Consider the following 57671-nt stretch of genomic DNA (forward strand, 5'->3'; position numbering starts at 1 on the left):
GCCATTATGTGTGGTATCTACGGTATGGTTGGCTCGATAATATCGCTATTTCTGTCAAAATGGATGGCCAAAAGATCAACGGGTACGGTCGTCATAGAATCTCCACGCAACGCGACTGAGCAATGGCTGGTCGATACGGTAGCCAAACAAGCACGGGCGGTAAATATCGGCATGCCTGAGGTTGGTATTTTTAATAATTCTCAGCCAAACGCCTTTGCGACTGGCTGGAATAAAAACAAGGCACTGGTGGCGGTGTCGTCTGGCCTACTACAGAATATGAATCAAGATGAAGTCGAGGCAGTATTGGCGCATGAGATTGGTCATGTGGCTAACGGCGATATGGTCACGCTTGCCCTCATTCAAGGGGTAGTGAACGCTTTTGTGATGTTCTTTGCACGCATTATAGGCAGTTTCGTTGACCGCACTGTGTTCAAAAATACCAGTAATCGTCCAGGTATTGGTTATTTTATCACCAGTATCGTGATGGATATCCTGCTTGGGTTTTTGGCGTCTGCCATCGTGATGTGGTTTTCACGATTACGTGAATTTCGTGCGGATCAAATGGGCGCAAAATTGGCCAGCCGTGAAAAAATGATCAGTGCGCTTGATGCGTTGCGTCCTTCTGCACAGCGTCCCGACCAAATGCCAGAGAGTATGAAAGCGTTTGCAGTCTCGTCTGGGCAAACGCAAGGCTTTAGTATTGCAAATCTATTCCGCTCACACCCAACGCTTGATGACCGTATTGCGGCGTTGAGAGCGTATAATCCTAGTGAAGCGTAATAGAAAAATCTTCAAATATTGCAGACATAATCTTTAGATTGAATCGAATATTTATAAATTTTGGTTTAACACAGTCAAAATTGCGGTTTGAAGAATTTAGGTCTGATATGGTTGTTAGACTTAAATGGTGCTTAGAACGTACCCTACTAAGTTGTATCACCAACTATTAAAAGGTATATTTGATACGCTAATATCAACTCCTTCCAGACCTTCATTCATTAATAGTTGCTCTATAGATTTTAAACATCTATGAGAATTAGGATTAGGGCCAATACAAATTTGTTTTATTATATCTGGATACTCTTTAATTACAGGTAATACTAAAAACGGCACAATATGAGACTTTGATACTCGGTACTCAACATTTCTGGAAGGATTTCTAGAGACTAAGCGCCATTCTGACTCTTCATAGAAACTAGAATGCTTAATTAATGGTGCGCAGTCATTGATTTTTTCACATAGGTTACTTAACGCCTTTTCTGTTCTTAACTTACTTTCTCCGCTCGGAATATTTTTACGTTTAGTAAAATCGAATTTTACTTTTTCTTTGGATGAAAGTTCATTGTACTCACTACGCATTAAAGATCGCTTCGGAAGTTGATTTAGGCATTCGTTAGTCGCATCCAGAATCATCTTTTGTTGATCTTCCTCATTATATATACACTGCTCTAATTTGAAGCCGTTTTCTTCACAGTATTCTTTTAACAACTTTTGATCGAAACCTATTGAAACACCCGCACCTTGAGGGCAGTAACCTCGCCATTGGCTTAAGAGATCATTTTTCTCACTGAAGCTAGATACAAACACTTTATGCTTAATCATACTTTCTAGAGCGTCTCTTATAACCCATCCAAATCCTGCAAGATAGTCATCTTCCATGTAAATACGGCTTGAGTAACTCTTTGCAAAAGATAATGAATGAATGAACTCGCTGGAATCGTTTAAAAACTCGCAATGACTGGCCCAAATAGATTTACCAGTAATCATGCCAATCAAGCCCTGCAAACTAGTGTAGTGATAAAGAGTGCTCACTTTTTATAAATTCTCCATAATAATATTAAAACAGATAATAGTAGCCGTAGTCCGCCAAGCACACCAAGAAAGTATATATAAGTGTAAATTAATGAGCTTACTTTCAGACCTGTAAGTTAAAGCTCATTAATTTACACTTAACCACGATAGATAGTAGCAAGAACAAGATATCACCGCTAGCTCTGACAGTAGCGGCTATCCTGCCATAACCGCTAAGTTGCATAAAGTAGAGCTGTCACTTTATTCCTCAGACCCAAAAAGCGATATTAAACCATCCCCTATGATTCCTCGCCAAGAAAAGTAATCATGCCCTGCCCCATACTCTTCATAACGAGCGTCATACCCTTTTGCCAATAGCACATCACGCAGATGACGATTGGTTCCCAATATACCATTGCTACTACTATTACCACGAGCCGTTTCAAACACGCCAGCACTCAAAAAGAAACGAACGGGTACTTTATTCATTTTTATGACTTCAGACGCTACAAAGTGCTTATCATCTGCCGTCTGATCTTCTGGCTTCCACCAAAAAGAACCAGACATAGAGATAACATTGCCAAATATATCAGGATGACGTAGCGCAATAGTCGTAGCAGCCAATCCGCCATAGCTGGACCCTGCAATGACTGTTCTATCCTTTGGTATCGCTACTGGCAACCGTTTATTTACTTGCGGTACCAGCTCATTGGCCAATACATCTGCAAATACAGGGTTGGCAGGTAATTCACGCGCACGAGCATCACCATCAGGATTACTGATAAATACCACCGTCACAGGTGGAATCTCACCTGCTGCAATTAAATTTTCTAATATCGTTGGCAATCCAACCGTATCGATATATGACTCGGCATCAAAGATATACAACAACACCGCATCGTCTCTATTGTTCTGGCTGTCATCAATAGCAGGAGAATAGATAGTGATGTCTCGGGTATTATCTAATATGCTACTGGTGAATTTAAAAGTAGAAAGCTCGCCTTTGGGGATTTCTTTTTGCACATCTAGCCAAGGCCTTTTGGGCGCATCTTCCAGCGTGACAGTTGATTTTGTCGTGTACTTATCAATTGCTGACTCAGGCCATGGATGGTGATTATAAGGATCAACCTGAGCCACAGCTTTTATGGCAATTCTACGGGCACGCCCAGACAATGGTAGTTGAGGCACATTAGGCGCTATTTGATAAGAGAGATGGGTGTTGTTTGGCACAATAAAGCTTTTGTACCATGTATCAGAATCAGCCAGCTGTTGTAGTGACTCATGGTTATTGGAAGGTCCGCCCAATAGTTTTACATTGTTATAATGTCCGCGTACCAAAAACGTCATCAAGGTGCCTGAATCTGTATCTTCTATAAGCGGCGTACCCAACGCTTCTATATTTGCCCAAAAACTATCAGTATTTTGCCCTTTTTGCAGTGATTCACGTAATGCCGATACTTTTGGACTGAGTAGCGCATCAGAACTTTCTAAATGATTTTCTAAAGAGCCTTCTAAATCCTGCTCCGCCAAACTGACACGTTGTTCGAGCACTATCTGATAAGCACCTGAGCCAGACAATCGCCATATCTCTGCGCAGTTTTCGGCTACTGAATAGAACTTTTGCTTGTCAGTTTTATGGTCAATCAAACGGCGCGATATTTCTCCTGTGGCATCGATGATATCCATCGTCATCGTATTATCACCACTCTCAACATATCCGGTCAGATAGTCACCCTTGTCACAAGGTACGTTGATATCTAATGACTTAGACTGTGACTGAGTGTGTGACTGCGGCTGAGTGTGTGGCTTGATATTATTATTCTCGCTGTTGGAATAACTTAGCTCACCTTTCACAGGACTTCCCACTTTTAACACTGGTATTTCCGAACCAAATGCCGAGAATGACATCGAATATATCAAACAAGTAAATCCTGCTATCGCCCATTTATTAGAGAGAAATCGTATGTATGTCATCCATTGCTCCTTATTCTATTCACTGGCAAATACCTAACCTCTACAATTACAAGATGTCTAGCCAATAATATAGTCAAATCCATATAAATCCGCTACATCGTCACCCTCGCTAACCATACTAATGTATAGCTTGCACTCGGCTTCCTTGTATCGAAATTATTTGAGTTCAACTATACAAAGCTGAAATACTACCTTACTTTTTCTATTAATGATATTGAAAATCATTATCATTTAAATATTTATAAGTTGAATGTCTAGCAATGGCTTAACATTCTTGCAAGCCCTTTAACCTAAAATTCTGTAAAAACAAAAAAAAGCCCCTCTGACTCAATAGTGAGTCAGAGGGGCTTTCGGATACAGATTACAACTAACTAGATATCAAACTCAAGCGCTCTATCACCATTCTCGTCTTTGATACGAGTTGGCAAACCAATCTTATTTAATAGATTGATAAGTGGCTTAGCATCAAGCTCTTCGACGTTGACCATCTTGCCTGCGTCCCATTCACCGGTAGCAACAAGCATAGCGGCCGCGACAGGTGGCACACCCGCAGTATAAGAAATACCTTGGCTACCCATGGCTTCAAAGGCTTCTTTGTGATCAGAGACATTGTAGATAAATACTTCGCTATCTACGCCATCTATCTTGCCTTTAACCTTATCACCGATACAAGTTTTGCCAGTATATTCTGCTGCTAAAGAGCTTGGATCTGGTAGTACAGCTTTCACCACTTTTAGTGGGATGACTTCTTGCCCTTCAGCCGTCATGACAGGCTGCTCAGACAACAAGCCTAGGCTTTGAAGCACAGTAAAGACATTGATATAGTGCTCACCAAAACCCATCCAAAAGCGAATGTTTGGCACGTCTAAGTTGGCTGATAATGAGTGAATCTCATCATGTCCGCTTAGATAGCTGTTTTGCATACCAACCACAGGCAGATCATCCGTACGCTTCACTTCAAACATTTTGTTTGACTGCCACTTACGATCTTGCCAAGAATAAACCGTACCCGTAAACTCACGGAAATTAATCTCAGGATCAAAGTTAGTGGCGAAATATTTGCCATGGCTACCAGCATTGATATCGATAATATCGATGTCTGTGACCGAGCCTGCATCCATCATGTCATAGCCAAGACGCGCATAAGCGTTGACCATACCAGGATCGAATCCTGCACCTAAGATAGCGGTAATTTTATTGTCCGCACAGCGCTGCTTACGCTTCCACTCATAGTTGTTATACCATGGCGGCGTCTCACAGATCTTACGAGGATCTTCATGAATAGCCGTATCAATATAAGCAACTTCCGTTTCGATACAAGCTTCTAGCACACTCATATTCAAAAAAGGTGAGCCAACGTTGATAACGATTTGGATGCCTGTGTCTTTTATCAGCTGTATCAGCGCAAGGATATCCATGGCATCGATTTGATGAGTATGCAAAGTCGCTGGCTGCTTGAAGCTGCCTTTCTCTTGCACACTTTGAGCGATGGCATCACACTTATCTACCGTGCGTGAGGCAATATGAATATTACCGAGCACGTCATTATGCATGGCACATTTATGCGCAACTACTTGAGCGACACCGCCTGCTCCAATGATGAGCACATCTTTTTTGTTGGTTGTAGCTTGTTGGTTTGTGTTCAATGAACAATCCTCCTTTGTGTCCCTGTCGATACCATTGATAGCGGCTATGCAAAACAGAAACGAGTGAATGATATGCGTGAATTAAAAAGGAAGACCGAGGAAAACCCACGCACCCGTCGGGCAAATGCCATTTTTTACCAATGGATATTTGCCCGAGGCGATTATAACAATTTTTTAATCTCTTTTTGGCAAAAATTCATGAATAAACAGCAATCTTATTAACAATGTAAATATTATGCTAATACTAAATTCTGAATATTAAGACAAGCTGGCCTTATAATCCTGATAATCAAACTCACGCTGCACATCAATCGATCCATCAAGGCGACGAATCACAATCGCTGGCATGTTGACGCCATTGAACCAGTTTTTCTTCACCATGGTATAACCTGCGGCATTACCAAAGGTAATCTGGTCACCTATCTGTAAGTTACTTGGCAAGTCGTACTCACCAAAAATATCCCCTGCCAAACACGAGCGACCATAAATGAGCGTACTGTCTATCTCACTGTCGAGAATAGGTTCTGACGTCTCAATCACTGAGTGACCGATAGGAGCGATATCCATCGCTGTATTATTAATAGCGGCAATAGGTGCTGACTCGCGGTAAATCAATAGATCAAGCATATGCGCCTCGATAGACGAGTCAACCACGGCAAGATGCTTTTCATTGTGCATGGTGTCTAATACGGTCGTGACTAGCGAGCCAGCACCATGAATGCTCGCTTCACCCGGTTCAAGATAGACTTGCACGCCATATTGTTCACTAAATCCTTTTAATCTTTCAGCAAGCTTTTCTAGCGGATAATCAGGCGCAATAAAATGAATACCACCGCCTAAGCTTACCCACTCTAATTGTGCCAGAATATCGCCAAATCTGTTTTCAATATCTGCCAGACTTTCGCTAAAGGCTTCAAAGCTGTCATTTTCACAGTTGTTATGAATCATAACGCCTGTGATATCATCAAGTACTGCGGTGATTTTATCTTTATCGTGTTCACCCAAACGGCTAAAAGGACGGGCAGGATCAGCAATAATAAAAGACGAATTACTGGTTTTTGGGTTTAGACGCAGCCCGACAGGAATATCTTGCGCACGTGCCTGCTCGCCAAAAGCATTGAGCTGCGAGATAGAGTTAAAGATGATTTTATCCGCGTATTTTAATACTTCAGGGATTTCATCTGCACTATATGCCACGCTGTAAGCATGCGTTTCTTTTTTGTCTTTACTACTCGCATCATTATTGCCAAAAGTCTCATAGCCCAGACGGACTTCATTAAGTGACGATGAGGTAGTGCCATGCAAATACGGCTGCATAATATCGAACACGCCCCATGTGGCAAAGCATTTCAGTGCTAATAATGCCTTTGCACCGGACAGCTCGCACAGCCGTGCAATGATTTGCATATTGGCAACGATGGCCGCTTCATCGAGTAAGTAGTAAGGCGTTGGCACGTTGATAGACTGGCTAGTAGATTTGGTAAAAGTTGGATTGGTAGATGATGTATTCATGATGGTGCACCCGATAGCATTTGATAACAGTAGCGAATAATATTTTTCGCTATAGTAGACTAAATTTATCATGATTAGAATAGCTTATGGCACTTTCAACTGACTACTCCACCTCGTCCAGTCAAGCCAACTCGGCTCAATTGGATCCAAAAAATATTGATTTGACCCATCTAAATCCTAATGCGCGGGCCGTATTGGACTTTTGGTTTGATACAAACAATGAGCAATATTGGTTTGCACAAAATGATAACTTTGATAGACAAATAAAAAATAAATTTGGCGATATCTGGCAAGTAGCCAAACAGGGTGAATGTGCGACTTGGCGACTTTCAGAATCCTCATTAGACAGTAATAGCTCAATCACGGCTTTAGCTGGACGCTTGGCAGAAATTATCGTGTTGGATCAGTTTTCACGTAACTTATGCCGCGGGCAAGTCGGTGCTTTTGCACAGGATGGTATGGCCGTCGCTTTAGCACAAGAAGCCAGCCAGCAACCCTATTTTGATACATTACCAATGGCATGGCGCAAGTTTATTATCATGCCGTTTATGCACTCTGAATCGGCAGTCATTCACGAGCGCTATCTGCCATTATTTGAACAATTGGATGATGCTTATACTTTAGACTTTGAACATCGCCATAAAAATATCATTGAGCAGTTTGGCCGCTACCCTCATCGTAATAATACGTTGGATCGTGAATCAACTTATGAAGAAGAAGTGTTCTTACAGCAGCCTAATTCATCGTTCTAAGTATTTTAAATTATAAAAGCAAAAGCCACCTGCCTATAAATAAGTAGGTGGCTTTTCATATTTCAATGACAGTATGCTTTATGCTTAGGCTATTTTATAAGGACAGTTTGCTAGTCAAATCTATTGCCCTTTCTATAGAACCTAAAAAATATTAACGTACTGATAAGTTGTAGGATAAATTTCTTCAAATTTTATGGATAATTATGAACAAGCACCTGCTTGTTGTGCTCCATAAGCTGCTTCATTTGCAGTGTACTTGTCACCTGCACTCGATGAAAGTTGTTCGATTAGTCCATTACAAGAGAAGCCTGTCATATCAAGATACTGGTTTGCCGATCTCACGGCTTGCTCATTCCAATTGATATTTAAGCTGTCTACAGCAACGGTAGCATCAGCTACTTCATAGCCATCACCATATTCTGATGAAAGCTGATTGATAAGTCCATCTCGTGAGAAGCCCGTTATACCAATATATTGTTTTGCTGATCTAACAGCATTCTTTTGTGGCCGAGATAGGTCTTTTGGCTTTTCTAGTATGACTTTTTCACTTTTTACTTGTGTTTGTTGAAGTTTGGCATCGGAGACTTTCGGAGCCGTATAGTAATTACCGTTTTCACTCCAAAACTCTAGATCACCATTTTTATTAATAATGAAGTATTCATTGTGATCTTTTCCGCTCTCATCTTGAAGCCTTAACCCCTTATCTAATTGAGTTGACTCATAGACTGTGTCTTCTTTTGAGAGTGGACCGAAATCATATAATTCTTGAATATAAATCTGACCATCTTTCTTATATGCAGTCACCTTTGAGTCCATTCCACGACTGGCCATCCAGCTCCCTATTAATTCACCTTTAGATATATTGGTGTTTTTTATTCTTTCGTAATCCGATGCGGTTGCCCCAACTATATTTACCTCAAACTCAGGATTATAGTGAGTCGTTGCCCAAGCACTCCCATCACCTCCACTAGCAAGCCGATACGTGATAAAAGTTCGCTCAACTTTTGCATCTGACAGAGCATAAATCTTTTCTGCTAAAGCAATAAGAGATTCCTCATCCATCCGTGACGATAGCTCCACTTCTACAGTACGTTTAATATCGCCCTTAACCGTATCTTCTACAATTTTATATTCAGGCAGTTTCTCAACTTCAGGTTCTGGAGTGGGTTCAGGCTTTACAGTATCAACCTCTGTTTCTGTAGTTACTGGTTCATTGGTTGCTGTCTGGTCATCTGTTGGGATAAATAACATTGATATAAATATTAGAGTAGAGCCTGCTACTGTTATTTTACCCCTACCTATTTTAGGTTTTTTATCTAAGATTAAACGCTTGATAAGTGGTAACAACAGAACCGATCCGATTAGCATTAATACACTAGTGACAATAGCTCCTTGTGCCATCATTCCTAGTGCCGTTGCTATAAAGAAAATTCCAAAAAACCAAGCGCACACTGATAGTATCTTTGATTTTAAATTATTCATTATCACCACCTAAAATGTAAAATATCCAACTATAAAGCATTATTTTAATATAACAAATGTTTAGTTTAAAATACTTTTTTACAAATTAGTTGTTAGAGCTTTTTAACCTCATTAAGGATATATTTTAGCTTTCTAGCGCCTTTCTGACAGGTGCAAAGCTACGTCTATGCTCAGATAATACGCCATAGGTGTCAATCGCTTCCATATGTGCACGCGTTGGATAGCCTTTATGTTTGGCAATTCCGTATTCTGGGTGCTGTGTATCAAGCGCATACATGGCTTCATCACGGCTTACTTTTGCTAAGATACTGCCCGCGGCAATACTAGTATGACGAGCGTCGCCCTTCACCCATGCTTGGCAGTCGATATTAGCCTGTTCGACCCCGCATTTAGTAAGCTTAGCAAAGTCCAACTCTGGACAACGATTACCATCAAATAGTACTTCAACTTGTAACGGTTTATCAGCATCTGCCTCGATTTCATGAGCCATAACAAATTGTTGAGCAACCACTTCTATCAACGTTTCGGTACATAGGCGCATCCCTAACATGGTCGCTTGCAAGATATTGACCTGATCAATCACTGCTGCAGGTATATCAGCGATAACATAGCCGATTGCATATTGCTTCACCAACGGATAAAGAATGTCGCGTTTTTTTTCACTCAATTGCTTGGAGTCTGTCAATATGGATAGCGGCGTACCCGTGAGTGGCTGCTCCTCAATCAGTCCTGACCAAGCAGCAGGTAATATCGCAGCGGCAACATTGACGCTCCCGAGCAACGGCCCACGCCCTGCTTCATCGATGCCAATTTGTAGCATTGGCTGTGTTAAATCTTGCTGTCTGTCTACTGAATATTGAGTGAGAAGCTCAGAGACATTGAGTCGCCCGGACAAATGAATGGGAGCTGCCAATTGGATATATTGACCTTTAATATCAATGCTCTCGATACTCACTTTAATTGGTGTCATTGAGCTGTCGGTACTGTGCTGTTTACTCATAGCGATGCTGTGTCTTTTTATCAAAATAGTGGAAATGTAGCGTGGGTCAATCTGCAGTATTGTGCATTAGGCTTTATGGTCTTTTTGAATAAACCATTGCTCAACCACGCTATTGGCTGGGTCATGGTTACTTTGCTGTTCTAATGATCGTTTGGTAGCGACAAGGTCTTTTAATTGTTCGGCATAAGCCCGTGGTTGCAATAAGCGCATGAGCGTACGGCAAATATTATCCCCGCTTGCCTGCTCTTGAATAAGCTCAGGGACGATGGCCGTACCCGCCAAAATATTAGGCAGCGCCACATACGGCACTTTTACCAAGCGCTTAGCTATCTGATAGGTGAGCTTGTTTAATTGGTAAACCACGACCATCGGCCGCTCTAGCAGCATTGCCTCTAACGTTGCCGTACCAGACGCTAGCATAACGATGTCTGATGCGGCCATGGCCTGCTGACTAAACGCTGGCTGGCTATCATCATATACCACGACTATCGCGGCTCGCAGCTGCTCTGAGCGTTGATCAATCACATCTTGCACGATATATTGATGATTCTGGTCCACTGTTGGAATGATAAAGCACAGCTTTGGATCTAATAGTATTAGCCTTTGAATACCGTCTAGCATCAACGGTAAAATAGCGGTTATCTCTCCGCGTCTAGAGCCTGGCATCACACAAATAAGTTGGCTGACGTCATCAAATCGCTCAATAAAGAACTGCTGCAAACCATCGTTATGCCAAACCAGCTCACTACGGCGCTGATTAATCGGTGTCTCTAGTAATGTCTGATCAATGGTGCGTAAGAGCGGATGACCGACACATATCGCTGGGTGATTATGGCGCTCATAAACAGGTAGCTCAAAAGGAAATAAGCACAGCACCAGATTGGTCGCCGCTTTAATATTATGAATCCGTGACTCACGCCATGCCCAAATAGATGGACTGACATACTGCACACAAAACACGCCTTTTGGCTTTAGCTTTTTAGAGACTCTGAGATTGAAATCAGGAGCATCAATACCAATGAACCAATCGATATTAGCGGCTTTGAATGCGCTCAACAGCTCACGACGGGCTTTGAGCAAATCAGGCAGTTGGCCCATCACCTCTACTAATCCCATCACGGCCAAACGCGACAAAGGAAAAATACTTTGTAGCCCTTGCGCTTCCATCATGCTGCCGCCCACACCTACCCAAACAATATCATCACGCAAATTGTTCATTTGTTGCATAAAATCCGCACCCAAACTGTCACCTGATACTTCACCTGCGACGATACCTATCACTAATGGCGTCGATGTTAACTCAGGTGTCTGCTCTGTGAGTTCAGTATGTTTATCAGGCGTAGAAAAATCTGTCATGACAAGCTCTCGATGTTAAAAAATACAATGTTATAAAGAATAAAAAATAATTATTATGAAATAATGCTGGAGAAATCTACACTAAAATATGGTGATTAATGAGTATTCTCAGCACGCACTATTTTAGCGTCCTCTCATTTATGTTGTCATCATACGTGACGATGATATAAATAGCTAAGTTAGCTGATAAAAGTGGCATGATATACCTATGAAAAATGACTCAAAATTTCGTTCAATTTTTCATTATGGATAAGAATATTAAGCAGAAATCTTACGTCTATTACACTCAACACAAGACTGATAATAAACAAGTATAACTAAGTTTTGTTTTTATCATTCCAGTTATGAGTCAATAAACTCGCCGACTACCCTTGTCAACTGCCTGTTTTGTCCGCATAATGATTATTCCTATAAATTAGCTAGACGATATAATCATGACGACACCAGCTACCCATAATGCAGATATTGATGACGTGAACATTGAACAATTCATCCCCCTAATCACTCCAAACGAGCTCAAAACTGAGCTACCTTTGTCAGAGAAAGCGTATGACACGGTTTTGAAAGGCCGTAATACTATCCAAGACATCTTGGATGGCAAAGACAAACGCTTATTTGTGGTCATCGGCCCTTGCTCTATCCATGATATCAAAGCCGCTCACGAATATGCCGATCGCTTAGCCATATTGGCAAAAGAAATCGAAGACAGTGTTTTTGTTGTGATGCGCGTGTATTTTGAAAAGCCACGTACCACTGTCGGTTGGAAAGGTATGATTAATGACCCTGATATGAACGACAGCTTCGATATCGAAAAAGGTCTACGTACGGCCCGTAAACTGCTGATTGATCTGAACGAAAAAGGCTTGCCTTGTGCGACTGAAGCATTAGATCCAAACACCCCGCAGTACATGCAGGATTTGATTAGCTGGTCAGCGATTGGCGCGCGTACAACTGAGAGCCAAACTCACCGTGAGATGAGCTCTGGTCTATCATGCCCAGTTGGCTTCAAGAATGGTACTGATGGCGGCATGACAGTCGCAGTCAACGCTATGCAAGCGGTAAAAGCGGGTCATAGTTTCTTAGGTCTATCATCAGATGGCAAAGTCTCTATTATCAAATCTAAGGGCAATCCTTACGCACATGTAGTATTGCGTGGCGGTAATGGCAAACCTAACTATGATCAAACAGCTGTCTCTGAAGTTGAAGATGCGCTGGCTGCAGGCAAAACCAGTAGCAAGATTATGATTGACTCAAGTCATGCCAACTCAGGCAAAGACCCATATCTACAACCTATGGTCATCAAAAACGTCGCTGAGCAAATTCAGAACGGCAACAAATCAATCATCGGCATGATGATTGAGAGTCATCTAAAAGGCGGCAATCAAAAACTGACTGCTGATTTGAGCCAGCTTGAATATGGCAAATCTATCACTGATGGTTGTTTAGATTGGGACAGTACTGTAGTTGCGCTACACAACTTACGTGACATGGTAAAAGACGTACTACCTAACCGCTAATCATCATTGGCTTATAGTCAATTGCTATAAGCCAAGCATAAAAAAATCCCGTCCAACATTATTATGTCGGACGGGATTTTTTATGCTTTCAATTCAATCACAAGGTCATTTAACCTACTCGCTCGCTGCACCTAACACACTATTTAAACTCTCAAGCACATGCTTAGATGAGACTTGCTGCTGCAACTCAAGCAACTGCTCATGCGCTATTTGGCGATGTGATTCAGCCAACGTATTCCAACGTGCCAGCACTTGCAACAAGCGCGAGGCCAAGACAGGATTGGCATCATCTAGCTTTTTGATCACGCCTGTATAAAGGCTCAACCCTTCTGCTGTCCACAGCGCTGTTGGCTGTGACGTAAAGGCACTGATGACCGAGCGTACACGGTTGGGCGTATTCCAATCAAAATCAGTATGAGCAATCAACGACTCGATAGTATCAGCCGTGACAGTATCAGCGGACGCTTGCACACTAAACCATAAGTCGATAACCAAATAATTGCTGTTAAAGCGCTCATAAAAATCGGCTAAATAAGCATCAGCACTTGCCACTTGATGATTGACCATCACTTTTAGCGCACCGAAACGCTCGGTCATACAGCTGGCATTGTCATACTGCTGCTGCGCCCATACTGCTGCATCTTCAATTTTGGCCGTTAATGCCATGTCTAACACCACATTACGTAGCGCACGAGTACCACGTGCCTCAGGGCTGTCTTCATAAGACTGCATCGGTAGCTGCTTATAAAGTACTGCCCATTGATCTTTTAGAGTATCTGCTACCAGTTGATACAAGCCTTCACGCTGCGATTTCACCAACGCTGGAACATAATCTTTATGAATCGCAGACGCCAACTCTTGTGCTGAAGGAATATCGAGCAAACGTGCTGCTAACATTGCATCTTCAGCTGCCAAGTCAGGCAATGTCTGAGCCAATGCATTTAGATAGACGTCAGGACTGCTCTTCGAGCCTTGGCCTTGTAGCAAGATACGATTGACGAGCATTTGCGTCACTTGCCAGCGGTTAAAACCATTGGTTTCATGCTTAAGCAAAAATGCTAAGTCTTCATCTTGATAATCATAATTAAGCTGTACTGGCGCACTGAAATCACGCAGCAACGAGACTACTGGCTCACTAGTCACATTTTCAAAGGTAAATGACTGTGTTGCTTGATCGAGCAATAACATACGCTCGGCGATGATGTCACCAGAGTCTTGATTAAACAGCGCCGTCGCTACCGGAATCGGCAATGGTTTTGGTGCATCAAAGCCACTGACATGACGGGTTTGCTGACTCAAAGTAATGATTAATGTCTGCGCAGCACTGTCATAGCTTTGATGGCCAGAGACCACTGGCGTGCCTGGCTGACGATACCAATCTATGAAGTTTTCAATCTTACTATCAGTGATACTCAGTGCAGACAAGAAATCCTCAACGGTCACTGCCTGCCCATCATAACGGCGGAAATACTCATCAGTGCCCTTGCGGAAGTCATCAGACCCTAACGTATTCGCAATCATACGGACAATTTCAGCACCTTTCTCATATACGGTTGTCGTATAAAAGTTATTGATCTCAACGAAACTCTCAGGACGCACAGGATGTGCAAGCGGCCCTGCATCTTCTGCAAACTGATGCGCGCGCAATGTCGCGACATCGTCGATACGCTGTACAGCACGCGACTGCTGATCCGCTGAAAACGATTGGTCACGGTAAACGGTAAAACCTTCTTTTAGACACAGTTGGAACCAGTCACGACAGGTGATGCGATTGCCTGTCCAGTTATGAAAATACTCATGGGCGATGATGGCTTTCACACTGAAGCTACGTGAGTCAGTCGTTGTCTCTGGGCTAGACAATACGCAGGCAGTATTAAAAATATTCAGACCTTTGTTTTCCATCGCGCCCATATTAAATTGACTGACAGCAACGATCATATAACGGTCTAAATCGTATGGTCGGCCATAATTGACCTCATCCCACTTCATGGCATCTTTTAGCGCTTGCATACCGACATCGCATTTATCGATATCAGCAGACTTGGCATACACCTCAAGCTTGACGTCTCGGCCTTCGCTCGTCGTATAGGAGTCCGTTAGTACGTCTAAGTCAGCGACGACACAGGCAAACAGATAGCTTGGTTTATTAGTCGGATCATGCCAGATCGCATAGTGGCGGTCTGGCGTATCGGCCAACTCACCAGACTCAACCAAATTACCATTGGCCAATAGCGTTGGGTAGCGCTTATCTGCTTCCAGACGTGTGGTAAATATTGCTAGCACATCAGGACGGTCTGGATAAAAGGTAATCTTGCGAAAGCCTTCAGGCTCACATTGGGTGACAAACATGGTATCGTCACCACTACCTGCCATATATAAGCCTTCAAGTGCAGTATTGGTCTGCGGGCAGATACGTACTTGGATATCTAGAACGACCTCATCAGGTGCATTCGATATTGTCAGTTTGCCAGCGTCTTGCTGATATTGCTCAGCCGTCAGTGTCTCGCCATTCATACTGATAGCAAGCAGCTCTAACGCTTCACCAAATAATACAATATCTCCTGCTGTTTGACGTACCATTTTTAGCGTACTGTCTACCTGCGCAAACTCTTCAAACAACTTGATATTCAAATCAACCGTTTCGACATCAAAGCTTGGTTTTTTATAGTCTTTCAGGTTGATTTTACTCGGTGCTTGCGGTGGTACATCTGGCATATCAGCATTGATGATTTGAGCATCAGTTTCAGCAGTAGACATATAAATTCCTATTATTTTTTATGATATAAATAGACAAATGGTATTGGTACAAGAGCTTGCTAGACTTATAACTAAATTGACCTGAACGGCCAAATTTCAAGTGCAGGTCTAAAGATTATAGCATCCAGAAGAAATGCAGATGTATATGTGATATTTCAAACGATGTTAAGACAACTTGTGTTAATCAACCATTGGATAATGATGCTTAAAATGATTTAATAGATTCACTATTCAATTAACGGCCTATTATATGACAAAGCATACTGCCCGTCGTTCAGACATTACTTTACCACTACTTATAGATTACGTTGATGCCCTACTGCCATCGTTAGTGACGCAAGAAGACACACCGGAAATGATTGAACAAGTCAACGACATCGCTGAGTTATTATGGGTAGTACAAGACAAAAATGCACGCATAGCATTAAAGACTGAGCTAAAAGAATATCTCAGCAATAAAGACAGCTATAATGAAACAGCACAAGCTGAAGCGCTACAGATAGTAACGCTGACAGAGCTTACGCAGCAGCAACTGCCTAGACGGTATGAGCTCGCCTGTTTTTGGTTGCCCGCATTGTCATCCGAGCTACTACAGCAATATATTCCATTACTGATGCGCTATCGCGACCTGTATGCTGCACATCTACTTATCGCACTTGAGAGCAGCATAAACCTACAAGCTTATGGCTTTACACCATTTAATATTTTGAACGAGCAACCTTCAGAGATTAGCTTAACTGATCAAAACAACTCGCTCGTATCAACGGCAGCCATTCTCTGGCAGTTTAATTTATATGACTATAAACAGCTACCAAATTGGCTCAATGCTGACTACTGGGCCAACCCTGAAAACTGGGGTAAGCATCGGTGGTAGTAAGCCTCATATCTATATGTAAATTCTAGAATTATTTACAGTAAAACTAATTACATAAAGTAACATTTAGTATATTATAGATAGCAATTGCCCAAGTTTTATCCTAAGCAGTTTAAAAAAACAATTTAATTAAAATTTTAGGAGCTCAGCATGTCAACTAACTTTTCTAAGATCGCCGTTCTAACTGTATTAGCAAGCGCAATCGCCATTACTACAGGTTGTGCTACCAAACGTACAAACTCTGAAGTTGTGGTTGCCCCACTAGGTATCCCAGGTGGTCAAGCTGGATATAATGGCTCTGTTTCTATGAATAACTCTAGCGCCGTTATGGCTGGTGCTGAAAACCTACAAGCCGTTGTATATTTCGGCTATGATAGCAGCGAAATTACCGCACAATCGGCCAGTGTTTTGAATCAGCATGCAAGCCTACTTAGCTCAAACCCATCAGCGGGTGTTGTCATCGCTGGTCACACTGATGAGCGCGGTAGCCGTGAATACAACATCGCATTGGGTGAGCGCCGTGCTCAAGCAGCGCGTAACTATCTTGCTGCCCAAGGTGTGTCTACAAGTAATATCCGTGTCATCAGCTATGGCGAAGAACGCGCTGCTGCTGCTGGTAACACTGAAGCTGATTATGCACAAAACCGCCGTGCTGAGCTGTCTTACTAAGAGTCGTACAACCAATCAGAATCAGACAGGCTTAATTTGATTCATAAAAGCCCAGTAATATTGATATTGCTGGGCTTTTTACGTATTACTAAAGCAAAAAAAACTCATACCAATCGATATAATTCATGATGCCAACCTTACGCCTGACGCATATTCAATTTACTCAGCTACAGCCCATGACCTGGTGTGCTACCGCGCAGGTAAGTGAACCTCCACATCTTAGGCACCAAGACTTGTGGAGCAAATCGTTGGGTCGACTAATTGCTGACGATTCATATATAAATACTGACAAATGGTATCAATGTAGTTGGCAGTACCACATATCACCAGATAATTTATCAGTGCGTGATATCGCTCATACCCAACGTCAGCGACAGCGTCGAGGCGTACGCCTGTTGTTAGAGCAATTACTGGATAAGCTAGCGCTCAGCGATACGTTAGATGAATCCGCATTCCCGTATTGCCTTGTTAAAGGTAGATACTATGTATGCTTTAGTCATACAGGTGGCAAAAGTAAGGCAGTCAATACACCGATGAGCAGTACAGTCGCCGTGGTGATTAGCCCTCACCGCCCTATAGGTGTCGACGTAGAGGTCAATAATGTTGCATGGCATGTGGCAAAGCGATTTTACTCAGACAGCGAGATTTCAATCTTGCAATCATTACCCATGATTCAACGCGACACGATCGCCAAGTTTCTGTGGCAGATAAAAGAAAGCTTTATTAAAATTCATCAATACAAACTGGCTCAAGGTCTAGGAATAGATTATTCCTATCTTATTGATGACTTAATAGATGCCAGTAGAAAGCCATCAGCTTTAACCGTTATAAATGACCATAAATTACCTTATCAAATTGCCGTTTTATCTATACAACAGACGGTCGTTGTTTTTTAGATAAGTGACAATTATATTAATTTAGATAGCGATTATTGTTTTAAACAACGACTGTTACTTTATTTCAGACAAAAAAACGACCCTAAAAAGGGTCGTTTTTTTGCGCTTACTTTTCTTCTAATGACAGCCTTTAGACTGTGATTAGATTAGAAACGGTAAGTTGCACCAACTTTAACAATTGGCATCCACTCTAACCAATCTTTATTTTCAAGCTCAGTTTCAGCAGCTTTAGCAGCAGCAACAGCATTATCGCTAGTACCAGTAGCCGTTACAGTTGCGTCTGTTTTACCCATATAAGCAGCACCTAACTCTCCGAACACACCGAAGTTGTTAGTGATATTAGGACGGAAACCGATAGTAGCATAAGGAGCTAGCTTGTTACGATGCTCGATATTACCTTCTAGAGTACCAACTTCAGCTGAGTCATAGCTAACGTTATCGATTTTATATGAACCATTTTCAGAGTTTGCACGGATATCGATATCGTTATCAGGAACGATAATACCAGCACCAACTGTGAACCAGTTACTAGCAGGACGTAATTGCACGCCTAAGTACGGGTTGCTGAAATCTGAATCTACTTCGTAGTTTACGTCGTCAACATCGAAATCACCGCCGAATAGGTCAGCTGCATCACCACCTGCCCAACCAGCTTGTAACTCAGTTTTCTCATTTAGTGACCAACCGATGTTAGCACCATAACCTAAAGTACCAGCTTCAGCGCTTACAGATGCTGGGTTAATAGCGGTGTTGAAAAGTGTCTTAGTACCACCAAAAATAGCGCCAGTAGTATTACGAACAGCACCCGTAGTTTTACCGACAATACCAGTATTAGCGGGTTCTGCTTCATAGGCGACGGCAACTGGCTCAGCTTCATAAGCAACAGCAGTTGGCTCAGCTTCATATACCATTGCATCAGCTTCATCAACAACGATAACTGGTTCAGCAGCAAAAGCAGCAGTTGATGCCATGACAGCAGCAGAAATAGCCGTTAGTTTAATAAATTTCATCAATATTCTCCTAAAGAATGTAATAACTCGCCCGTAAAAAAATGATAATTCAGATTTTGATATCAATCATTTTTGTTGAGGAGATTAAAACAATTTTGGCCTTAAAAGTCATCCCTATAGATGCGCTTTTTATTTGCCATTATGTAAAGATTGCATAGGTATTGTAATAATTACTACACCAATCCGTAAAACTTCGAGTTTCTGTTACACAACACTCTTACAGCTACTGAATAGCGCAAACATTGATATTGGACAGCTTAATGTTTATGTAAGGGTATTACAAAATATGTCATTATAGTGAACGACCTTTCCATTAAACTCAGTGGCGGTTATATAGCTTATTACTACAGTTTATTGTACTTTGTGAGTTGTTGTAGCCACTGTTGCTTTAAATAAGTTTTTAGACACATGCGTTTATCATACAATTGTTTCTATATAGTATGAGCAGATAGCGTGCCTAAGACTTGTCTAAGCTTGATATTGTGCTAAATTAGAAGTAGTTAAGAATGTGTGATAAATCTACGTATTCACTGCTACCTATCTGATTGATTAAAACATTGTGATATTTCCTACTGTACTATTTTTATTATTGAGCCATCCATATGCCTAAAGTATCGTCGATTACCCGTGTGTTAGAGATTATCGAAGCCGTATCTTATGCTTCTAAGCCTCTCTCTCCACTTGAGCTGTCACAGGAACTAGACATTCATAAACCAACCATGCATAGATTGATCCAAAATTTGGTTGATGAGGGTTTTGTGACCGTCGATATTGGAGGTGGCATCATTCCTGGAAAACGAGTACGCAACTTAAGTGTTGAGCTGTGGCAGCAGCGCCAGTTCTTTAATGAACGACAAATGGTTTTGCATAAATTAGTAGAGGAGGTAAAAGAAACTTGCGGGATCGCAATTCCCTATTATATGGACATGCTCTATACCAACCGTGCACAAACCGCTCTACCGCTACAGATTTATCTGCCCGTAGGTGCCAAATCACCAATGTGGTGTACCGCTACTGGTAAGCTGTATTTGAGTCAGTTATCTGCTACCAGTCGCAACAAGATACTGCAAAGTCTGCCGCTAGATAAGTTCACGAAAAACACCATCACCGATATCGATGCGTTAAACAAAGAGCTAGATCATATTGCTGAAATGGGTGTGGGTATCGACAACGAAGAGTTTATCTCTGAAATGGTAGCTGTGTCTGTGCCTATACTGGATAAAAAGTCGCGCTATCTGGCCTCACTATATATTCATGCACCAACCGTACGCCTATCTTTGGATGAGCTGCTGACACATGTGCCACGACTACAAGCAGCGGCACAAGATATTCAATCGCTGGTATATGAGCTACAAAGCTAAAGCTGTGACCGTTAAATGACTATAATTAAATGGCTATAATCGAATGACTATAAAAAGGCCTGCACTAAGAGATTAGCGCAGGCCTTTTTATATGGTTGAACACATCTCTTATAATGTATAGCCGTTTAGTAGTTCTTTGACTGTATTAAACATACTATTTTGGAGCTAATACCATCCACAAAAATTAGAGAAGCAAGGAAAACGAGTGCAAGTACGACGCATTGTAGACTAAACAAGCTTGACACCGCTAATCGTACTTTTGGGGATTGGTGCTAAGAGAGTACCGAACTGTCATGACGCGCCATGATACTAGAAAAATCTCTATCGCCATTTTCGACTGTATGCGCTTCATATAACTCTGCAGCCTTAGCACCCATCGGCGTATCAACGTTTGTATTCTGAGCGGTTTGTAAAGCCAGATTGAGGTCTTTTTGCATCAGCTTACTCATAAAGCCACCTTGATAACCGTTGCTCGATGGTACGTTCTCCATGACTTGCGGGTAAGGATTGTACACTTCTAATGTCCAGTTACGACCTGAGCTTTGTAGCATAATATCTGATAGCACCTTGGGATCTAAACCATTTTTGACGCCCAAATTAATCGCCTCTGCCGTCCCTGCCATCAAGATACCTAATAGCATGTTATTACAGATTTTAGCCACTTGTCCGGCACCATGCTCGCCAGCATGAAAGATGTTTTTGCCCATGACCGCTAGTATTGGCTCCGCTTTTGCAAACGCGTCAGTACTACCGCCCACAATGAAAGTCAGACTACCTGCGATAGCGCCGCCCGTACCACCAGAGACTGGCGCATCTAAGAATTCTATACCCAGCTTGCTTGCTGCCTCTGCCACGGTTCTTGCATCAGCAGCAGCGATGGTACTGCTGTCAATCACCAATGTGCCCTGTGGTAACTCTGCCAGTAGACCATTAGTTCCCTCTTCACCCAAATAGACAGAGTGAACGTGCTTGCCAGCAGGCAACATACTAATGATGACTTGTGCATTGCTTGCAGCAGCTTTAGGACTGTCTGCCACCCTAGCACCTGCTTGCTGTAGACGCTGGGTCGCATCCTCAGACAAATCATAGACAGACAATCCATAACCTGCTTTTAACAAGTTCTCCGCCATTGGCGCGCCCATATTACCAAGCCCGATAAAAGCAATATTTGGCTTCGCACTACCATTATCCGCAGTATTTACATCCTTTGTATTCATCTCATCATTCCTTGATGGTTATATAGTCAGCATGGCGCACGCTTGTGTTTTGTGTACGTCATGCCATTTAGTGTGATATGCCTAGTTAATACCAATCAAATAGACAGTTTAAGTTGTTAGCGGACAAACTGGTTGCTTGCTGCTTCAGTACCCAACCAACCGTCTAAAGGGTGCTCACTTGTCGCATAAGGGTTTACAAAATGCTGTTGGATATATGCCTGCCCTTCTGCATTGAGACAATCAGCTAATGAACGCGACCACTGCGGATTTCTATCTTTATCAATCAATAGCGCGCGTACCCCTTCTTTAAAGTCAGGATTGGCCGCACAATGTACCGCCACATTGGTTTCTAGATATAAAACTTGCTCTAACGACAGGTCAGCAACTTTATGATAAAGCGCATAGGTCAAAGCGACGGTAACGGGACAACCATGTCGATAAGTGGCGACTGCTCGCTGCGCCCAACTGTCTGCTGCAAAGTCTGAATGTAACGTTGCTAATGCCTCATCACTTTGCAATATGGCATCGATATCACCCAAGCCACCACTATTCATCAACTGCTGGATAGGTTGCCAATATTTTGCTAAATTGCTGGCAGGCAACTCAGCAACTGATTGCGCGGCGAGTGCACGGCTAACGATACTATGCGCACTATTGTTATCGCATTTATCCTTACTGCTGGCAGCTGGTTGCCAATCGCTCTGTTTTAAACTTTGTATGACAGCATCATAATCACTACTAGCAACGGCATACTCTGCTAGATTGGCCAATAGCGCATCACTACCATTGCACATCGCACCGGTTAGCCCTAAAAACAGACCTGTTTTGGCAGGCATATTCTGCAAAAACCAACTGCCAGAGGCATCAGGGAATAGTCCGATAGTCACTTCTGGCATCGCAAAGCGAGTACGTTCAGTGACCAGACGATGGCTACAACCTGCCATCAATCCCATACCGCCGCCCATGATGATACCGTCACCCCAAAGAATTATTGGCTTGGCATAAAAATGCATCTGCCGATAGAGGCTATATTCATGACTGAAGAACTCTGTTGCATAAGGATTCGGTAACGGTGCACTGGTCAACATACTGTCATACAGCTTACGAATATCACCACCCGCACAAAAAGCCTTGTCGCCTGCGCCTTTCAACACCAAAGCGACTATCTGTGCATCACTTGCCCACGCATCTAACTGCTGTGCTAATAGTTTGCACATATCAACACTCAGCGCATTGAGAGATTTGGGGGTATTAAGTGTCATGACGCCAATCAAATGACCACAATCTGTCGATTCAGTGTTGAACAATACTGGCGCTTCTTGCTCTGTGACTTTTTGATTATTATCTGTTGTTGTAACTGATGTCATGGCGGCTGTCATAAAAAGTACCTGCAAAAATTAAAATGAATAAAGTGACTGTTAGCACATCCTACCTGCAGTCTATTTATTTTGCCAATTCGGTTTGCGCTTCTCTAAAAACGCTTGCACGCCTTCGCGCTGATCGTTGGTATCGAACAACTTAACAAACGCTTCGCGCTCATGGATGAGATTTTGTGCAGGTGGGGTATTTCTCGCAGCTTGGATAAGCGCTTTAGAATAACTGACGGCAACAGGAGACTGTTTAGCAACTTTTTGCGCTAGTGCTTGCGCCACTTTTAACCCTTCTCCTTTGGCAGCCACTTCTTCGACCAGACCAATACGCAACGCCGTCTCTGCATCAACGCGCTCACCGCACAGTATCATGCGCTTAGCCCAACCCTCTCCTACTAACATAGTTAGGTTTTGTGTACCACCCGCGCATGGCAGTAATCCCACACCAGTCTCTGGCAATGCCATCTGTGCATGCGCTTCTGCGATACGAATGTCACAAGCAAGCGCACACTCAAGTCCGCCACCCATCGCATAGCCGTTGATGACAGCAATACTGACACCGCGATAGGTAGATAGCGCCTCAAACGCTTCACCAAAAGCAATCGCCATGCTGATGGCACGACCTTTATCACCATCTGAGAAATTGTTTAAATCTGCACCCGCTGAAAAGAACTTCTCACCATCACCACGAATAATCAAAGCATAAATATCATCATTGGCATTCAAATCAGTCACCAGCTGTTTGAGTGCTGGCAAACTGTTCATCGTCCACGTGTGGGCTGGTGGGTTATTCAATGTCACGGTAGCAGTATGACCATCAATCGATAACTTAAGATTGGTATAATCCGTCATAAATAATCCTTTATTTTATCTGAATTGGGTATGGTTAGCCGTTAGGGCGTGTCTTCAATTAGTTTGAGAAAATACCCTAATACAATTAACGTAATTGATCCAACGCATCGTCCTGTAATAGCTGACGCGAGACAATCACTCGCATAATCTCATTGGTACCTTCCAAAATCTGATGCACACGCAAATCTCGTACATGGCGCTCAAGTGGATACTCATTTAGATAGCCATAACCACCGTGTAGCTGTAAGGCTTCATTGGCGACATCGAAGCATAGGTCAGTGGAGAGACGCTTGGCCATTGCGCAGTAGGTAGACGCTTGACCGTCATTGTTATCAACTTTGCTCGCTGCTAGATAAAGCATTTGTCGCGCGCTAATGGTCTGGGTCAGCATATCGGCAAGTTTAAACTGTACAGATTGTAAGTTAGCAATCTGGCTACCGAATTGGCTACGCTCTTGCACGTAATTGGTCGCGGTCTCTAGTGCTGACTGCGCCGTACCAACCGCACAGATACCAATGTTGATACGCCCACCATCTAAACCCTTCATCGCAATACGAAAGCCTTGGCCCTCCTCGCCTATCAAGTTCTCTACTGGAACTTTCACATCCTTAAAACTAATCGTGCGTGTTGGCTGCGCTTTCCAGCCCATTTTATGCTCGTTTTTACCATATTCGATACCAGCACTATTCGCATCTACCACAAAAGCCGAAACGCCCTTTGCGCCTGCGCCGCCTGTACGTGCCATGACGACTAAGACATCGGTAGACCCTGCGCCTGAAATGAATGTTTTCTCTCCAGTTAGTACATAATGCTCGCCTTGCTTATCCGCTTTGGTACGCAGAGAAGCTGCATCAGAGCCAGCATTGGGTTCAGTTAAGCAATAACTACCCAACCACTCTCCGCTCACCATGTTGGGTAGATACTTTTTGCACAAAGTATCACTGCCATACTCACCGATCATCCAAGCAGTCATGTTATGAATACTCATATAAGCCGCAACGGCAGTATCACCCCATGCAAGCTCTTCAAACACCATCGCAGAGTCTAAGCGTGGTAATCCCAAACCATCATATTCTGGATTGGTATACAATCCTAAAAATCCGAGCTCGCCTGATTTTTTGATGACATCGACTGGAAAATGCGAGGTGCGATCCCATTCTGCTGCGTGTGGTTTTAGCTCTTTTTGGGCAAACTGCCGAGCGGTTTGGCGAAAGGCAATTTGGTCTTCGGTCAATGAAAAATCCATGAGATCATCCTTGTGCGTGCATCGCAAATATGGTGTAGAGAACTTTATAAATCGTCAGTCTAATATTGTTCATATAGTATTGGCTATACAGTATAGCAGCAGCATAACGACAATCATAAAATCAGGCTTGGCTGAAATATGCCCTAAACAGAATTGTCGCTATACCGCAAACATGTCGAACGAACGATTAAATTGAAATGGTGGTATTGACGCCGCGGCTAGCCTCATCATCAAACCAACGCGCAGTAACGGTTTTGGTTTGAGTATAGAACTGCACGGCTTGCTTGCCATAAGGACCAAGATCACCAAGCTTACTAGCACGTGAACCTGAGAATGAGAACATTGGTAGTGGCACAGGAATCGGTAAGTTAATGCCAATCTGACCGACTTGAATGTCTTGTTGGAATTTATGTGCGGCGGCACCTGACTGAGTAAAAATCGCCGTGCCATTACCATGTGGATTGGCATTGAGCATCTCAATCGCTTCATCAAGGTCGGCTGCACGCATGATACACAATACTGGCCCAAAGATTTCTTGTTGGTAAATCTGCATGTCGCTTGTGACATTATCAAAGATAGTCGGGCCGACGAAGTTGCCTTTCTCATATCCTTCAACGGTAATGCCTCGACCATCTAAAATCAAACTGGCACCCTCTTCTACTCCAGTACCAATCAAGTGCTCGACACGGGCTTTTGCGGCAGGAGAAATCAGCGGACCTAGGTCTTTATTATGCTTACCTGCTGATACGACCAACTTTTCTGCTTTGGCCTTAATGTCATCAATCCACTCACCTGCAGTACCGACCAATACCACCACTGACAGCGCCATACAACGCTGACCGGCAGCACCAAATGCTGCGCCTGCTAACTGATTAAGCGTCTGTTCTTTATTAGCATCCGGTAAGATAACACCGTGATTTTTTGCACCCATCATGCACTGGGCACGCTTACCAGATTGACTGGCACGCTCATAGACGTGTTTGCCAACAGCGGTAGAACCGACGAAAGAAACGGCTTTGATATCAGGGTGATCACAAATAGCATCGACGGTAGCTTTTCCGCCATGTACAACGTTTAGCACGCCTTCAGGTACGCCAGCTTCAATTGCTAACTCAACCAAACGCATAGTGACCATCGGGTCCTGCTCAGACGGCTTAAGAATAAAAGTGTTGCCTGTGGCAATCGCCATTGGGAACATCCATAGTGGAATCATCGCCGGGAAGTTGAACGGTGTGATACCTGCACACACGCCTAGCGGCTGCCAGATACTATAGGTATCAACGCCTGATGCGACGTTTTCAACGAAGTCACCAATCTGCAAGTTTGCAATACCTGCTGCATGCTCGACCACTTCTAGACCACGGAATACGTCACCGCGAGCATCTGCAATCGTTTTGCCTTGTTCAGCGGTCAAAATCCCTGCCAGCTCGTCCATATGCTCGCGTATCAATGCTTGATACTTTAAGAAGATACGGGCACGTGTGGTGATAGGTGTTTTGCGCCACGTTTGAAAGGCGGTCTGGGCAGCGGCAACTGCTTGGTTGATTTCATCGTCAGTCGTTTGTGGAACTTTTGCGATGACTTCTTGTGTGGCGGGATCGGTAATATCAATCCATTCGCTAGTATTAGAATCGACGAATTGACCATTGATGAGCTGCTGAACGTGGTGCATAAGATATCCTTATCTTTTTTGCAAAACTACCATATAGCGGTATAGTTAATCCTCTATAAATCAGATACGGTGTCAGCCTCGCTTAGTCTACTATTTGTAGTACTTTCACTCGGCTTCCTTGTATCCAAATTATATTGAACAAACTATATTTTGTATTGATAAAAAATTAAGAATTCATCAATAACTACCAAACATGGATAATTTTAAAATGATTTATTATGTATCGTTATTGACTATAACAATAAATCAATTTTAGGGTCAAGCGCTTTATTAAACTTTTATGTTAGGTTGTATTCAACAGTAAATATTATGGAAAATTTAAAACTAAAAAAGCCCATGATGATTCATGAGCTCTTGTACGATATTGAATGGCATTATTGATCAGCAATCAATAAATTTGTATTCCGCATTAATCAATAATCTTTCATAGACTGCTTAATTGCATCAATCGCAGGTGGATTATCGAGTGTCGACATATCCCCTGTTTCCTTCCCTTCTGCCAACGCACGAATGGCACGGCGTAATATTTTACCCGATCGAGTCTTTGGCAACGCTTGCGGGAAATAAATGGCCGCCGGTCTTGCAATACCGCCAAGGGACTTGACCACGGCACCGATGATTTGCTGCTCAATACGGAACCGATTTTCAGTCGTTGCCACTTGCTCATGATCTCTCAGCACACAAAATGCAATAGGCAATTCCCCTTTCAACTGATCTTGAATACCTACAACCGCACACTCTGCCATCTCTGGATGCATGCTAATCGCCTCTTCAATCTCTTGCGTACCAATGCGATGACCAGCGACGTTAATCACATCGTCTGTGCGTCCTAAGATATAGAAATACCCATCCTCATCAGTTACGGCATAGTCAGACGTTGAGTATTGTTGTCCATCAAACAAGCCGAAATAGCTGCTGATGAAGCGCTCGTCGTTACGCCATACGGTAGTGAGACAACCTGGTGGCAGAGGCGCCTTGATTGCAAGTAAGCCTTTTTCGCCAGCAGCACAGGGCTTACCTGTTTCTTCATTGATAACTTGTGCATCATAGCCATACATTGGATAACCAGGCGAGCCTTGCTTATGCGGTTTATGATTGAACTTTGGCGTATTACTTAGAATAGGCCAACCAGATTCTGTCTGCCAATAATGATCTAAAATAGGAACACCCAGATGCTTAGTTAACCAGTTGGCTGTTGATTCATCGAGTGGTTCACCTGCTAAAAAGAACGATTTAACGCTTGAGACATCGTAGCGTGTCATCCAAGCTTCATCTTGTTTTTTGAGCATGCGCACACCCGTCGGTGCGGTGAACAAAATATTGACCTTGTTTGCCTCGACAATCCGCCACCAGATACCTGGATTTGGGCGATGTGGTAATCCTTCATACATAACACTGGTCATGCCAGCTAATAGTGGCGCATAGATCGTATAAGAGTGTCCAACGGCCCAGCCAATATCAGATATCGCCCAAAACGTCTCTCCTGCCTTACCGTCATAAATATAATCCATCGATGTCGTCAGTGCTACGGCATGTCCGCCTGTATCGCGTTGCACGCCTTTTGGCGTACCCGTCGTTCCAGAAGTATAGAGAAGATACGATGGCGTATTGGACTCAAGCCAAACAGGCTCAACAATCGCATTGGCTTCACAACTGACACGGCGCTCGGTTGCATAGTCCACATCGATATCCTGTGGTACAAATGGCAATACGCCTCGGTTGACGACTAGCACATGCTCAGGCTTAACGTTGGCTTGTTCGATCCCTTGATTGACGAGGCTTTTATAGTTAATGACCTTACCACCGCGCAAACCTGCATCCACTGTGATGACCATTTTTGCTTCGGCATCATCCATACGGATTGCCAAGTTATGTGCCGCAAACCCGCCAAATACCACTGAATGCACGGCACCGATACGAGCACAAGCCAACATCGCATAAGCCGCTTCCAAAATCATCGGCATATAAATGATGACCCGATCGCCCTTGCCGATACCATGACGTTGCAATACATCCGCAAAATAATTGACTTCTTTATACAAGTCATTGTACGTCAAACGGCGCTTGGTATAGTCTGTATAAAACTCGACGTTGTTGCCTAGGTCTTTAAACGAATCAACGACGGCGGGGAATGTTTCGATCAGTTCTTGGTTAATCTCTGATGACAACCAAATGAATGCGTCTTGCTCTGCACGCTCTTCGAGGTGGCGATCCACACAGTTATAACAAAGATTGGTCTCACCGCCAACGAACCACTTAGCGAAAGGCAAATTACTGTCATCGAGGATTTGCTCAGGCTCTTTATGCCAGTAGATACGCTTGGCTTGCTCAGCCCAAAACTGCTCGCGATTATTAATGGAGTCGTGATAGATATCAGCAAAATTCTGAGTGGTATCGGATGGCGCTTGAGAGTTTTGAATAGAAACGTGATTGCTGCTTTGATTAGTACTTTTATTGGTGGCTTGCTCGCTCATAATGGCTGTCCTTAGCGTAAACGATGAGTAATAAGATACTACCTTATAATATAATACCATTCACAAAAATTAGAGTCGCAAGAAAAACGAGTGCAAGTACTACCTGTCGTAGACTAAACAAGTTTGACACCGCTAATCCTACTTTTTGGAAATTGCTATAAGCTCTTATTGTATATTCTCATAATACAATACTGGCTATCCTTGCCAAAACTAAAAAACCGATACATTACGTATCGGTTTAAAATGTAGCAGAGCTAATGATAAAGGTCAACTACATAAAATTATACTTCGGTCTGATCAGCATACATCTTACGCATGACTTTTTTATCATGTTTGCCAACGGAGGTTTTTGGCAGATCATCCACAAACTTAAACTGACTGGGCACGCCATACTTAGGAATCATACCTCGCTCTACCGCTTTTTCAGCAATGGCTTTGATATCATCCACATTCGTATCTTGCGCATCAGGTTTTAGAACTATCAAGGCCAATGGACGCTCACCCCACTGTTTATCACGAACACCAATGACTGATACATCCGCCACGGCTGGATGCAGTGATAAAATGGTCTCAATCTCCAATGATGATATCCACTCACCACCTGATTTGATCACATCTTTTAGACGGTCGGTAATACCAATGCAACCATCAGGACGTATGTAAGCGATATCTTGGGTATGCATGTAGCCATTTTCCCATAGCTCCTTACCCGCATCCTCATTTTTCAAGTAGCTTTGGGTCAGCCAAGGCGCTCGCAATACTAACTCGCCTGTATTTTCTTTACCGGTACCAACCGATTTATTATCTGTACCCCACACTTGAGCATCGACCATCAGCACAGGCTTACCAGTCATACAACGGCGTGCGATATCTTCATCATCAGACATCTCAGGCTCGTTGAGACTAAACTCGGTCAAGCTAATAAGCGGCGCGGTCTCTGACATGCCATAACCAGTATAAACTTCGATACCTTGGCTCATGGCTACTTTTGCCAAACCTTCTGTCAATCGTGAACCACCAATGATCATTTTTAGACCGTTAAAGCTCGCACCGCGATCCTGTGCTTCTTTGAGCACCATTTGTAAAATTGTTGGTACGCAGTGAGTGATACTGACTTTTTCATTAATAATCAAATCAAGCAAACTATCAGGGGCATAGCGTCCTGGATAGACTTGTTTTAGACCTACCATCGTCGCGGTAAACGGAAAACCCCACGCATGGACATGGAACATCGGCGTCATCGGCATATAAACATCACCATAGCTAACACCCTGCTTATCAGGGAGCATACCTAAGGTCGCGGCTTCTGCCAAACTGTGCAATACCAATTGACGATGGCTAAAGAACACGCCCTTTGGATCGCCTGTCGTCCCTGACGTATAAAAAGTCGTCGCAATGGTATTTTCATCAAAGTCAGGAAACTCAAACTCGCTATTGGCGGCTTCTAATAATGTCTCATACTCACCTTTCACGCGATTTTGACTACCACCAAAAACGCCTTCATACGACACCCCATCATCATCGAGCCAAATGATGTGCTCAATACTGGAGTTCTCAAACTGATAGTCTTTAACCAACGGCGCAAACTCAGAGTTCAGCATCAGCACTTTAGGCTTGGCATGATTGATGGTATAGAGAATTTTATCTGGTGACAGGCGAATATTAACGGTTTGCAAAATATACTCTGACATTGGCACCGCAAAGTACGACTCCAAATAACGATGACTGTCCCAATCCATCACTGCCACCACATCACCAGCATCAAGCTTTAAATCAGCTAAAACGTTGGCCAAGCGATTGATACGGCTAAACAGCTCTTTATAAGTAAAGCGTTTTTTATCTGCATAAACGATTTCTTGATCTAGCGATACCGTCTTGGCACGGTTTAATAGTTGCTTTACCAATAGTGGATAATCGTAAGCGGACGGTGCACTATTATAAATATTTGACATAAAATTGACTTCCTTGTTGATCAGAGATAAAGCGTTAACGACTCGCATTCTAAAAGAATTTTAACAAATTATATTTTTATGAGCAGCCATTACTGTTGCTCCATTTTTACTAATAGTATTTAAAAAACGCCATCATCGATAGTAAGAAAAAACCCATACTATGTAAAGTATACACGCATAAACACTATGACACTGAGCGTTCGTTTATTCTGGTTTCACGCCTTATCACGTTATGTTAGCGAGCCTATAGATTAGTAGCCCTTAGATTGGTAGACTTTAGATTAACATCACTTAATTATTAGCCTTTATATTAAGCGGCACGTGATTTGGTCTTTACCATACCAAAACTGGCAACGAGCAATGCTAAAACCTGTACAAACACTAGCAACCATACCGTTAGCGACCACTGCCCACGCGCATAGACGATGCCGCACAGCCATGCCCCTAAAGTCCCACCCGTATAATAGCCCAGATAATATAAACCCGATGCGAGTGAGCGGCCTTTCTTCACATTGACCGCGATATAGCTAATGGTCGCCGCTTGGGTAACGAACACACCTGAGGACATGATAGCAAGTCCTACCACCACACCCCATAATGGCGTCACGAGTGTCAACAACACGCCTATCATAGAGATAAAAATAGCAACTCGAACGGTACGTGCTGACCCAAATCGACGTAACAGGTTGGTCGATAACGGTGTAATAACGACCCCTATCAGATAGACCGCAAAAATATTGGCCAGTGCACCCGTACTCAGCTCATAAGGCGTATTGGCCAGATGTAGGTTAATAAAGGTAAAACAGCCCACTAGCGAGAATAACACACACGCCCCAAGCAGACAGGCTGTCACGACATAACGGTTGGTCAAATGCTCTCCAAGCGTCTGTATCGCTGCTCGAAAGTTAGGATTGGCCACAAATTGCTGTGATGATGGTAGCATTTTTCCGACCCACATCGCGCCGACCAGCGTCATCCCTGCCATCACATAATACCCTGCACGCCAGCCAACGATCTCATGCAAATGCCCGAGCAAAAACCGACCAAGGAACCCGCCTAATACACAGCCTGACACATAGAATGACATCAGATCCGTCACTGCTCGCCCTTCAAACTCCTCACCGATATAAGCAATCGTCACGACCGTAATACCTGGCACTGACAATCCTTGCATGAATCGCCATAACCCTAGCCAACCAATACTCGGACTCTGTGCGATTAACGCCGTTGGTATCGCCAAAAACAACAGCGCCCCAACGATAAAGGGCTTACGCCCCACTGCATCAGAGAGCATACCCAAAAATGGCGACATAATAGCAATCGCCATTATCGTCGCGCCAACGATCATACCTGCTTGTACTTCGGTCGCTGAAAAGTCCACCATTAATACAGGTAGCACGGCTTGAATAGAGTACACCTGCAAAAAAGCAAACATACCAATCAAGCCAATCGTGAGCTTTAGCACCCACGATGGTGAACTGGTTTGAGGAGATAACAATGGGGCATTATTTTGAGTCTGACTGACAGTATTATTCACAAGGATGCTAACTATATTAGGCGTCATGTGGCTGACGTGAGTGATAGAATTAAAATAGAGTCAATTCATTATAAACAGGTTACAGCGTCAACTTCGCTTGAGGGATGACATCTACCTCTGCGCTTGGTTGCTTTGTACCACAATTAAATTGAATTAACCCTATAAACGTCAGCAATGATAATTGCTTTAGGTTTGTAACGACAAGCACATTATGGTATCACAGCCAATCATACGTGCTGATATCAAAATCTAATACAAACAAAAAACGCCATTAATAACAACGTTAGGACATGTCCTCAATTCAAACGACATTCATCTAACTGGGCTAAAAATGTCTAAATTTTGCCAAACATCGTCAAATAGTTAGTCAATATCTCGATATTATCTACACTATTTTCTCGTTTGACGGCAATTTATCTCATTTTTATCTCCATTTTTGAAATCAGGACACACCCTAATCAAAGTTTCACCTTTGTAACAGACTTTGAGTGAGCAAATTGCCATAATCATAAAGCGCTATATAAAGTAGCTGTATAAAATAGCTATATAAAAATAATCTTATAAATTTAAAAATTAATCATTTAAGGAAGCAATTGATGAGCGATAAAATTCATAATTTAGGATCGGGTTTTTGGAACATACGCGGATCATTTCGCATTGGTGGTGTACTAAATATCGGTACGCAATGCTCACTAATAAAGCTAGCATCAGGACGCTTTATCTTCTTGGACAGTTATGCCTTAACAGGTGACGTTCGAGACGAAGTGATGGCATTGACCAATAATGGGGAAAATGTCGAGGCTGTACTGAACGTACATCCATTCCACACGGTACATTGTGCACAGATGGCAAAAGACTTCCCAAAAGCAACCTTTTACGGCAGTAGCCGACATCATAAAAAAATATCAGAAGTACAATGGGCAGATGATTTGGTCGAGAGTGATGCGGTCGCTGAACGCTATCCTGAGCTTAAGTTCTCTATGTCAGAAGGCGTCTACTATATCTCGCCTAATGAGATGATTCATGCCGGTTCATTATTGGCCTATCATCCTGCCAGCAAAAGCTTGCACGTCGATGATACCTTTATGAGTCCGCCAACAAAGTTACTAGAGGCGATATTGCCTGAGCTGATACTACATCCTACGACCAAAAAAGCATTGAAAAACGAACCCAGTGCTGGCAAGGAATATTGTGACTGGGCTACCAATCTCGCCCATGAATGGCGTGACACTCAGAACTTTTGCGCGGCGCATTCATATTTGGTCCAGTTTAAAGAAGGCCAGTTTGAAAAAGCACTACTAAAAGCGATTAACAAAGCCCGTCCTAAGTTAGAAAATGCTTAGCTTCTCACAGTTAAAAGTTGAAAAACAGGCTAGATAGGTCATCATTCCAATCGAAAACTACCCAAATGAACTAGAACGAATTTATTCCTCAAAGAAGAAGCTGCCATTTTGGTGGCTTTTTTTAGGATATTACTTCTGACTTAAAGTCACTATTTGCTAAGTAGACATAAATTTGTTATAAAATCCTACTTTCAGATAACACATAATAATCTTAATACAAGAAAATCAACTGTAGGCTTTATATAATTGCGGCATACGATTTTTACGCCGTATCTATTTGATTTTTAAGGTACTATAACTTTATTCAGGCCTATAATATGAATTGTCATTATTTAGCGTTTGCTACCGTAGCAGTAAACACCCTCGGTTTTTCTGCCTGCACCTCTCAACATCAAGCTTCAAAAGAACAGCTGACTGACACTAGTGCGGCCGTAATGGTATCGCAAGATAGTCATAGTGTTCATCATCCTAAGTGGTCATACGAAGGTAGTACAGGTACTGAATATTGGGGTGACATCGAAGGTGCTAGTACCTGTAAAACTGGGAAACAGCAGTCGCCTATCAATATTACAAAAGTGACTGCCAGTAGCACAGCCACACCCGTCATGGATTATGCTAAATCTACTGACATTCGAATTCATGACAATGGCCATACTGTTGTTTATACACCGACGACCGAAAATAACGCTATTATATTAGACAATGAACGCTATCTATTGAAGCAGTTTCATTACCATACGCCAAGCGAACATCAATTCGGTAGTCAAAACTATCCAGGCGAGATTCATTTTGTTCATGCTAATAGCGAAGGCAATCTTACGGTAGTAGGTGTCATGCTGAAAATTGGTGAGGCCAATAACATGCTGCGCGTGTTGCTAAACGGGACTGAAATCACCACCCAAAATGATGACGAATTTACGGCTAATGATGTTGATTTATCCACCTTAGCACCTGTCATGGCTACTTTCTATCATTATAGCGGCTCGCTAACAACACCGCCTTGTTCAGAAAGAGTCCAATGGTATGTCAGTAAGCAACCTTTAACGTTGACTAGCGATCAGTTTGAGATTATGTCTGATTTATACGAAGGTAATAACCGCCCTATTCAGCCACAAGGCTCGCGTAAGGTAGAACAGCTTAGCAACTAAACTAACCATCATTAATATAATTAAATCAATATAAAAAATATACCGTTAGGGCCTGTCATCATTACCTCTAAATAGGCTAATTGATGATACACCCTAGATAATTATCCACACCATTCCCAAAACCATTATCGAAACAACAAATCTTTCAGCTCGTCTTCATTATTAATAATATCTGCCAATGTATAGCGCTCAAGGACGGTAATAAAAGCCCTTAATGCTTCAGAGAATACACTCTTAAGTTGGCATACTGGCGTAATCACGCAGCCTATCGGTTTATCTGTCTTTTCTTCGATGAAGGTAACTGGCAAATCTTTTGATTGAGAGCCTTCACCTTTACTCACTGGTACGGCAAAGCACTCTACCAAATCAAAATCAGGCTCTATTTGTTTAATCAATATACCCAAATTAATCTCTTTAGGTGCACGTGCCAGTCGTATGCCTCCATTTTTGCCACGCACACTTTCTATATATCCTAACTGACCCAGCTGATGAATAACTTTGGTCAAATGGCTTTTGGAAATGTCATAGCTATTGGAAATGTCACTGATATTAGCGAGCGTGTGCGGCTCCGGTTTGACCGCCAGATAAATCAATGAGCGCAGTGCATAATCACTATAATTGGTCAATCGCATTTACGAACACTCCCATTCTCATTATTAATCATTTAACCATTAGCTGCTTAACTACTAGCTGCTTAACCACTATCTACTTAACCAAACAGGCCATCCGGTCTAGGGCGTGCCAGCATCGGTAAGTAGCTGATGCAAAATAACACAAAGCAAGCAATCCATGCACCTTGAGCAATCATAATCCATAATAAGTAATGGCTCATATCTACCAAAGGCAATAGCACGCGACTGACAAACACCAAAACCATCAAACCATACATCAAAGTTGTCGTTTTGGGTGGATTATGAATACTTCGGCCAGTATGCCCAAGCGATACCCGTGTCATCATCGCTACCGTCATCATGCCAATACCCGAAATCGCGAGCCCATGTACCGCCAAACTATGAGAGTAACCCAACCACGGTTGAAATGCGTACAGCATAAAGCTCAAACACATGCCTAAAAACGCAATATACAACGACCAAAGCAGCGGCTTTTGCCAAATACCACGATGATACCAACCTACTAGACGAATGATGTTAACGATTGCCACACCGAGCGCCGTTATAGTCAGTAAATATGGATGAGGATAAAACAGATCAACGATAAAAAAGGCTAAAAATAATAATAAGCTTGCGATATCTTGTACTTTACTATTATACAAGGTGACGGTTTCTGCAACGCCTTTAGCGTTAGTCGTACTAAGACCTCGTTCAATAAAGAATGGTACCACGCGGCGACCAATGGTTAATACTAAGCCAATGATTAAATAAAATCCCAGATACATGCCTGTCTTCATGATGCTCATGTCTGCATTGATAATGCCCCAATAGCACAGTCCATTACCTAACATTAATAATGCCAATTTTGCTAAGATGCCCATCTGCTTATATTGCTTTACTTGCCATACTGCTCGGAAAATAACGAAGGCCATTGAGGCAATAAACAAAAAATCAAACACTGCGGCGGCGTATAGCAACAATGTGCTATTGCCCGCCACCACTATGCCCACGCCAAAAGCGATCCAGCTAAACCGTGCTAACAACCAACAGACAAAGATACCTAGCAATTTGTAGCCGTGCGGCATCATCACCCCTGTCCACGTCTTGACCGCCGTTAATAGAAACCCTGCGACCACTGCCAATGCATAACCATAAATCATCTCATGGCCGTGCCAATACAAGGGGTTTAATACCTGCGCGTCTATATCTGTATGCCCAGTGAACACAAAGGCCCATAACACCATCGTGACTACCGCGAATAATGCAGCAGCACTGAAAAACAAACGGAAGCTCAAATTAAGAATTGGGTGTGGCGAGCTTGGCGGCTTACTGGGTAGGTTAATAGATTGCATAGTGATCTTCTTAGAAAGTATTAATAAAACTGACCTTAAAGATTCATTTTATATGAATGTTATGTGTTACGCAACGTACTTAGCCAGCTATAGTCGGTGAACGACTAAACCGCTACGGCGTTACCCTCCTTAGATGCACTACTTGTACAATCTGCAGTCGGCTGACTTGTACCCATTTTAGAGTTCTTTGACTATATTGTATTGAAAAATAGTTTTGAGAAATAAAAAAGCCACCCATGTGGTCGCTTCTTATTTTTGGAATACTTAGGACATGCTGAGCGAGAAAGGCTATGAAAAAATGACTTAAATTCATCAGTAAATTTAAGGTGAGCTCAGTACATAATCATCAGTATTATCACCTTGCCATTTATGAATAAAGCTACCACTCGGATCATATTGCTGAGTTTGTTTGGCCAAATTAAACTGTCGGCAGCCTCTTGGATCAGCACCCACGCCTGCCAGATACTGCCAATTACCCCAGTTGCTAGCAACATCATAATCGATAAGGTACTGCTCGAAATGAGTCGCCCCATAACGCCAATCTAAACCCAACTCATGGATGAAACAGCTAGCAACTATTTGTCTGCCACGATTGGACATATAGCCCGTTTGCTTTAGCTGATTCATGCAGGCATTGACGATAGGATATGGCGTAGTACCCTCTTTCCACTGCTCCAGACGCCCTTTATCAAAGCCTGTCGTTGGTGACTGTTGGGCAATACCCTTGTACCAAAACAGCTTCTGCTGATGGGTCATGGCATACCAATAAAAATACTCACGCCACAGTAGCTCAAACCATATCCAGTAAGTGGATTCATTAGCCACCACTTCACGCTCATAATGACGCAAGCGGTTCAGCAGCACGTTGACCGAGAGTGTACCATTTGCGAGCCAAGCCGAGAATTTAGTAGAGTATGTCCAGTCATCCAGCGCATTGCGCGTGGTTTTATACGTACTAGGCGCATCAGAATTGAAATAATCGTTCAAATGGCTGATAGCATTGGTTTCTCCACCTTTAAACTCAGAAGGCAGTTGCACATCAAGATGACGTTTGTTGAAGAATAACGAATGGCTATCTGTTGTACCCTTTATTAAATTGTCTGGCATGGGTGGTAGAGATTCTGGCGCTGGACTAATAACTACGTCTGTTTTGGCATTTAATAAATCATGCTCTGATTCGACTTGTTTACGAAACTGCGTGAAGCTTTTAGGTAACGCTTCCATCGGCAAAGACGCAAACAACGTATTGGTTACTTGCTCATGCCAGCGCACCTGTGGATACTTACGTTGCAAGAAACTATAGGCTTGGTTTTGATTATAATCTGCCGTTTGACTGACACATATATCAGTGACCTGCTGCTGATCGATAAGCTGACACAGCTGCGTAAAGGTATCCAATGCGGTCGATGATGTATGCGGCGTTAGATGCAACAATCTATTGCCAAGACGTTGTAGCGATTCATCCAAATCAGACAGACTCTCAGATAAGAACTGCTGACGAGCATCTCCTATTCGATCGAAGTCGTAAGCTTGATCTTTATTTGTCTGACCAATGATATCCACTAAAGCATCCGCATAAACAAGTAACAGCTGCCTATGGTTGTCTTGGGCCAGCATTGCTGCTTTTGCCAATGTTGCATTATCATCTATACGCAAATCATTATAAAATAGTACCAACACTGCTTCTTTATCCGTTGGCTTCTTTGTTAAACTATCTAATTGCGGATCTGACATGTTTTCGACTCCCTAATTGTACTCATACACTTATTAGCTCAGTCCAAACTATAATATTTTAGAATATGATATACGGTACAAGGTATGTTAAATATCTCACTTAAATGTTTGTTATAGTCAAATTCATATAAGTCCGCTATATCGTTGACCTCGCCAGCTATATTAACGTATCAATATCACTGTAGATTGATGATACCTATCTGCGTTATTCTAACTATAAGCCTGACTGCCTACATGATTTATTCCTAGGAGAATAATATGACTGAAGAAAACGCACCAGAAGAAAAACGTAAGCTCATCAACAAGTTTTTGATGAGACTAACGAAAGATCAACCACAGATGTATTACGCCACGACATCCGAAATCTCTCGCAGCATACATACCATGATAAAAGAGCATACCAATCGCCTATCAGTAGAAGAGCAAGCACTTGTCAGGCGTATCACGATTGAAGAGATTGAAGCCCTACTTGGTTTTCATCATAAACAGAAAATTTAAATAAACGCGTGGTGTTTCGAGAATATAAACATTGATACCTACTAATTTTAGACAGTACACCCATAAAAAAGACCGCTATATAAGCGGTCTTTTTTATGGTTCAAATATCAGTTTACAACATTTAAAAGTTAAGCTCTTAGAATGGATATTCGCGTGGCTGATGCTGTACAGAGATCCAATGCAATCTGGTGAACTCTTCTAGTACCCACTCGCCATTGAAGCGGCCAATACCTGAGTTTTTCTCACCACCAAACGGCGCATTACTGTCATCATTCACTGAGATATCATTGATATGCGTCATGCCAGCTTTGATACCACGGGCAAAACGTAAGCCTTTGGCTAAATCTTGCGTGAATACGGCACTTGATAGACCATACATAGAGTCATTGGCAATAGACAACGCATCGTCTTCATCTTTGGCACGAATAATACCGACTAATGGGCCAAACACTTCGTTACGTGACAAATCCATCTCACGTGTGACATCAGTGAATATATGTGGCGGTACTACTTGACCCTTTATCTCACCACTTAAGATCATTTTTGCGCCTTCTTCTTGCGCTTTAGCAATTTTGTCTTTTAACGACTTAACTTGTTTTTCATTGATAATTGGACCAACTGCTGTTTCCATTTTGTCAGGGTCGCCAACTTGCAAGGTTTTGACATGCTCAAGGAAACGCGTCACGAAGTCATCATATAGTGCGTCTTCGACAATAATGCGGTTGATCGCAATACAGATCTGACCTTGGTGCAGGAACTTACCAAAGGCAGCCGCTTTTACTGCTTGATCGATATCAGCATCTTTTAATACGACAAATGGGCTATTACCACCCAATTCAAGGGCAACTTTTTTGATATAATCGCCACCGTTGGCCAGTTCGCCAATGTGCTTACCAACTGAGGTTGACCCAGTAAATGATACTAGGCTTGGCGTTTTGTGTTCAACAATCGCATCACCTATCTCGCTACCTGAACCCACGACTACGTTGAGCAGACCTTTTGGCAGACCTGCTTCTTCAAATACTTTTGCAAGTAGCAAACCACCTGTCACAGGCGTGTCGCTAGCAGGTTTTAGCACCACTGCATTACCAAGTGCTAAGGCTGGTGCGATAGAACGCTGGGTCAAATGCAATGGGAAGTTCCACGGGCTGATGACTGCAACAACACCAATTGGCTCACGGTAAATGAAGTTTTCTTTATCAGGGGTATTAGATGGACGAATCTCACCGTGCACACGATTAGGGAAAGTCGCAGCTTCAAGGGTAATCGCACGCGTTGCCCCAAACTCAACCATGGCTTTGATACGGGTACTGCCCGACTCTTTGATTAGCCAATCAACGATTTCTTCTTGACGCTGGTCTAATATATTAACAGCGTTGTACAGTACAGCAGCACGTGCCGCTGGTGTTTGCTTGGCCCACTCTTGCTGCGCCTGACTAGCAGCTTCATAGGCTTCATTGAGCTGCTCTTCCGTCGCTTGTTGAATTTTTACGAGCTCATCGCCGTTGTATGGGTTTGTATTGGTATTGACGCTATCGTCTTTACCTTTTTGCCATTCACCTGCGATATATTGCAAATGAAAGTCACTGTAAGCACTGGTGTTGGTATTATTCGCTGACATAATGATCCTTATTTTTACTTAGTTATGTTTAAAATTTGGTTTTAAAGACAGTTTTAAAATTATTATCGAAATATTGCATGAGAAACTTACTTATAAAAGCTTATTTATAAAAAATCGCTTATAAATGGCCTCTTGTAAACAGCATCTTGCAAGAAGTGCCTCTAAACTCATTGTTAAGCGATATATCAGTCTAACGATTTGACTGATAAACGTCCTAATGACTAGTGAGCCTAAAACGTACCTTGATAGACGACTGGTCTAATGCTACCATAGCTATTAATAAAACAAGACTACTTTGCCCGTAAATATTGTTGATGAAACGTAACGCACATAAATAAATATTATTAGAATACGTCCTCAATATGACGCTTAAATGAATATTAACCACTCTATTACTATGAAGTTCCAAGGAGAACATCACCTCTATGTCTACTATTACAAATGCACCACCCGTACCTATTGCTACATCAGATACTAGAGCTCACTTGCTCGAAACTGGCTATCAACTCATCGCCAAAAAAGGCTTTACTGCCGTTGGTCTTAAGCAAATATTAGACACAGCGGGTGTACCTAAAGGCTCTTTTTACCATTACTTTGCGTCCAAAGAAGCGTTTGGTGAAGCGATTATTCATCATTACTTCAGCCTATATAAAACACGCCTAGACGTCATCGGCACGCAAAACGTTAGTGCACAGCAAAAGCTATATAACTACTTTCAAAATTGGTACGACACTCAGCAAAACGGCTGCGATCATGAAAAATGCTTGGTAGTTAAGCTCAGTGCTGAAGTAGCGGATATGTCAGAGCCTATGCGCATCGCGTTAAATGCAGGCTACCAACAAACTGTCAACTGGCTTGGTGATCAAATCAAAGCTGGCTGGATAGATGGCTCTGTACCACAGCCTGATAACATTGCTGCTGAGAGTATAGCGAAGCGTTGGTACTTTGCATGGCTTGGTGCTAGCTTAATTGCCAAAATCAGCCAGACCAATACCCCACTCGCAGAAGTTTGGCAGATGACGACGTCACAACTCGGACGCTAGACGCGTATTCTCCATTCGTAAATGACTATTCCTACATTAAAACCCTACGTTAGATAAATCATTGGTGTCTTAAAAAGCACACCAATGATAATCGCCAGCAATGAATCATTCTTAGTCTCTTGTAATTCTAGTCTCTTGACTGGTTTCTTGAATACCTCAAGCTATCAAGGGTCTAAGAACGATTCACATTCTAATACACAATCCTCATAACTCTTAAACTCCTACTTAACAATCAAGTTATGAGAGACTTTTGTAAAAAACACTAGACGACTGGTCTAATTGGTGTACAATGCACGCAAATGTAAGAAACGAACTTGCCAATAAATAAATTTGCAGCTCGCACACCCAATCAATATTTAACAAAGTTTAGGAATATTATGAACAACTTCCAATATTACAACCCAGTACGTATCGTTTTCGGTGAAGGTCAAATCGAGCAATTATCAGATCTAGTCCCTACTGATGCCCGCGTCCTTATCACCTATGGTGGTGGCTCAGCGCAACGTAATGGTACATTGGACGAAGTAAAAAACGCCTTGTCAGCGAGCGGTAACCGTACCGTATTCGAATTCGGTGGCATCGAAGCCAACCCAGAATTCACCACGCTATTAAAAGCAGCAGACATGGTGAATGAGCACAACATCGACTTCTTACTAGCAGTTGGCGGTGGTTCAGTGATTGATGGCAGCAAATTTGTTGCATTGGTATCATCACTGACTGAAGAAGATGGCACTGTGTCACGTGAACAAGCGTGGGATGCATTGACTAGCTATTGTAGAGACATCGATTCTGCGGTTGATTTGGGTGCGGTACTAACCATTCCAGCAACTGGTTCTGAGATGAACTCGGGCGGCGTTATTAACTATAGTGAACGTCAAGCAAAACTACCGTTTGGTAATGCACTTGCCTTCCCTAAATTCTCAATTCTAGACCCAATCAAAACACTTACATTGCCTGAACGTCAAGTAATGAATGGTGTGGCTGATGCATTCGTTCATGTGATGGAACAGTATCTAACCTATCCTGTGAATGCTAAAGTCCAAGACGCTTTTGCTGAAAGCCTGCTCAAAATCCTTATCGATGAAGGCTTGGTTGTTAAGCAAGATCCAGAGAACCTAGAAACCCGTAAAAACATTATGTGGACGGCGACAATGGCATTGAATGGTCTGATCGGTACTGGTGTACCACAAGACTGGACAACTCATATGGTTGGTCATGAGCTGACATCTCTACACGCGATCGATCATGCACGTACCTTAACTATCTTATTGCCATCAGTGATGCGTGAGCTAAAAGAAAGCAAAAAAGAAAAATTGCTTCAGTATGCATGTAACGTATGGAACATTACCGATACTGACCTAGATGACGACGCCATCATTGAAACTGCCATTGTCTATACTGAAAACTTCTTCCGCGAACTTGGCTTGCCTGTTAGCCTAGAAGATGCCGATTTGACTGAAGCAGCGATTGATCCAATCATCAAGCAGCTTGAAGTGCATGGTATGGTCAAACTTGGCGAGCATGGTACAAACGACTTAGAAGTATCACGTCGCATCCTACAACGTGCTATTACTAGCAAAGCGTCTTAATAAGTAACATCGCCGTAATAAGAAATACATATAGTTATGCTATTTATAGTAGCTACTCAGCAATGGGTAGTTACTACATTCAACATCAGATTCAATATCAGATTAGACATCACATCAAAGATAAAAATCTTTAAACAAAGAATTTTGTACAAGAAAAACCTTTCATCGAAAGGTGCAAAGAGTGTAAATATAGACACTTAAAATCAATAATTAAAAAGGATAATAATATGAGCTTTGATAATACTCAAAACCAACAACAAAATCGTCAAATCAAACTGGCAAGCCGTCCTCATGGCACACCAACCAGCGACAACTTTGAGCTTGCTACTAGCGATATCCCTACCCCTAACGACAAGCAAATGCTCCTACGTACCGTTTACCTATCACTTGACCCTTACATGCGTGGCCGCATGAGTGATGCAAAGAGCTACACCGATCCACTACAAATTGGTGACGTCATGACGGGCGGCACAGTGGCACAAGTGGTCGAATCTAATGTCGATGGCTTTGCTGAAGGTGACTTGGTTGTATCAGGTTCTGGCTGGCAGGACTATAGCGTCAGCGATGGCGAGGGCGTCCTAAAACTAGATAAAGATATGCCTCATCCTTCTTATGGTCTTGGTGTACTTGGTATGCCTGGATTTACTGGCTACATGGGCTTAACTGATATCGGTAAACCACAAAAAGGTGAAACTTTAGTAGTAGCCGCAGCAACTGGTCCTGTCGGTGCAACAGTTGGACAAGTGGGTAAAAAGCTTGGTGTACGCGCAGTTGGCGTGGCAGGTGGTGCTAAGAAATGTGCTTATGCTGTCAATGAGTTGGGTTTTGATGTTTGTATCGATCATCATGCCGAAGACTTCGCCGAACAGTTAAGCAACGCTTGTCCAGATGGTATCGACATCTATTACGAAAACGTTGGCGGTAAAGTGTTCGATGCGGTATTACCTCTCTTAAACGCGCATGCCCGTATCCCAGTATGTGGTCTAGTATCACAATATAACGCCACTGACTTACCTGACGGCAAAGACCGTTTAGGTATGCTAATGGGTCAAGTATTGGCCAACCGTCTAACGGTCAAAGGTTTCATTATCTTTGAAGAGTATGGCGACCATTACCCTGAATTCTTAAAAACCATGGGTCAATGGGTTGAGTCAGGCGATATCAAAACCAAAGAGCACCAAGCAGATGGCTTAGCACAAGCACCGCAAGCGTTCTTTGACATGCTAGAAGGCAAAAACTTTGGTAAAACAGTCGTTAAGGTTGCTGACGTTAAATAGTTTATGGTGACTCATAATCGCTATAACTACTTAACAACATAAATACTGACTTTAACAACTGACTATTAAGTCTCAAACATAGATACTGTTAGCAGTCATCATTTACTACTACAATTTTAAGATGGTTGCTACTTATCTGATAACAGAATTTTTTCTCTATCCACACTAATTTTTAAAACTAATGAATAATAAATAAGGATAACTATGAATATTTTAATGGTACTAACGTCACATGACCGTCTCGGCGATACTGGTAAAAAAACAGGTTTTTGGTTAGAAGAATTTGCAGCACCTTACTATGCATTTATTGATGCAGGTGTGAATGTCACGCTAGCCTCTCCTGCTGGCGGTCAGCCACCACTCGATCCTAGTAGTGATAATGAAGACACGCAAACCAAAGACACATTACGTTTCAAAGACGACACTGATGCTCAAGAGCATCTTGCTACTACTAAAAAGCTCGCTGACATGAAAGCAGAAGACTTTGATTCAGTATTCTATCCTGGTGGTCATGGCCCATTGTGGGATTTGGCAGTGGATGAAAACTCTATCAATCTGATTGAGACTTTCGTTAAGCAAGACAAGCCTGTTGCTTTTGTTTGTCATTCTCCAGCAGCGCTCAAAAATGTGAAAATTGATGGCGAATACTTGGTTAAAGGCAAAAAAGTGACTGGCTTTACCAACTCAGAAGAAGACGCCGTTGGTCTTACCGATGTCGTGCCATTCTTAGTAGAAGATGCAATGATTGCTAATGGTGGTCATTATGAGAAAGCAGCTGATTGGGCATCATTTGTGGTAGAAGATGGTCTATTAATCACAGGTCAAAACCCAGCCTCTTCAGAAGAAGCGGCTAAACGCTTACTCGCTAAGCTTAAAGGTTAATACTATGATTCGTTTGCATCATCTTAACCAATCACGTTCGTTGCGTATTTTATGGCTTCTAGAAGAACTAGGCGAACCTTATGAGATCGTGAGTCATCAACGTGATGCTAAGACGCATTTGGCGCCTGATAGCTTAAAAGCGGTACACCCTCTTGGTAAGTCACCGGTCATCGAAATGGATGGTCAAACATACTCAGAGTCTGGTGCCATTACTGAGCTATTGATCGAACGCTTTGCACCAGATCGCTTGCGTCCTGCACCCGACAGTACTGACTATGGTCATTACTTGCAGTGGATTGACTTTGCTGAAAGCTCGCTCATGTTGCCACTTATGCTTGAATTGTTTACCAAAAAAGCAGGCATCGAGGATAACGAGTTTTTGAACGGTTATATCGAGATAGAAAAGACCAGATTGTTTAAGTATCTAGATACGTCGGTCGAAGGTAAGTCGTTCATCGTGGGTGACCAACTCAGTGGTGCAGACTTTATGCTATCGTTCGACTTAATCATTCTTGCTCAACGTCAGAAACTAGAAGATTATCCGCATATTAAGCAATATGCAGAGCAGTTGGCGAGCCTTGATAGTTATCAACGTGCCATGCGCCTTGAAGCTGAACATGACGAATCAAAACAAGCCTAAACGCACGCCATAGTAAACGTTTTATAAAAAGCATGATAAAATAGCTCAAGTCTATCTTGGGCTATTTTTGTTGTTTGTTCCTATAGTCGATTCAATTTAAAAGTAGTACAAGGCAACCGAGTGTAGATGTAATACTTCAAGCGAAGTTAACGCTGTCATACTTTGGTAGTGGAATGACTATACCTATAAAACATATTCTATTGTACGACTATACCGTTGACAGGCTTTATTAATTTAAGCTTAATACAATCAACCGTCCACCTTCAAAGACAGTCATTCATCCATGAGTACTGAGTATCAATTCAAGCCCCACGAACAGCCAATGATGGTGGGCTCTCCAGCCAATCCTGATCATCCTGCACGCCGCAAGGTTTTTTACCTGATTATTGGTATTATTATTGGGGTGACTGCCAGTTTTCAAAATGGTTTGCTGGTCGCGAACCTGACTCAAATTCAAGGTGACCTTAGCCTAACGCCTATGGAAGGCGGATGGATATCGGTTGCCTACAATATGACCAATGCTTGTATCACCGTATTGTTATACAAGATTCGTCAGCAATTTGGCATGGCATTATTCAGTAAAATCACCCTGTTTTTTTTGCTACTAGCAACCAGCATGCAATGGTTTGTAAGCAGTGGCTTGATGACGGCTGCTGATGGTATGTGGCTTGACCCGTATTACTTAGAGATTATAGCGCGTGGTTTAAGCGGTATGGTGGCCAGCGGTATGACCATCTTAGGATTGTTCTATTGTTTGCAAGGTATGCCAACCGTCAAGCGTACTAGCGGTCTAATTTTGGGGTTTGGCTTGGTGCAGTTTGGTATTCCATTGTCACGAATCATCTCGCCCTACCTCACCATCGACGGTCAACTTGAAAGCTTATTTCTATTTCAATTTGGTTTGGCACTGATTTGCTTTGGGCTGATTAATATATTAGAGCTACCACCAGGCAATACAGAAAAAGTATTTGAAAAACTGGATTTTTTAAGCTTTGGATTTTTTGCAAGCGGTCTGGCTGCATTGTCTGTCGTTTTAGTACAAGGTAGGATTTTATGGTGGACGACACCTTGGCTTATCTATCCACTTATTATTGCTATCGTCGGGATTAGCATCGCGCTATGGATTGAAACCCATCGCAAAAACCCAATGCTACAAGTGCGCTGGATGCGTAGCCGCAATATTATTGCCTTTATGATTACCGGCGCTGTCATGCGAATTTTGCTATCTGAGCAAAATGTCGGTGCGGCAGGATTACTTGCCAACTTAGGCTATGGTGGCGATCAGCTGATTACTTTTTATGCTGTCATATTAGCCGCCAGTGTATTGGCTTTGGTCATTAGTATTTTTAGTACCAATCCAATAGATTTACGCCGACCCGTTATTTTTGCGGTGGCGTTGATTGCCTTAGGTTCTTGGATGGATACTAGCGTGTCTATTAATTCAGCACCTTATATGTTTTATATCAGCCAGTTTTTGATTGCATTTGCCGCCGTGTATTTTATGGGGCCTTTAGTTTTTGAAGGGTTTTTGCGTGCTATTGCTAGCGGTCCTGCCTATATTATTAGTTTTTCCGTTATCTTTGGCATTTCACAAACGGTAGGCGGATTGGCGGGTGCAGCCGCTATTCAAGCATTTACCACGGTTCGTACGCAGGTTTATTATGCAGATATGGTCAGCTCACTCAATTTTGGTGATCCTGAGCTGGTGGGACAGATAGCCGCTGCACGCAGTACTATATCTACACAAATGACGGACGCCACTCAAACCAATACGGCTGCCGTGCTGCAAGTTCTACAAGGTATTCAGCGCCAAGCCACTGTTTCTGCTTATGGTGATTTGTTTTTCATCATGGCCCTTCTATCGACTGGTGCTACCGTTATTTTACTGCTCAATTATTTTTACTATCGTTATCATAAACGTAACCCATTGGCTAAAGAGCTAGCCGTTATCGCCAAAATGCGTGAACCAAAATAAGATATTTTTAACATCGCTAAAATTGAAGTAGCCTTTTCTTATATAAGTATCAAATTATCTATCATATTAATCCAAACACTTAGGAGCGCGTCATGAGCCAAGAAAAATCCAATGACCCTGACCAAAAAACTCAGACGCCAGCCGACAGCCTGTCTTCTAACAACCTATCTTCTAATGACTTATCTTCTAATACTGGTGAGACAGCAAGTGCTCAAGACAACGAGACCCAAGTTGCAGAAAAAGTAATGGAGAGTGGCGCTGATAATGAAACACCCATGCCACCAACCGAGCCTATTCCTTCTGCTTCAGGATGGAACCCTAAGAAAAAAACGTTTTTTAATATAGGGGTTTTTATTGTCCTCATCATAATTGGTGTATTTCTGATTCTTTATGCTTGGAAACTGCCGCCTTTTACCCCAACGGTACAGCAAACCAATAATGCCTTTGTAAAAGGTCAAACAACCATTATCAGCTCACAAGTATCTGGCTACGTGACCGATGTTGCCGTAGAGGATTTTGCTAATGTGAAAGCAGGTGACCTACTGGTAAAGATAGACGATCGCACTTTTCAGCAGCAGCTTGAACAAGCACAGGCCAATATCGAAGTGGCGTTAACCAATCGATCCAGTAATGCGCAAGACACTCAGTCTAGCCAAGCTCAGATAGAAGCGCGTGAAGCCGATTTATACAGCGCGAAAGTCAGTGTTGATAGTGCACGCGAAGATGTCAAACGCTATCAAGGACTGGATGCTATTGGTGCAGTCTCAAAAGCGGAGGTAGCACATACCAAAGCAGAACTTGCCCAAGCGCAGGCAGGCGTACAACAGGCTGAAGCCAACCTACAAGCTGCACAGCAAGCTAGCAAAAAAACCAGCGGTAGCCGCTCATCACTTGATGCCAATATCCAAAATGCTGAAGCCGGTGCCAAGCAAGCCAAAATCAATTTGGACAATACTATTATCACAGCTCCCGAGTCAGGTCAATTAAGCCAAGTCAGTGTAAAATCAGGACAATACGTTAGTGCTGGTACACAGCTCATGTATATCGTACCGAAGGGCGTGTGGATTATTGCCAACTTCAAAGAAACACAAATCGCGAATATGACAATAGGCGAACCTGCGACCATCCATGTGGATGCACTGGGTGGTGCTAAGTTTCATGGACGTATCAATAATATCTCGCCAGCAACGGGCAGTGAGTTTAGTTCATCAGCAGCAAACCCGACTACTGGCAACTATATTAAAATTGCTCAGCGGATTCCGGTACGTATCGATTTAGATGAAAACCAACCGGAACTGGCCAAACTGCGACCTGGTATGTCAGTTTCTGTCGATGTGGATACTGAAGCAAAGTAAATTCTCACATTTACTATTCGACACTTGCTATAAGTGCGAAAAAGCCCCGCTAGTAAGTTGTTTATAACAACTGCTAGCGGGGCTTTTTATTATCGCCACATCAGTTATGGCAATAAGCGTTTGGTATTCCAACTATCGCCATTTTCTTGAGTATATACAATGCGGTCATGCATACGGTTAGCACGGCCTTGCCAAAACTCAATCTCATTGACCGTAATCTCATAGCCACCCCAAAAGACTGGCGTTGGCACTTGAGTGTCTTCTGGATAATCTGCTTGTAGTTGCTCAAAACTTTGTTCCATTACTTTACGATCAGCAACTTCACCACTCTGTGGCTGGCTAACCCATGCACCCACCTGACTATCGTGTGGACGCTTTTGGAAATAAGCTGCAGATTTTTGAGCATCTATCTTAGCAATGCTGCCACTGATACGGATTTGACGCTCAAGCTCATGCCAAAAAAACAGCACTTCAGCATTAGGATTCTCGGCAATATCTTGTCCTTTAGCGCTTTCGTAATTGGTATAAAAGACAATACCAGTATCTGTAACTTCACGCATGAGCACGATACGTACGCTAGGCTTATTATCAGCACCGCAAGTAGCCAAACTCATCGCATACGGCTCTTGCACTTTCTGCTCTATCGCTTCATTCATCCAAGTATTTAACAACTCAAATGGTGATGTAGGTACTGACTGTTGATCAAGCGCGCCCTTTTCATATGACAGACGTTGATCGGTAAAATCCATACTCATGGTCATTCCTTATTTTAATATTGTTGCCTTATTATATGAACTGATCTTAACCCAATACGGCTTTGATATGATCAGCCAAGTCATTTGCGAGCACATCACATTCTATTTCATCATCTGATTCGACCATCACTCGAATCATAGGCTCAGTTCCTGACTGACGAATCAGTAGACGGCCTCTACCTTCTAAAGTAGCCTGCGCTTTCTCAAAAGCGGTAACCAATTCCTCATGCTCAAACGGATCTTGCATTTGTGACAGACGCACGTTGACCAGTTTTTGTGGCAACACTTCAAACCCCTCGACGAGATCACTGAGCGCGCGCCCACGTGCTTGCATCACAGCCAGTACTTGTAAGCCTGCAATGATAGCATCGCCAGTACGGCTCTTATCTAAGCATAAAATGTGGCCAGATGGCTCACCACCCAATATCCAACCATTCGCTTCAAGCTCATGCATCACGTAGCGATCGCCTACTTTGGCACGCGTAAATGCAATGCCATCTGCTTTTAGTGCTAGCTCTAAGCCCATGTTACTCATGAGTGTACCAACCACGCCTTTAGCCTTGGACTGACCTTGGGTAGCAAGCACATATAAGATGCCATCACCGTCGACCAGATTACCAGCCTCATCGACCATCACAATACGATCACCATCACCGTCTAATGCGATACCAACATCTGCCTCGTGCTCAACTACTGCTTTTTGTAAGCCCTCAGGATGAGTAGAACCACAATCAGCATTGATGTTGAGTCCGTCTGGTGTATTGTTGATGGCAATCACGTTAGCGCCCAATTCACGCATAACTCTTGGTGCCACACTGTAGCCTGCACCATTGGCACAATCTACGACAACTGTCAGATGGCTCAAATCATACTGATAAGGAAAGCTGCCTTTACAGAATTCGATATAGCGACCTTTGGCATCGTTGATTCGATTATTTTTACCCAACTGTGCTGGATCAAGAATAGGCATGACCAAATCATTGTTATTATCACTAACATTGCCACCGATACTCATAATAATTTTTAGCTTATCGTTAATAGCATTTTGCATCTCATCAGTCAGCTTTTTGCCATCCCCTGAAAACAGTTTGATACCGTTATCATAATAAGGATTGTGTGATGCAGAAATCACTACGCCCGCATCAGCGTTAAAACTACGAGTTAAATGAGCAATGGCAGGCGTTGGTAATGGGCCAAGCATATGAACATCGACACCAGCGGCGTTAAATCCTGCTTGCAACGCCCCTTCGATAACGTAGCCTGAAAGACGAGTATCTTTACCGATGACCACACTAGGTCTACGCGCAGGATTGTCATTGTTCTCTATCAATACCTGACCAGTGACATAGCCTAACTTCAAAATAAAATCAGGCGTAATCGGCAACTCACCAAACTTTCCACGGATACCATCAGTGCCAAAGTAGCTCATTATATATGCTCTCCAAGTCTAAAAATTAAAGGCCCAACGTGTACGCAGGCGATAATACTATTATAATAATCTGTTTATGTATGTTACAAAAAAAACAGCCAACAATAACAAGGTATTGTTGGCCGTTTTTATCTCAAAGTCAAGGTAGCTCTGCAAACCAGCTTTCGCTAACGTAACACAAAGTTGTCAAAAACTACCTAACTTACTCGATAGTTTGGTGCTTCTTTAGTGATTTGAACATCATGAACATGCGACTCTTTCATACCTGCCGACGTCACTTTAATAAACTGTGGATTGGTACGCATATCTTCGATGGTTGCAGAGCCCGTATAACCCATTGATGAGCGTAAACCGCCAACCAACTGATTGACGATACCAGCGACTGGGCCTTTATAAGGAACACGGCCTTCGATACCTTCTGGTACCAGTTTTTCCACACCATCTTTAGCATCTTGGAAGTAACGGTCTGACGAGCCGTTTGAGCCTGACATCGCACCAAGACTACCCATACCGCGGTAAGCTTTGTAGTAACGACCTTGGAACAATTCAACTTCACCTGGCGCTTCTTCTGTACCCGCCATCAACGAGCCTACCATGATGCACGAGGCACCAGCGGCGATGGCTTTGGCCATATCACCTGAATAGCGAATACCACCATCAGCAATCAATGGAATGCTGTCTTTTAATGCACTAGCGACGTTATCAATCGCTGAGATTTGTGGCACACCAATACCTGCAATGATACGCGTGGTACAGATAGAACCAGGGCCAATACCTACTTTCACGGCATCGGCGCCTGCGTCACGTAACGCAAGTGCTGCATCGCCTGTTGCAATATTGCCACCGATGACTTGTACATTTGGATAGTGCTTTTTGATCCAAGCAACTTTATCAATCACGCCTTTTGAGTGACCATGTGCGGTATCAACAACGATAATATCGACGTCTGCTGCAACCAATGCTTCAACACGCGCTTGAGTATCTGCACCAGTACCAACAGCAGCGCCAACACGAAGACGGCCTTGCTCATCTTTACAAGCATTTGGATTGTTTTCAGCTTTTGCAAAATCATTAACGGTGATAAGACCTTTTAGGCGGAAATCATCATCAATAACGATCACTTTTTCGATACGGTGTTCATGTAGCAAACGTTTGATATTTTCGTTGCTCTCACCTTCATGTACCGTGACTAGCTGACCTTTTGGTGTCATGATTTGGCTAACTGGTAATGACAGATTGGTTTCAAAACGCCAGTCACGATGCGTGACAATACCAACAACTTTATCCGTACCTTTCTCTACGACAGGTACACCTGAGATATTATTGTCTTGAGTCAAGCGTAGTAATTCACCGATGGTCATCTCTGGATGCACAGTGATAGGATCAACGACTGTACCCGCTTCAAACTTTTTGACGCGGCGTACTTGTGTGGCTTGCTTGGCGATATCCATGCTCTTGTGCAAGATACCCATGCCACCAAGCTGTGCCATAGTGATGGCCATTTCAGACTCAGTGACCGTATCCATAGCCGCAGAGATTAGCGGTAGATTTAGCGTAATGTTTTTGGTCAAACGGGTAGAAAGATCGGCAGTTTTTGGCAAGACTTCAGAATAGGCTGGCAACAATAAAACGTCATCAAAGGTTAAGGCTTCATCGACAATTCGCAACATACAGACCCCTAGTGGTGGTTATTTTGATGGGTGGGATTTTAGCAATAAACCAGCGAAACAAAACGCTCGAAAACTGCAAGTGATTGACGGATCATAAGTTTGCACAAATATAGTGCAGTCTTACGCTTAACCACTTATTTATCCCTTAAAAATAACGCCATATTATAACAAATAATGAGACGAATCGCATGCTATATTTGTCAGTTTGTTTTACACAAGTAAGTCTATGTCGATGACGGTCATGCTTTGCATGGTTAGTGGCTCTATTTTGATACCAATAACTTTCTTTTACGGCTTATAGCTCTCTTTTGTAACTATAATTGATTTAGTTCAAAAGAGAATCAAGGAAACCCAGTGAAGATATATATGTGATACTTCAAACAAGGTTAACGTGGTCACTCTTTTACAGAGGATTGACTAGATTGGCTTTCTGTTAAAGTAAAACGCTCTGTCGGTAGATACTTATTTTGCTGCTTATACAAGTAACCTAGCATCTGCTCACGTATCTCACAGGCTAACGTCCATGCTTCTATAGGACCTACCGCTGAAACAGCACCGCGCAGTTGAATGGTGTTTTCTGTCACCTCCACGACAAATATTTCAGGCTCCGTTTTGTTATCCCAAAGCTTGTTGTCTTTGACCATCGAGATAAACTGCTGACGAATAGCGTCAATATCTGCACCATAATCAATATATAAGAAAACAGGACAGGTCTGATGTACTTCTGTATGTGACCAGTTCTCCACCCTATCAGTGATCAATTCACGCATTGGCACAATTAATCGACGCTCATCCCATGTTTTTAGTACCGCATAAGTGTAACGCAAGTCTTCAACGGTGCTAAAATTGCCATCCATTATCACACTATCGCCAATCCGTACTGGCTGAGTTACTGCCACTTGTACCCCTGCGATAATATTACCCAATATTGGCTGGGCGGCGATACCAATGACCACACCTGCGATGCCTGCTGAAGTCAATAAGGTCTTACCAAGGCCTTCCATATTGGCAAACTCACTAAGTCCTATCCAAAAGCTCCCCAAAATCATAACAAAGATAAAGACACGGCGGAATATCGAGACATAAGTACGGCGGCGACGCTCCTTATCGAAATGCTCTTCAGCCAAATTCTCAATCTGCATGTCTTGATAACGGTTGGCAAAGAAGTTAATAATGCGAATACCTAACCACATGGTACTGAATACCAGTCCAATCCAAATAAGGGGACGAGTGGATGAGGCAACTGCATCTAGGTAAGGAAAACCGCCAGAAACTAAGGTGAAAACGAGTGAAAAACTGATCGTAAAGGTCAAAGGTACCGTCAGTTTATTAACCAAATCTGCTACGCCATTGGTGCTACCAACATACATGCTGTACTTTTCATCATCGATATAATGATTGATGATTTTTTCAGTGCCTTTACTGAGTAGCCAGCCCACACTCATGGTTAATAAGAAAAACAGTATGAGCGCTGAAAACTCCCATAGCGCAATCCCGAATGTCTTTATTTTTAACCAAATAGGCAAATAACGTTCAAACTCAGCGGGATGATATTGCTCATAGAGATTATCAATATTGCCAACCGTCTGCGCAGAAAACACCCAAATAGGCGCTCCCTCACCTACTCGCACTCGCTGCAAATAGATAGGAACACGGCGCTCTCGATAATCAATGTATCCAAGCTGAAGAGAGCGTCTAGCAATGCCCATGACACTGCTAGTATTACCAAGTGGTGGCTCAATCAGACCGTCGGGACGATCTGGCATGTCGTCGAACACGTACAGCTCTTTTTCAGATAATAGAAAGTCCAGTCGCTTTGTCAGATCAAGCGCACGGCCACGTTGGCTTTTCTCATCAATCAAGTTCATATTTAACGCATAAGCGGCCAAATCGTACTGCTGCTTCATTACTGCTGATTGAAAAAACTCTAAGGCTGCAAGCGGCGTTTCTAAATTGGGTGGCTCAGACAATGGTGGCAGTCCGACATTCAGCTTATCGAGTATGTAGTAGCTCTCACTATACTCTCCTGTCAGTGCTGAGTCCCCTTGTAGCCTGCCTGCCTGTTCGACCGCACTACGCTCAGTAGGGTCAAATATTTCTTCTACTACACCAGAGAGACCAACACTATCCTCTCTCATATCATTGACTTTTTGAGAAGCATATTCAGCGAGATTGTCAGGTGTGCTTGATGACTGGGCGCTATCTTGCTCACTTGCGCCTTGTTCGCTTGCAGCCTGCGCATTGTCATTAATTGCTGCACTAACAGGTAGGCAAACAGCGCTAATCACAAGAATAAAAAAAGCGAGTAGCAATGACCGCAGGTTATAAACCTTCACGTCAGACGCGGCATTATTACGCTTATTGACATCCATACTGACATCAGTATTAGCAAACACATCAGTGGCTATACTATGGCTACTAGCAGCTCGATTTTTGAGGGTATTCATAGATTAACGGCCAGTAATTTATGTGAGAGTCGCATACAAAGGCTGTCCTTCATGAAGATGATTCTTATATTTTGTTAAGTCTACAAAAAAAGCCAGCTTAAAGCTGACTTAATTTATGACTATCTGTATGGGTATTCTGTAACACAATTACTTTAAGCGCGGCGCCATGTCGTACCAGCACGGCTGTCTTCGAGCTCAATACCAGCTTCTTTTAATTGTTCACGTATCTCATCAGCACGGGCAAAGTTTTTGTTGGCTTTAGACTCTGCACGTTCAATGATTAAACCATCGATAGCCGCATCCGTTAAACCATCATCTGCCTGTTCACCAATCACAGCTTGCAAGAATTGCTGTACTGGCTGCTGTAGAATATTGAGCACTTGCGCCAATGCCTTTAATTGCTGAGCTGACTGCCATGCGGTGTCTAACTCTTCAGCTTTAATGGCTTTGGTGATGTCACGTGCCAGCCCAAACAAGACACTGATTGCGGTTGAGCTATTAAAATCATCATTCATCGCTTTGATAAAATCTTGCCCAGCTTCACTACTGTAGGCTTCAGTAGTCAACGCTTCATCAATTATGAGCGTCTCACCCTTTAACTGTTCTGCCAATTTTAGAACGTTATAGAGCCTGCTTAGGCTATTATGTGCTTCGTCTAATGCACTGTCCGAGAAATTGACTTGGCTGCGATAATGACTTGATAATAAGAAAAACCGCACTGTTTCAGGTAGGTACTTTGCCATTACATCGCGAATGGTAAAAAAATTACCCAACGATTTAGACATTTTTTCGCCATCGACGTTAATAAATCCAACGTGCATCCAGTTGCGTGCATACTCGCAGCCAGTTGCAGCTTCAGACTGAGCAATTTCGTTTTCGTGATGCGGGAACTGTAAGTCGTGACCACCGCCATGAATATCAAAGGTGCTACCTAGGCATTTAGTCGACATCGCAGAGCATTCAATATGCCAGCCTGGTCGTCCTTGTCCCCATGGTGACGCCCACTGCGGCTCATTAGGCTTTGCGGATTTCCATAGTACAAAATCAAACGGATTGCGCTTGTCATTTTCGACATCGACGCGTGAGCCCGCCTGCATATCATCGAGGTTGCGCTTGGATAATTTGCCATAATCGGCAAAGCTATCGACAGCGTAGTAAACATCACCATTGTCGCCAGCGTACGCATAGTCGCCTGTGACCAGCGTTCCAATCATTTGCTGCATCTCATCAATATGATCCGTCGCACGCGGTTCAGCGTCTGGCATCTGGCATCCAAGCGCCCTCGCATCTTCATGCATGGCTTCGATAAAACGCTGCGTCAGCGTACCAATCTCTTCGCCATTTTCGCTAGCACGCGCGATAATTTTGTCATCGATATCCGTAAT

Annotated in this window: 43 protein-coding genes (2 of these 43 running past the window's edge); 17 read left to right on the forward strand and 26 right to left on the reverse strand. The window is 42.8% G+C overall.

Features of this window, described 5'->3' with window-relative positions; translation table 11 throughout:
• Nucleotides 1-780 carry the 3' portion of a protease HtpX gene (htpX, locus tag AAEY75_RS09915; RefSeq protein WP_352259490.1) on the forward strand. Its footprint begins 135 nt before the window's first position, so 780 of the gene's 915 nt are visible here — the last part of the coding sequence; its start codon lies off the left edge, out of view; its stop codon occupies nucleotides 778-780.
• 156 nt (nucleotides 781-936) lie between these two features.
• On the opposite strand, the gene AAEY75_RS09920 is transcribed toward htpX, so the two are convergent.
• The 4 genes from AAEY75_RS09920 to AAEY75_RS09935 form a co-directional block, all read right to left on the reverse strand.
• On the reverse strand, nucleotides 937-1767 hold the full coding sequence (locus AAEY75_RS09920; RefSeq protein WP_352259491.1) for a DUF2971 domain-containing protein: 831 nt from the start codon (nucleotides 1765-1767) through the stop codon (nucleotides 937-939).
• Between the two features lie 285 nt (nucleotides 1768-2052).
• A complete protein-coding gene (locus AAEY75_RS09925; protein ID WP_352259492.1) occupies nucleotides 2053-3765 on the reverse strand; it encodes an alpha/beta hydrolase-fold protein in 1713 nt (570 codons plus the stop codon).
• A 371-nt stretch (nucleotides 3766-4136) separates the two neighbouring features.
• Nucleotides 4137-5411, reverse strand: a complete 1275-nt coding sequence (locus tag AAEY75_RS09930; RefSeq protein WP_352259493.1) for a saccharopine dehydrogenase family protein — start codon at nucleotides 5409-5411, stop codon at nucleotides 4137-4139.
• 258 nt (nucleotides 5412-5669) lie between these two features.
• Nucleotides 5670-6923, reverse strand: coding sequence for a carboxynorspermidine decarboxylase (locus AAEY75_RS09935; RefSeq protein ID WP_352259494.1), 1254 nt, complete (start codon nucleotides 6921-6923; stop codon nucleotides 5670-5672).
• Between the two features lie 86 nt (nucleotides 6924-7009).
• Here AAEY75_RS09935 and AAEY75_RS09940 point away from each other — a divergent pair, with 86 nt between their 5' ends.
• Nucleotides 7010-7675 carry a DUF924 family protein gene (locus AAEY75_RS09940; RefSeq protein WP_352259495.1) on the forward strand — a complete coding sequence of 222 codons (666 nt, stop codon included), beginning with the start codon at nucleotides 7010-7012 and terminating at the stop codon, nucleotides 7673-7675.
• Between the two features lie 201 nt (nucleotides 7676-7876).
• Here AAEY75_RS09940 and AAEY75_RS09945 read toward each other — a convergent pair whose 3' ends face one another.
• The 3 genes from AAEY75_RS09945 to lpxB all read right to left on the reverse strand — a co-directional run bounded on the left by AAEY75_RS09945 (nucleotide 7877) and on the right by lpxB (nucleotide 11513).
• On the reverse strand, nucleotides 7877-9157 hold the full coding sequence (locus tag AAEY75_RS09945) for an Ltp family lipoprotein (RefSeq protein ID WP_352259496.1): 1281 nt from the start codon (nucleotides 9155-9157) through the stop codon (nucleotides 7877-7879).
• A 124-nt stretch (nucleotides 9158-9281) separates the two neighbouring features.
• Complete coding sequence (gene rnhB, locus AAEY75_RS09950; RefSeq protein WP_352259497.1) at nucleotides 9282-10157, reverse strand: ribonuclease HII; 876 nt, start codon at nucleotides 10155-10157, stop codon at nucleotides 9282-9284.
• A 66-nt stretch (nucleotides 10158-10223) separates the two neighbouring features.
• Nucleotides 10224-11513 carry a lipid-A-disaccharide synthase gene (lpxB, locus tag AAEY75_RS09955; RefSeq protein ID WP_352259498.1) on the reverse strand — a complete coding sequence of 430 codons (1290 nt, stop codon included), beginning with the start codon at nucleotides 11511-11513 and terminating at the stop codon, nucleotides 10224-10226.
• 434 nt (nucleotides 11514-11947) lie between these two features.
• Between lpxB and AAEY75_RS09960 the strand changes: the two genes are divergently transcribed.
• The gene (locus AAEY75_RS09960; RefSeq protein WP_110923758.1) at nucleotides 11948-13030 is read left to right on the forward strand and encodes a 3-deoxy-7-phosphoheptulonate synthase; all 1083 of its coding nucleotides are present in this window, start codon (nucleotides 11948-11950) and stop codon (nucleotides 13028-13030) included.
• Nucleotides 13031-13144: 114 nt separating this feature from the next.
• Here AAEY75_RS09960 and pepN read toward each other — a convergent pair whose 3' ends face one another.
• Entirely contained in the window at nucleotides 13145-15787 is a 2643-nt protein-coding gene (gene pepN, locus AAEY75_RS09965) for an aminopeptidase N (protein WP_352259499.1), read from the reverse strand.
• A gap of 250 nt (nucleotides 15788-16037) precedes the next feature.
• Here pepN and AAEY75_RS09970 point away from each other — a divergent pair, with 250 nt between their 5' ends.
• The 3 genes from AAEY75_RS09970 to AAEY75_RS09980 all read left to right on the forward strand — a co-directional run bounded on the left by AAEY75_RS09970 (nucleotide 16038) and on the right by AAEY75_RS09980 (nucleotide 18226).
• Nucleotides 16038-16661 (forward strand): DUF6231 family protein, encoded by a 624-nt coding sequence (locus tag AAEY75_RS09970; RefSeq protein ID WP_352259500.1) that lies wholly within the window; start codon nucleotides 16038-16040, stop codon nucleotides 16659-16661.
• Between the two features lie 150 nt (nucleotides 16662-16811).
• Nucleotides 16812-17330, forward strand: coding sequence for a peptidoglycan-associated lipoprotein Pal (gene pal, locus AAEY75_RS09975; RefSeq protein ID WP_352259501.1), 519 nt, complete (start codon nucleotides 16812-16814; stop codon nucleotides 17328-17330).
• 125 nt (nucleotides 17331-17455) lie between these two features.
• Complete coding sequence (locus AAEY75_RS09980; RefSeq protein ID WP_352259502.1) at nucleotides 17456-18226, forward strand: 4'-phosphopantetheinyl transferase family protein; 771 nt, start codon at nucleotides 17456-17458, stop codon at nucleotides 18224-18226.
• 146 nt (nucleotides 18227-18372) lie between these two features.
• Here AAEY75_RS09980 and AAEY75_RS09985 read toward each other — a convergent pair whose 3' ends face one another.
• Nucleotides 18373-19236, reverse strand: coding sequence for a hypothetical protein (locus AAEY75_RS09985; protein ID WP_352259503.1), 864 nt, complete (start codon nucleotides 19234-19236; stop codon nucleotides 18373-18375).
• Between the two features lie 602 nt (nucleotides 19237-19838).
• On the opposite strand from AAEY75_RS09985, the gene AAEY75_RS09990 reads away from it, so the two are divergent.
• Nucleotides 19839-20597, forward strand: a complete 759-nt coding sequence (locus tag AAEY75_RS09990; protein WP_352259504.1) for an IclR family transcriptional regulator — start codon at nucleotides 19839-19841, stop codon at nucleotides 20595-20597.
• A gap of 272 nt (nucleotides 20598-20869) precedes the next feature.
• Here the strand turns inward: AAEY75_RS09990 and mmsB are convergent, their stop codons facing one another.
• The 8 genes from mmsB to AAEY75_RS10030 form a co-directional block, all read right to left on the reverse strand.
• Nucleotides 20870-21814, reverse strand: coding sequence for a 3-hydroxyisobutyrate dehydrogenase (gene mmsB, locus AAEY75_RS09995; protein WP_352259505.1), 945 nt, complete (start codon nucleotides 21812-21814; stop codon nucleotides 20870-20872).
• A 116-nt stretch (nucleotides 21815-21930) separates the two neighbouring features.
• The gene (locus tag AAEY75_RS10000; protein WP_352259506.1) at nucleotides 21931-23181 is read right to left on the reverse strand and encodes an enoyl-CoA hydratase/isomerase family protein; all 1251 of its coding nucleotides are present in this window, start codon (nucleotides 23179-23181) and stop codon (nucleotides 21931-21933) included.
• Nucleotides 23182-23253: 72 nt separating this feature from the next.
• Nucleotides 23254-24036, reverse strand: a complete 783-nt coding sequence (locus AAEY75_RS10005; protein ID WP_352259507.1) for an enoyl-CoA hydratase — start codon at nucleotides 24034-24036, stop codon at nucleotides 23254-23256.
• Nucleotides 24037-24121: 85 nt separating this feature from the next.
• Nucleotides 24122-25282 carry an acyl-CoA dehydrogenase family protein gene (locus AAEY75_RS10010; protein ID WP_352259508.1) on the reverse strand — a complete coding sequence of 387 codons (1161 nt, stop codon included), beginning with the start codon at nucleotides 25280-25282 and terminating at the stop codon, nucleotides 24122-24124.
• 187 nt (nucleotides 25283-25469) lie between these two features.
• A complete protein-coding gene (locus AAEY75_RS10015; RefSeq protein ID WP_197217457.1) occupies nucleotides 25470-26954 on the reverse strand; it encodes a CoA-acylating methylmalonate-semialdehyde dehydrogenase in 1485 nt (494 codons plus the stop codon).
• Nucleotides 26955-27367: 413 nt separating this feature from the next.
• Nucleotides 27368-29428 (reverse strand): propionate--CoA ligase, encoded by a 2061-nt coding sequence (locus AAEY75_RS10020; RefSeq protein ID WP_352259509.1) that lies wholly within the window; start codon nucleotides 29426-29428, stop codon nucleotides 27368-27370.
• 281 nt (nucleotides 29429-29709) lie between these two features.
• Nucleotides 29710-31380 carry a fatty acid--CoA ligase gene (locus tag AAEY75_RS10025; RefSeq protein WP_201550991.1) on the reverse strand — a complete coding sequence of 557 codons (1671 nt, stop codon included), beginning with the start codon at nucleotides 31378-31380 and terminating at the stop codon, nucleotides 29710-29712.
• A 310-nt stretch (nucleotides 31381-31690) separates the two neighbouring features.
• A complete protein-coding gene (locus AAEY75_RS10030) occupies nucleotides 31691-32944 on the reverse strand; it encodes an MFS transporter (protein ID WP_227681395.1) in 1254 nt (417 codons plus the stop codon).
• Nucleotides 32945-33513: 569 nt separating this feature from the next.
• On the opposite strand from AAEY75_RS10030, the gene AAEY75_RS10035 reads away from it, so the two are divergent.
• Both AAEY75_RS10035 and AAEY75_RS10040 read left to right on the forward strand, forming a co-directional pair.
• The gene (locus AAEY75_RS10035; RefSeq protein WP_197217459.1) at nucleotides 33514-34260 is read left to right on the forward strand and encodes a hypothetical protein; all 747 of its coding nucleotides are present in this window, start codon (nucleotides 33514-33516) and stop codon (nucleotides 34258-34260) included.
• 317 nt (nucleotides 34261-34577) lie between these two features.
• Entirely contained in the window at nucleotides 34578-35408 is an 831-nt protein-coding gene (locus AAEY75_RS10040; protein ID WP_352259510.1) for a carbonic anhydrase, read from the forward strand.
• A 125-nt stretch (nucleotides 35409-35533) separates the two neighbouring features.
• Here the strand turns inward: AAEY75_RS10040 and AAEY75_RS10045 are convergent, their stop codons facing one another.
• The 3 genes from AAEY75_RS10045 to AAEY75_RS10055 form a co-directional block, all read right to left on the reverse strand.
• Nucleotides 35534-36040, reverse strand: coding sequence for an Rrf2 family transcriptional regulator (locus tag AAEY75_RS10045; RefSeq protein ID WP_197217462.1), 507 nt, complete (start codon nucleotides 36038-36040; stop codon nucleotides 35534-35536).
• Nucleotides 36041-36117: 77 nt separating this feature from the next.
• Entirely contained in the window at nucleotides 36118-37371 is a 1254-nt protein-coding gene (locus AAEY75_RS10050; protein ID WP_197217464.1) for an NnrS family protein, read from the reverse strand.
• 321 nt (nucleotides 37372-37692) lie between these two features.
• A complete protein-coding gene (locus tag AAEY75_RS10055) occupies nucleotides 37693-39105 on the reverse strand; it encodes a DASH family cryptochrome (RefSeq protein WP_197217466.1) in 1413 nt (470 codons plus the stop codon).
• A gap of 258 nt (nucleotides 39106-39363) precedes the next feature.
• Between AAEY75_RS10055 and AAEY75_RS10060 the strand changes: the two genes are divergently transcribed.
• A complete protein-coding gene (locus AAEY75_RS10060) occupies nucleotides 39364-39603 on the forward strand; it encodes a hypothetical protein (RefSeq protein WP_110923741.1) in 240 nt (79 codons plus the stop codon).
• Between the two features lie 136 nt (nucleotides 39604-39739).
• Here AAEY75_RS10060 and AAEY75_RS10065 read toward each other — a convergent pair whose 3' ends face one another.
• Nucleotides 39740-41224, reverse strand: a complete 1485-nt coding sequence (locus tag AAEY75_RS10065; protein ID WP_197217467.1) for an aldehyde dehydrogenase family protein — start codon at nucleotides 41222-41224, stop codon at nucleotides 39740-39742.
• Nucleotides 41225-41649: 425 nt separating this feature from the next.
• Here AAEY75_RS10065 and AAEY75_RS10070 point away from each other — a divergent pair, with 425 nt between their 5' ends.
• The 7 genes from AAEY75_RS10070 (at nucleotide 41650) to AAEY75_RS10100 (ending at nucleotide 49985) form a co-directional block, all read left to right on the forward strand.
• Nucleotides 41650-42267 carry a TetR/AcrR family transcriptional regulator gene (locus AAEY75_RS10070; protein ID WP_197217468.1) on the forward strand — a complete coding sequence of 206 codons (618 nt, stop codon included), beginning with the start codon at nucleotides 41650-41652 and terminating at the stop codon, nucleotides 42265-42267.
• Between the two features lie 377 nt (nucleotides 42268-42644).
• Nucleotides 42645-43856: an iron-containing alcohol dehydrogenase gene (locus AAEY75_RS10075; RefSeq protein ID WP_197217469.1), complete on the forward strand. Its 1212-nt coding sequence runs from the start codon at nucleotides 42645-42647 to the stop codon at nucleotides 43854-43856.
• Between the two features lie 227 nt (nucleotides 43857-44083).
• Nucleotides 44084-45133 carry an NADPH-dependent curcumin/dihydrocurcumin reductase gene (gene curA / locus AAEY75_RS10080; RefSeq protein ID WP_197217470.1) on the forward strand — a complete coding sequence of 350 codons (1050 nt, stop codon included), beginning with the start codon at nucleotides 44084-44086 and terminating at the stop codon, nucleotides 45131-45133.
• A gap of 204 nt (nucleotides 45134-45337) precedes the next feature.
• Entirely contained in the window at nucleotides 45338-46015 is a 678-nt protein-coding gene (locus tag AAEY75_RS10085; RefSeq protein ID WP_197217471.1) for a type 1 glutamine amidotransferase domain-containing protein, read from the forward strand.
• A gap of 4 nt (nucleotides 46016-46019) precedes the next feature.
• A complete protein-coding gene (locus tag AAEY75_RS10090; protein WP_197217473.1) occupies nucleotides 46020-46655 on the forward strand; it encodes a glutathione S-transferase family protein in 636 nt (211 codons plus the stop codon).
• A 283-nt stretch (nucleotides 46656-46938) separates the two neighbouring features.
• Nucleotides 46939-48630, forward strand: coding sequence for an MFS transporter (locus tag AAEY75_RS10095; RefSeq protein WP_197217474.1), 1692 nt, complete (start codon nucleotides 46939-46941; stop codon nucleotides 48628-48630).
• 92 nt (nucleotides 48631-48722) lie between these two features.
• Complete coding sequence (locus tag AAEY75_RS10100; protein ID WP_201550975.1) at nucleotides 48723-49985, forward strand: HlyD family secretion protein; 1263 nt, start codon at nucleotides 48723-48725, stop codon at nucleotides 49983-49985.
• A 104-nt stretch (nucleotides 49986-50089) separates the two neighbouring features.
• Here AAEY75_RS10100 and pdxH read toward each other — a convergent pair whose 3' ends face one another.
• The 5 genes from pdxH to cysS all read right to left on the reverse strand — a co-directional run.
• Complete coding sequence (gene pdxH, locus AAEY75_RS10105) at nucleotides 50090-50734, reverse strand: pyridoxamine 5'-phosphate oxidase (RefSeq protein WP_197217581.1); 645 nt, start codon at nucleotides 50732-50734, stop codon at nucleotides 50090-50092.
• A 52-nt stretch (nucleotides 50735-50786) separates the two neighbouring features.
• Nucleotides 50787-52169, reverse strand: coding sequence for a phosphoglucosamine mutase (gene glmM, locus AAEY75_RS10110; RefSeq protein ID WP_110923731.1), 1383 nt, complete (start codon nucleotides 52167-52169; stop codon nucleotides 50787-50789).
• 197 nt (nucleotides 52170-52366) lie between these two features.
• The gene (guaB, locus tag AAEY75_RS10115; protein WP_110923730.1) at nucleotides 52367-53839 is read right to left on the reverse strand and encodes an IMP dehydrogenase; all 1473 of its coding nucleotides are present in this window, start codon (nucleotides 53837-53839) and stop codon (nucleotides 52367-52369) included.
• A 395-nt stretch (nucleotides 53840-54234) separates the two neighbouring features.
• Complete coding sequence (locus AAEY75_RS10120; protein ID WP_227687440.1) at nucleotides 54235-56286, reverse strand: mechanosensitive ion channel family protein; 2052 nt, start codon at nucleotides 56284-56286, stop codon at nucleotides 54235-54237.
• A 152-nt stretch (nucleotides 56287-56438) separates the two neighbouring features.
• Nucleotides 56439-57671, reverse strand: partial view of a cysteine--tRNA ligase gene (cysS, locus tag AAEY75_RS10125; protein ID WP_352259511.1) — the 3' portion only. It continues 228 nt past the right edge of the window; 1233 of the gene's 1461 nt are visible here — the last part of the coding sequence; its start codon lies beyond the right edge, outside the window — the gene reads right to left on this strand; its stop codon occupies nucleotides 56439-56441.

The sequence above is a fragment of the Psychrobacter sp. TB55-MNA-CIBAN-0194 genome, from assembly GCF_040309505.1.
Classification (GTDB): domain Bacteria; phylum Pseudomonadota; class Gammaproteobacteria; order Pseudomonadales; family Moraxellaceae; genus Psychrobacter; species Psychrobacter fozii.

Excerpts from the sequence above, each read along its gene's own strand:
- AAEY75_RS09920 (WP_352259491.1), bottom strand. The coding sequence starts at position 1,767 with ATGATTACTGGTAAATCTATTTGGGCCAGTCATTGCGAGTTTTTAAAC.
- AAEY75_RS09925 (WP_352259492.1), bottom strand. The coding sequence starts at position 3,765 with ATGACATACATACGATTTCTCTCTAATAAATGGGCGATAGCAGGATTT.
- AAEY75_RS09935 (WP_352259494.1), bottom strand. The coding sequence starts at position 6,923 with ATGAATACATCATCTACCAATCCAACTTTTACCAAATCTACTAGCCAG.
- AAEY75_RS09940 (WP_352259495.1), top strand. The coding sequence starts at position 7,010 with ATGGCACTTTCAACTGACTACTCCACCTCGTCCAGTCAAGCCAACTCG.
- AAEY75_RS09945 (WP_352259496.1), bottom strand. The coding sequence starts at position 9,157 with ATGAATAATTTAAAATCAAAGATACTATCAGTGTGCGCTTGGTTTTTT.
- rnhB (WP_352259497.1), bottom strand. The coding sequence starts at position 10,157 with ATGAGTAAACAGCACAGTACCGACAGCTCAATGACACCAATTAAAGTG.
- lpxB (WP_352259498.1), bottom strand. The coding sequence starts at position 11,513 with ATGACAGATTTTTCTACGCCTGATAAACATACTGAACTCACAGAGCAG.
- AAEY75_RS09960 (WP_110923758.1), top strand. The coding sequence starts at position 11,948 with ATGACGACACCAGCTACCCATAATGCAGATATTGATGACGTGAACATT.
- pepN (WP_352259499.1), bottom strand. The coding sequence starts at position 15,787 with ATGTCTACTGCTGAAACTGATGCTCAAATCATCAATGCTGATATGCCA.
- AAEY75_RS09970 (WP_352259500.1), top strand. The coding sequence starts at position 16,038 with ATGACAAAGCATACTGCCCGTCGTTCAGACATTACTTTACCACTACTT.
- pal (WP_352259501.1), top strand. The coding sequence starts at position 16,812 with ATGTCAACTAACTTTTCTAAGATCGCCGTTCTAACTGTATTAGCAAGC.
- AAEY75_RS09980 (WP_352259502.1), top strand. The coding sequence starts at position 17,456 with ATGATGCCAACCTTACGCCTGACGCATATTCAATTTACTCAGCTACAG.
- AAEY75_RS09985 (WP_352259503.1), bottom strand. The coding sequence starts at position 19,236 with ATGAAATTTATTAAACTAACGGCTATTTCTGCTGCTGTCATGGCATCA.
- AAEY75_RS09990 (WP_352259504.1), top strand. The coding sequence starts at position 19,839 with ATGCCTAAAGTATCGTCGATTACCCGTGTGTTAGAGATTATCGAAGCC.
- mmsB (WP_352259505.1), bottom strand. The coding sequence starts at position 21,814 with ATGAATACAAAGGATGTAAATACTGCGGATAATGGTAGTGCGAAGCCA.
- AAEY75_RS10000 (WP_352259506.1), bottom strand. The coding sequence starts at position 23,181 with ATGACATCAGTTACAACAACAGATAATAATCAAAAAGTCACAGAGCAA.
- AAEY75_RS10005 (WP_352259507.1), bottom strand. The coding sequence starts at position 24,036 with ATGACGGATTATACCAATCTTAAGTTATCGATTGATGGTCATACTGCT.
- AAEY75_RS10010 (WP_352259508.1), bottom strand. The coding sequence starts at position 25,282 with ATGGATTTTTCATTGACCGAAGACCAAATTGCCTTTCGCCAAACCGCT.
- AAEY75_RS10015 (WP_197217457.1), bottom strand. The coding sequence starts at position 26,954 with ATGCACCACGTTCAGCAGCTCATCAATGGTCAATTCGTCGATTCTAAT.
- AAEY75_RS10020 (WP_352259509.1), bottom strand. The coding sequence starts at position 29,428 with ATGAGCGAGCAAGCCACCAATAAAAGTACTAATCAAAGCAGCAATCAC.
- AAEY75_RS10025 (WP_201550991.1), bottom strand. The coding sequence starts at position 31,380 with ATGTCAAATATTTATAATAGTGCACCGTCCGCTTACGATTATCCACTA.
- AAEY75_RS10030 (WP_227681395.1), bottom strand. The coding sequence starts at position 32,944 with ATGACGCCTAATATAGTTAGCATCCTTGTGAATAATACTGTCAGTCAG.
- AAEY75_RS10035 (WP_197217459.1), top strand. The coding sequence starts at position 33,514 with ATGAGCGATAAAATTCATAATTTAGGATCGGGTTTTTGGAACATACGC.
- AAEY75_RS10040 (WP_352259510.1), top strand. The coding sequence starts at position 34,578 with ATGAATTGTCATTATTTAGCGTTTGCTACCGTAGCAGTAAACACCCTC.
- AAEY75_RS10045 (WP_197217462.1), bottom strand. The coding sequence starts at position 36,040 with ATGCGATTGACCAATTATAGTGATTATGCACTGCGCTCATTGATTTAT.
- AAEY75_RS10050 (WP_197217464.1), bottom strand. The coding sequence starts at position 37,371 with ATGCAATCTATTAACCTACCCAGTAAGCCGCCAAGCTCGCCACACCCA.
- AAEY75_RS10055 (WP_197217466.1), bottom strand. The coding sequence starts at position 39,105 with ATGTCAGATCCGCAATTAGATAGTTTAACAAAGAAGCCAACGGATAAA.
- AAEY75_RS10060 (WP_110923741.1), top strand. The coding sequence starts at position 39,364 with ATGACTGAAGAAAACGCACCAGAAGAAAAACGTAAGCTCATCAACAAG.
- AAEY75_RS10065 (WP_197217467.1), bottom strand. The coding sequence starts at position 41,224 with ATGTCAGCGAATAATACCAACACCAGTGCTTACAGTGACTTTCATTTG.
- AAEY75_RS10070 (WP_197217468.1), top strand. The coding sequence starts at position 41,650 with ATGTCTACTATTACAAATGCACCACCCGTACCTATTGCTACATCAGAT.
- AAEY75_RS10075 (WP_197217469.1), top strand. The coding sequence starts at position 42,645 with ATGAACAACTTCCAATATTACAACCCAGTACGTATCGTTTTCGGTGAA.
- curA (WP_197217470.1), top strand. The coding sequence starts at position 44,084 with ATGAGCTTTGATAATACTCAAAACCAACAACAAAATCGTCAAATCAAA.
- AAEY75_RS10085 (WP_197217471.1), top strand. The coding sequence starts at position 45,338 with ATGAATATTTTAATGGTACTAACGTCACATGACCGTCTCGGCGATACT.
- AAEY75_RS10090 (WP_197217473.1), top strand. The coding sequence starts at position 46,020 with ATGATTCGTTTGCATCATCTTAACCAATCACGTTCGTTGCGTATTTTA.
- AAEY75_RS10095 (WP_197217474.1), top strand. The coding sequence starts at position 46,939 with ATGAGTACTGAGTATCAATTCAAGCCCCACGAACAGCCAATGATGGTG.
- AAEY75_RS10100 (WP_201550975.1), top strand. The coding sequence starts at position 48,723 with ATGAGCCAAGAAAAATCCAATGACCCTGACCAAAAAACTCAGACGCCA.
- pdxH (WP_197217581.1), bottom strand. The coding sequence starts at position 50,734 with ATGGATTTTACCGATCAACGTCTGTCATATGAAAAGGGCGCGCTTGAT.
- glmM (WP_110923731.1), bottom strand. The coding sequence starts at position 52,169 with ATGAGCTACTTTGGCACTGATGGTATCCGTGGAAAGTTTGGTGAGTTG.
- guaB (WP_110923730.1), bottom strand. The coding sequence starts at position 53,839 with ATGTTGCGAATTGTCGATGAAGCCTTAACCTTTGATGACGTTTTATTG.
- AAEY75_RS10120 (WP_227687440.1), bottom strand. The coding sequence starts at position 56,286 with ATGAATACCCTCAAAAATCGAGCTGCTAGTAGCCATAGTATAGCCACT.